Source organism: Methylobacterium sp. V23 (assembly GCF_002917135.1).
Lineage (GTDB): Bacteria > Pseudomonadota > Alphaproteobacteria > Rhizobiales > Beijerinckiaceae > Methylobacterium.
Genome location: NZ_PDHT01000002.1, coordinates 115,343 through 172,437, shown reverse-complemented (window position 1 = coordinate 172,437; position 57,095 = coordinate 115,343). Strand labels below are relative to the sequence as shown.

Here is a 57,095-nt window from a genome sequence, read left to right as displayed (position 1 = left end):
CGGGGCCAAGTTCCCCGGCGGGGCCATCGGGGATTTCATTTTCTTAATCTCTGCGTCCACAGAATGTGCGGGGCAAGACCGAAGGACAGGCCGCGCAGGGATTCCGCGTATGATCGAAACCCTCGTGCGCGACATCGAGCAGGTGGTCCGATCCGGCGGGCTGCTCCAGCGCGGACGGGTGCTGCAACGGCTGTCGACGCTCTTCACCGAGCGGGCCGCCGAACTGCTCGAGGAGCAGGTGGAGGTCTTCGACGCCGCGATGCTGCCCCTGGCCCGCGCGGTCGATGCAGCCGCCCGCGTGATCCTGGCGGACGACCTGGCGGACGTGCGCAACGCACCGCGCGCCGTGGTGCGGGACCTGGCCTTCGATCCGGACATCGCGGTGGCCCGTCCCGTGCTCCAGCGCTCGCCGCGTCTCGACGAGGCCGATCTCGTCACCGTCTCCGAATCGCGCGGCCAGGAGCACCTGCGGGCCGTCGCGCAGCGGCCGACGCTCGGCGAGCGCGTCACCGACGTGCTGGTCGCACGCGGGGACCGACAGACGGTGCACGTGGTCGCTGCCAATGCCGGGGCGCATTTCTCCGGCGCAGCCTACACCGCGCTCGGGGAACGGGCCCGCGGCGATGCGGTCCTGCGGGCCATGCTGGTGACCCGGGTCGCACCTCGGGGACAGCCCGCCGTCTCGGCGTCCGGCTTGGCGGGCGGCTCGGCGGCCGGCTTGGCGGCCGGCCTGCGGCGGGACCAGACCCTTCCGCGGGCGACGGATGCGGATGAGCAGCGCATCGACGACCTGTTCCGGGCCGGAGACCTCGACAAGGCGTTGGCCGAGGTCGCGCGACTCGCCGCGGTGCCGCCCACCTTCGCCCGGCGCGCCTACGATGCGACGGACCACGATCCCCTCCTGTTTCTCCTGCGCTCGATCCGCCTGGGCTTCGGGACCCTGAAGCTGTTCCTGCGGGCGAAACCCGGGCCGGTTCGACGGCCCGAGGAATGGAGCGGGATCCAGACGGCCTTCCAGGCCCTGTCGGTCACCACGGCGCAGCGGGTGGTCCGCCTCTCGGCGCAGTCGGGCGGCGAGCCGGAGGGGCGGGGTCCTTCGGGCTCGGCCCGCTGATCCGGGGGGCGGCGTGCTCGTCGAACTCCTCCACCTTGTCGTCACGCCGGTGTCCCTCGCCCATCGTCGGAGGGGCTACCTGCGTGAGAGCGTCCTGCTGATGTCCCGGGGGCGCCGCTGCCGCCACGCCTGGGCCCCCCATCTCGCCGCGGCGCGGGCCGCGATCCTGGAGGCCTGCGACGGGCTCCCACAGCGGCGCGTGGCCGTGGTGCTGGGCTCCGGCCTTCTCCAGGACGTCCCGCTCGCGGAGCTCGCCGCGCGCTTCGAGCGGGTCGACCTCGTCGATGCCGTGCATCTCTGGCCGGCCCGCTTCCGCGCGCGGGCCCATCCCAACGTCCGGCTGATCACGGCGGACCTCGTCCTCCAACCCGATCGGCCCGAACCCTTGGCCGCCCTGTGCGGCGGCGAGACGGTCGACTTCGTGGTCTCGGCCAACCTCCTGTCGCAGCTGCCGATCCTGCCCCTGGACCGGCCCGGCTTCGTGCCGCCGGATCTCGGAAGCCGGATTGTGCGGGCTCATCTCGACGGCCTTGCGGGGCTGCGGGCCCGCGTCTGCCTGGTCACGGACGTCGAGCAGATCGAGGAGGACCGGGCCGGGCAGGTGATCGCGCGGCTCGACCTGCTGCACGGGGTGCGCCTGGGCCGGGCCGATCAGCGCTGGACTTGGGACCTCGCTCCCTTCGGTGAGGCGACGCGCCATCGCCGGCTGATCCACCGGGTCGAGGCCTTCCGCGACTGGCGTGGCCCCTAGAAACGCGAAGAAGCCGCCCGAGGGGGGCGGCTTCCAGAGGTTTCGCGACGTGGAACCGAGCTTACTCGGTCACCGGTGTCGGATCGTCGCTGCCGATAGCACCGTCCGAACCTTCGAACCGGGCGCGGCGGCGGCGGCGGGGCTTGGGGGCCGGTGCGCCGTCATCCTGTGCCGCGGAGGTCGATTCGCCCTGAGCGTCCGACTGCCCGGCCGGCTCGGCGACGGGAACGGGACGCGGCGGCGTCATCAGGAAGGCCGGCAGGGCGGCGACGTCCTCGGCCGATCCGGCCGAATCCCGCTCGTCGCGGCGCCGGCTGCGCCGGGGCGGTGCCTCGTTGGCGCGGGCAGGCCGGGGCGCATCCTGGCGTCCGGAGTCCTGGCGTCCAGCGTCCTGGCCACCGAAGTCGGCACGCGGTGCCTCGTTCATCGAGTTGTCCGTGCGCCCGTTCTCGTAGCGGGGGGCGTCGGACCGGACCGGAGCAGGCCGGAAATCCTGGCGCGGCTGATCTTGCCGGGACTGATCTTGCCGGGGCTGATCCTGACGATTGTAGTCCTGGCGCGGAGTCTCCTGCCGAGGGCTTTCCTGCCGCGGATTGTCCTGGCGGTTCTGATCCGCCCGGAAATCCTGCCGGTTGCCGTCCTGCCGGTTCGAATCCTGCCGGTTCGCATCCTGCCGGTTCGAATCCTGGCGCGTGTAGTCCTGCCGGTTGCCGTCCTGCCGATTGCCGTCCTGCCGGTTACCGTCCTGGCGACCGATGTCGTCGCGACGGTTGTTGTTGTAGTCCGGACGGTTGCCGTCGCGCTGATTGTCGAAGCGCTGCGGACGATCACCGCGATTGGCGAAGCGGTCGCGACGATTCTGCCGGTTGTTGTCCGGACCGGTATCCTGCCGGTTGTAGTCCTGCCGGTAATTGTCCGCGCGGGCGTTGTCGGGGCGGGAGTCCTGGCGCGCCTCCTGCCGGGGCTCGTAGCCCGTCGGCTGGGGCTGCTGGCTCGGGTCGGCGTATTCCTCGTTGTAGCCGTTCGCGCCGTAGCTCGAGGCGGCATAGCCCTGCGGGGCGCCCTGGCCCTCGTCGTCACCCTCGTCGCCCTCGTCGTCGAAGCCACGGGCGTAACCACCCACCTGCTGGCGGGTCTGTTCCTGGGCACCGGAGATGATCCGGAAATAATGCTCGCCGTGCTGGAAGTAGTTCTCTGCCGCCACCGGGTCGCCGCTGGCCTGCGCGTCGCGCGCGAGCTGGGCATACTTGTCGGCGATGTGTTGGGCGGTACCGCGAATCTTGACGTCCGGTCCGTTGGATTCGTAGGAACGCGTAAGCGGATTGGGACCTTTGGGGCGGTTGCGACCGCGCATCCGTCTATTCTGGTTTGGTCTCATCGGTCTCGATTGACCCTCGTTCGTCTCGGAGCGTCTGATGATGCGGCGGGTTCCAGGCGGCCACGACGCGTCCTGTCATCAGGCTCGTCGCTGGCGCCGCGTGATCCGGGTCCGGTGTGTCCGTGATCGATTTCGCCGTGCTTGTCGTCTCTGTCCGTTGACCAAGGCGCGCTCTGAGCGTCCAGGCGTCCTTCGGTTTTCAGGCACGAAGTTGACCAAGCTCCTGCGCCTCTGCCCGCGCGCGCCAGCTTGATCGTGGGGAGACCGTCTAAGAGCGTCGCGGACCTGAGCCGCCACCCGTCTTACCACGATCCATCTTAATGGACCGTTCGCGATCTGCCTGCGACACTAGCGGTTCGCCGAGGGGCCAACAAGCGTTTTTTGCCGCGATGCATCCGAAGGGCGCAGTTTTTTTCGGGTTTCCCGCAGAATTTTCGTGTCGAGATCCGCTCACACGGGCCCGAAGCGAACGACGCGGGCGTGCCCGGCGAGATCGTGATGGCGGGTGGCGGGGCCGAGACCCGCCCGCGTCCCGAGCGTCGCGACGGCCTCGGCCTGATCGTAGCCCACTTCGAGGACGAGTGCGCCGCCGGGAGCGAGGCGGACCGGCCCGCCGGCCAAGGCGTCCACGATCGCCCGGTAGGCGTCGAGGCCGTCCACGCCGCCGTCGAGGGCCCCCAATGGGTCGTGCGCCCTGACCTCGATGTCGAGGCCCCGGATCGTATCGCGGGCGATATAGGGCGGGTTCGTGACGATGAGGTCGAAGCACCCGCTGAGACCCGCGGTCCAGTCCGCGCAGACGAAGGCCGCCCGGGTCCCAACCCCGTTCCGCCCTGCGTTGGCACGGGCCTGGACGAGGGCCGCGGCGGAGCGGTCCAGGCCGATCCCGGTGGCGTTCGGCAGCTCGCTGAGCAGCGCCACGAGGATGCAGCCGGAGCCGGTGCCGAGATCGAGGATCCGCAGCGGGCGCCTGCGGTCGGGATGGAGGGCCAGGGCGGCCTCCACCAGGGTCTCGGTGTCCGCTCGCGGGACCAGGGTCTCGGGGGCGAGTCCGAAGGGCAGGCCCCAGAATTCCCAGGCACCGACGATCCGGGCGACCGGTTCGCCGGCGATACGGCGCGCGACGGCCCCTTCGAGCGTCGCCGCCCCCTCCGGTCCCAGGGGCAGATCGCCCCGCAGGATCAGGTCGGTCGCGCTGAGCCCCAGGAGGTCGAGCAGGAGGAAGCGGGCGTCGCGTGCCGGGAGGTCGTGGGCCGCGAGCGCCTCGCTCATGCAGCGTAGGGCGTCCTTACGGCTGAGCGCCGGATCGAGGCGCATCGGCTCCGGCCCGTCCATCCGGCTCAGGCCATGCCCTCGGCGGCCAGCAACTCGGCCTGATGCTCGGTGACGAGGGCGTCGACGAGCTCGTCCAAAGCCACGCCCGCCAGAACCTCCTCGAGCTTGTACAGGGTCAGGTTGATGCGGTGATCGGTGACGCGGGCCTGCGGGAAGTTGTAGGTGCGGATGCGCTCGGAGCGATCGCCGGAGCCGACCTGCGACTTGCGGTCGGCGGCCCGGGCCGCGTCCTTGGCGGTCCGCTCGGCGTCGTAGAGCTTGGAACGCAGCAGCGACATCGCCCGGGCGCGGTTCTTGTGCTGTGAGCGCTCTTCCTGGACGAAGATCACGATGCCGCTTGGCATGTGGGTGATGCGGATGGCCGATTCCGTCTTGTTGACGTGCTGTCCGCCGGCGCCCTGCGAGCGCATGGTGTCGATCTTCAGGTCCGCATCGTTGATGACGATGTCGACCTCCTCGGCCTCGGGCAGCACCGCCACGGTGGCGGCCGAGGTGTGGATGCGCCCCTGGGTCTCGGTATCCGGCACGCGCTGCACCCGGTGGGCGCCGCTCTCGAACTTGAGGCGCGCGAACACGCCCTTGCCCTTCACCTCGGCGATCACCTCGCGATAGCCCCCGACGGTCCCCTCGCTCTCGGAGATCACCTCGACCTTCCAGCCCTTGGCGTCGGCGTACCGGCCGTACATCCGGAAGAGGTCGCCCGCGAACAGGGCGGCCTCGTCGCCGCCGGTCCCGGCGCGGATTTCGAGGATGGCGCTCTTCTCGTCGGCGGAATCCTTCGGCAGCAGGATGAGCTGGAGCGCCCGGTGCGCCGCCTCCAGCCCGGCCTCAGCCTCCGGCTTCTCGTCGGCGGCGAGGGCCCGCATCTCGGAATCGCTGCCCGGCTCGTCGATCAGCGCCTCGATGTCGGCGAGGTTCTGCGCCGCCGCCCGATAGGCGTGGATGGCGGCGACGACGCCCTCGAGCTCCGACAATTCGCGCGACAGCTGCACGAAGGTGTCGGAGTCCGCCGAGCCTGCGCTCAGCGTGGCGGTGACGATGTCGTGGCGCGTCAGGATCGCGTCGAGACGGTCTGCAGGAATGGGGGTCATCGCCCGTGGAAAACTCTCATCAGAACAAGGGCTCGTCGGGCCGGAGGCCTGGTCGACGACGGGGCCGCGGCACGACCCATGGAGATAGGCACGCCGAGGCTAGATGGGCACACCCTGCGCCTTCGCGAAGGCCGCGAGGGCCGGGCGGAGGGTGGCGCCGTCTCCGGCGCGGGCCATTTCGGTGTCGAGCAGCGCCGCCACCGCCTTGACGTCCAGGCCCAGCACCATGGCCTTCACGGGGCCGATGGCGGCCGGCGACATCGAGAGGTGGCGGAAGCCGAGGCCGATCAGCGCCATGGCCTCGAGGGGCCGTCCGCCGATCTCGCCGCAGACCGTGGCGGGGCAGCCGGCGGCGGCCGCGCGCTCGGCGATGACGCGGAAGGCGCGGAGGGCCGGAACGCTCAGGGTGTCGAAGCGGTCCGCGACCCGGCGGTTCTCGCGGTCGACGGCGAACAGGAACTGCATCAGGTCGTTGGAGCCCACCGACAAGAAGTCGGCGGCCCGGGCGATCTCGTCGATCTGGAACAGCAGGGAGGGCACCTCCACCATGACCCCGAGCTTGCAGTCGCTCGGCAGGGCGTGGCCGTGCCGCCGCAGGTGCGCCTTCTCGCGCTCGACGATGGCCTTGGCGCGGGTGAACTCGTCCACCGTCGCCACCATCGGGAACATGATCTTCAGGGGCCGCCCGCCGGACGCCTTGAGCAGCGCCCGCAACTGAACCCGCAGGAGGGCCGGGCGGTCGAGGCCGATCCGGATCGCCCGCCAGCCGAGGGCCGGGTTCTCCTCCTCGAGGGCCGGCATGTAGGGCAGGATCTTGTCGCCCCCGATGTCGAGGGTGCGGATCGTGACGGGCAGGTCGCCCGTGGCCGCGAACACGGCCTCGTAGAGCGCCTGCTGCTCGGCGGCCGAGGGCATGCGCTGGGCTACCATGAACTGCAGCTCGGTGCGGAACAGGCCGATGCCGTCCGCCCCGGTCTCGTGCAGGTGGGTCAGGTCGATGAGGAGGCCGGCATTCAGCTGCAGGCCGATCTGCGTGCCGTCGAGGGTGACGGCCGGCACGTCGCGCAGCGCCCGGTACTGCTCCTGCCGGCGGGCGCGCAGGCGCACCATCTCGGCATAGGCCGCCTCGATCTCCGGGCCGGGCCGGACCTGGATCTCACCGGTGGCGCCGTCGACGATGATCGCGTCGCCGGCGTCGCAGAGGGCGGTCGCGTTGGCGATCTCGCCCACCGCCGGGATGCCGAGCGCCCGGGCCACGATGGCGATGTGGCTCGTCGGTCCGCCTTCCTCGAGCACGACGCCGCGGAGCGCCGTGCGGTCGTAGTCGAGGAGGGCGGCCGGACCCATCGAGCGGGCGACCAGGATCGCGTTCTCGGGCAGGACGCGCTGCGCGCCGTGGCCCTCCGCCCCGATCAGCGTGCGCAGCAGCCGATTCGCCAGGTCGTCGAGGTCGTGCAGGCGGTCGCGCAGATACGGGTCGCTCTGGCGCATCATCCGGGCGCGGTTGTCCGACTGGACGCGCTCGACGGCGGCCTCTGCGGTGAGACCCGAATGGACGGCTTCGCGCATCCGGCGCAGCCAGCCCTTGTCGTGCGCGAACATGCGCACGGTCTCCAGCACCTCGCGGGACTCGCCGGTGCCGATGCTGTCGCCGCGCTCGACGAGGTCGTCGATGGCCGAGCGCACCTCGCCGATCGCCAGCTCCAGGCGCTCGACCTCGCGGTCGACGTTTTCGGCGATGAGCTGCTTGATGACGATGCGCGGCTCGTGCAGCACCACGTGCCCGAGACCGATGCCGTCGGCGAGCGCCACGCCGCGCTGGCTCACCGGACGGCGCGCGGCCGAGCCGGCCCCCGGCGCCAGCGCCTGCAGCTCGCCCGAGGCGATCATCTCCGAGAGCACCATCGCGGTGGTCTGGAGGGCCTCGATCTCCTCCTCGGAATAAACCCGGTAGGTCTTGTTCTGGACGACGAGCACCCCGAGGGTGTTGCCCGCGCGCAGGAGCGGCACGCCGAGGAAGGCGTGATAGGCCTCCTCGCCCGTCTCCGGACGGTAGGAGAAGGCCGGGTGGGACTGCGCGTCGGACAGCGACAGCGGCTCGGCGGTCTTGGCGATGAGGCCGACGAGGCCCTCGTCGGCCCGCAGCCGGGTCAGATGGACCGCCTCGCGGTTCAGACCCTCGGTTGCAAACAGTTCGAGGATGTTGTCATCGCTGAGCACATAGACCGAGCACACCTCCGCGATCACGTTGGCGGCGATCAGCGTGACGATGCGGTCGAGACGAGCCTGTGGGCTGACCGGCTCCGCCATCGCTTCGCGGAGGCGGCGCAGAAGCAGGCGCGGGCCTCCGGGCGCAGCGGGCATGGTCTCCTCGATCCGGCTTCGGCCTCGTGTCCGGTTGGCGCGCGGGCGTTCGCGCGCTCCGGTCCTTCAGGCCTGGTCGAGGCCGTATAGCGAGTGGAGCGTGCGAACGGCAAGCTCCGTGTAGGCGGCATCGATCAGCACGGAGAACTTGATCTCCGAGGTGGTGATGGCGCGGATGTTGATCCCCTTCTGCGCCAGGGCCCGGAACGCCTTGGCGGCGACGCCCGCATGACTGCGCATGCCGACGCCGATGGCCGAGACCTTCACCACGTCGGTGGCACCCTCGATCTGCGCGAATTCGATCGCGCCGCTCTGCGCGTCGAGGATCTTGCGCGCCCGGTCGTAATCGGCCGACGGGACCGTGAAGGTCATGTCGGTGGTCGACTGGTCGCCCGACACGGTCTGGATGATCATGTCGACGTTGATGTTGGCGTCGGCCAGCGGTCCGAAGATCGCGGCGGCGATGCCGGGGCTGTCCTTCACGCGACGAAGCGTGATCTGCGCCTCGTCCCGGGAGAAGGCGATCCCGGTGATGATCTGCTGTTCCACGATGTCGTCCTCGTCGCAGATGAGGGTGCCGGGCCGGGCGTTGTCCGGCGGATCGAAGCTGGAGCGCACCGTGGTCGGCACGCGATGGACCATGGCGAGCTCGACCGAGCGGACCTGCAGGACCTTGGCGCCCAGGGACGCCATCTCCAGCATTTCCTCGAAGGTCACGCGCTCCATGCGCCGGGCCTTCTGCACCACGCGCGGGTCGGTGGTGTAGACGCCGTCGACGTCGGTGTAGATATCGCAACGCTCGGCCCCGATGGCGGCGGCGATGGCCACCGCGCTGGTGTCGGAGCCGCCGCGGCCGAGGGTGGTCACCCGGCCGGTGGCCTCGTGCATGCCCTGGAAGCCGGCGATGACCGCGACCTCGCCGCGCTGGAAGCCGGCATCGAGGCGGGCGCCGTCGATGCCCTCGATCCGGGCGGAGCCGTGGGCATCCGAGGTCAGGATCGGGATCTGCCAGCCCTGCCAGGAGCGGGCCTTGATGCCGTCCTTCTGCAGCGCGATGGCCAGGAGGCCGGCGGTGATGAGCTCGCCCGAGGCGACCACCGCGTCGTACTCGGCCTCGTCGTAGAGCGGGTTCGCGTCCTTGACCCAGGCGACGAGTTCGTTGGTCTTGCCGGACATGGCCGAGACCACGACGGCCACGTCGTAGCCGGCCGCGACTTCGCGGGCCACGTGGGCCGCCACGTTGCGGATGCGCTCGACATTGGCGACGGACGTACCGCCGAACTTCATCACCAGACGGGGCATGTTCTCACCAGACGGAGCCTGTCGCGTCCGCGACACATCGCTTGAGCCAGGGATCGAGCGTGACCAGGGATCCGGCGGGCCGCGGGACGGAGTTCCCCGACACCGCACGGCCTGCCGCGTCGCTTGGCTGCTGTACCGGACAGGGCTTCGGCGGGTACAAGGGCCGCCCGGGCGTGTCAACAATGGGACGCGCCCACCTCGCACGAGACATGTCGAGACGATGACATATGCCGAGACGATGACACATGCCGAGACGATGACCGGCCCCACAGGCGCCTCCATCGACCGCGACGAGGTCGCCCGCTTCGAAGCCATCGCGGCGACCTGGTGGGACGAGGCCGGACCGATGCGGGTGCTCCACCGCTTCAATCCCGTCCGTCTCGCCTACATCCGCGACACGGCCTGCCGGCATTTCAGACGGGACCCGCGGGCGCCCTTCGCCCTGGAGGGCCTGACCCTCGTGGACATCGGCTGCGGCGGCGGCGTCCTGTCCGAGCCCCTGGCGCGCCTCGGCGCCCGGGTCACCGGCCTCGATCCGGCGCCGACCAACATCAAGGTGGCGCAGGCTCATGCCGACACCGCGGGCGTGCCGGTGGATTACCGCGCCCGCACCATCGAGGACGTGGTGGCCGGGGGCGAACGCTTCGACGTCGTGCTCGCCATGGAGGTGGTGGAGCACGTGGTGGACATGCCGGCCTTCGTGGCGCAGGCGGCCCGGGCGGTGAAGCCCGGCGGCCTCCTGTTCGCCGCCACCCTCAACCGGACCCTGCGTTCCTTCGCGCTGGCGATCGTCGGGGCCGAGTACGTCCTCGGCTGGCTGCCCAAGGGCACCCATGACTGGGAGAAGTTCGTGCGGCCCGACGAGCTCAGCCGCGCCGTGAGCGCCGGCGGCCTCACCGTCACCGACACGACCGGGGTGGTGCTCAACCCCCTGGACGGCTCGTGGCGGGCAAGCCGTGACACGGCGGTCAACTACATGATCACGGCGCAGCGCCCGGCCTGAACCTTCGGGCACGCCCGCGGTTGGTCGGCGTACCCCGTGGGAGACCGACCTTGCTCGAAAAGATACCGCACGCCGTGGGCGCCGCCTTGTCCGGCCTGAAGGCCGGGCTCGACAAGACCGCCTACCGGACCACCTTCGCCACCGTGCCCGAGAGCCTCGGCCTCACCAGCCTCGCCTTCACGGACGGGACGGCGATGCCGGCGCGCGTCACGGCCGACGGGGCCGGCGCCTCGCCGCCCCTGGCCTGGACCGGATTGCCGCCGGGCACGGCCCGGGTCGTCCTGCTCTGCGAGGATGCCGGCAGCCCGACGCCGAGTCCGCTGGTCCACCTGATCGCCTGGAACCTCGATCCCGGCGCGGCGCTGGCCGAGGGCGCGGCGAGCCAGGCCGAATCGGGGCTCGATCTCGGCAAGAACAGCTTCCTCAAGCCGGGCTGGCTGCCGCCCGATCCACCCACCGGCCACGGCCCGCACGCCTACCTGTTCCAGGTCTACGCCCTCGACCGGGCGCTGGAGCTGCCCGAGCATCCCGGCCGCGGCGCACTCCTGGAGGCGATGGCGGGACGCGTTCTCGCCAAGGGCTGCCTCGTCGGAACCTACGAACGCCCCTGACGCCTTCGGCGCTTGCGCGGACGGCCGCGTCGGTGCAAGCGCCGATGGGACGACCAGGGAGGTTTGGGCATGAAGGCGCTGCTGTGTACCCGTCTCGGGGGACCGGAGGATCTTGAGCTTTCGGATCTGCCGGACCCGGTGGCCGGCCCCGGCGAGGCCGTGGTCCGCATCACCCTGGCGGCGCTCAACTTCTTCGACACCCTGATCATCGCCGGGCGCTACCAGGTGAAGCCCGAGCTGCCGTTCTCGCCCGGCGGCGAGGCCTGCGGCGTCATCGAGGCCTTGGGCAACGGCGCCGAGGGTTTCGCGGTGGGCGATCGGGTCATCGTGCACCAGAAGTACGGCACCTGCTGCGAGCGGATCGCCGTCGCCACCCGGCACCTCACCCCTGTGCCGGCGGGGGTCTCGGACGCGCAGGCCGCCGGACTGACGATCACCTACGGCACCTCCCTCCACGCCCTGCGCGACCGGGCCCGCCTGCAGCCCGGCGAGACCCTCGCGGTGCTCGGGGCCTCCGGCGGCGTCGGGCTCGCGGCGGTGGAACTCGGCGTCATCATGGGGGCCCGGGTCATCGCCTGCGCCTCCTCACCCGACAAGCTGGCGACGGCGCGGGCCCATGGCGCCACGATGACGGTGGACTACGCCGCGGAGAACCTGCGCGAGGTCCTGCGCACGCTGACCGAGGGCACGGGCGTCGACGTCATCTACGACCCGATCGGCGGCGACTATGCCGAGCCGGCCCTGCGGTCCCTCGGCTGGAAGGGCCGCTACCTCGTCATCGGCTTCGCGGCCGGCGACATCCCGCGCATTCCGCTGAACCTGGCGCTCCTCAAGGGGATCGACATCCAGGGTGTCCACTGGGGCGTCTTCGTCGAGCGCGAGCCGGACGCGCACCGGGCCAACCAGGCGCAGCTTCTCGCCTGGGTGGCGGAGGGGCGCCTCACCGCGAAGGTGCACGGCGTCTACCCGCTCGCCGCGTACGAAGCCGCGCTCGGCATCCTTAAGCGGCGCGAAGCCGTCGGCAAGGTGCTGCTGGGGTTGTGAGCGCCGGTCCGGGCATGCGACGGAGCCCGGGCTTCTCCGGACTCCGCGCTCTGCACCGTCTTCGCGCCGTCGCCGGCCTCAGAGCAGGCCCTGCGCCTTGGCGAGGGTGACGAGGTCGTGCTGGGGCCGGGCGCCGATGTGCTGGATCACCTCGGCGGCGGCGAGCGCTCCGAGGCGGGCGCTGTCGCGGTGGTCCAGGCCGCGGGCATGGCCGGCCAGGAAGCCCGCCGCGAACAGGTCGCCCGCGCCCGTGGTGTCGACGAGTTCATGGACCGGCGAGGCGGGCACCGACTGCACGGCGCCCCCCTGGATCACCAGGGCACCGTCCGCCGAGCGGGTGACGAGGCCGAGAAGATCCCGGCCGCGGGCCGCGCTCTCCTCGCGCAGAGCGCGGACCGCGACCTCGGGATCGTCGGTCTCGTAGAGGCTCTGCAACTCGCCGATATTCGCGAACAGGATGTCGATGCTGCCGTCGCGGATCAGGCCCAGGAACTCCTCCCGGTAGCGCCCGACGCAGAAGGCGTCCGACAGGGTCAGGGCGGCGGCGTTGCCGGCGTTGTGGGCGATGGTCACGGCCTTGCGGAATGCATCCTTGGCGGCCGGCGGGTCCCAGAGGTAGCCCTCGAGATAGACCACGCGCGCAGCGGCCACGGTGGCCTCGTCGACATCGGCCGGCGACAGGCCCTGGCAGGCGCCCAGGTAGGTGTTCATGGTGCGCTCGCCATCCGGCGTCACCAGGATGAAGCAGCGGGCGGTGGCCGGCCCGTCGGTGGCGGCGGCGACGGGGAAGCGGACGCCGGTGGCCTTGAGATCGTGGGCGAAGAGGCCGCCGAGCTCATCGTCGCGGACCTTGCCGACGAAGCCGGTCTTGGCGCCCAGCATCGCCGCACCCACCGCCGTGTTGGCGCCTGAGCCGCCCGACACGATGGTGGCCGGACCCATGGCGGCGAAGAGCGACTCGGCCCGCGCCTCGTCGATCAGCTGCATTGCGCCCTTCGGCACGCCCTGCGCCGCGAGGAAGTCCTCCTCGGTTCGGGCGATGAGGTCGACGATGGCATTGCCGAGAACGAGGAGGTCGAGGGATTCGGGCATCGGGCCGTCCAGTCTGGCGGTGAGCGGAAACTGCGCCGGGCTGTGGCACCGCCCCTGGCAGGGGTCAAGCGACGGCCGCCGACCTCAGGGCTCTGTCAGGCAGGCGGAGACGTCCAGCCTGAAGCCCGGAGGCGTCAGGTCGATGGTTCCGCCTGCCGCGATGCGGGTCTCGATCAGTCCGTCGGCCCCGCGCTTGTGGTGGATCATCATGCGCTTGACCGGATCGACGATGAGGTAGTGCATCAGGCTCGACACGCGGAAATATCCGACGAGCTTCTGGCCCGTATCGATCCGCCCGGTGCTCGGCGACAGCACCTCGACCACGATGACGGGCGCAGGCGCCGCGATGGCATCGTCATCGAGGCGCGGACCGCTAGAGACCAGGGCGTCCGGCTCGAAGCTCGTCGCGTCGTCGATTCGAACCGTCACGCCGTCCGGCAGCATGTGGCAGGGCAGCCCGGCCTCCCGGATGCCGCCCCGCAAGGCCAGCTGCACGGCGAATTTCGCCTCCGCGTGACGCACGCGCTGTGGCGCCATCGCGAAGACCTCGCCGTCGAACAGCTCGAACCGATCCGGCTGGTGCTCGGCCCAGGCCAGGAACTCCTCGACGCTCATGCGGGCTTTGGGCTGAATGCTCATCGACGGGGACCCGGCCCGACCTCGCTGGCCGAGCGCGTCGCTGAGCGTAACACGCGTCTGGCGTTCGCCGAAGGCACCGCGCGTCCCTATTGCAGCGTCTTCACCTCGCACTGGGCGTAGTCGCTGCTCGCCTTCACGTAGGCGTTCAGCGCCTTGACGTAGGCCTCGGCCAGGGGACGGAACGCGGCGGCCTTCTCGTTATAGGCCTTGATCGCGTCGTTGTAGCTGTAGGCTTCCCAGCCGGGACAGCCGCCCTTGGCATCGAGGCAGGCGGGCTTCACCGGGGCGGGGGGCTTGGCCGGACGGGACGTCGTCGGGGGCGGCTCAGGCAGGGTGCAGGCGGCGCGCGCTCCGTTCACCGACACCAGGGTGCCGAGGCCGAGGGCCGCAGCCCGCAAGATCCGTATCCGCATGCGGGCTTTCCCCCCTCCGTGACGACACCCGCTTCATGCGCGTGCCGTTGATCCGGAGCAAGACCGCTGATCCGGAGCAAGCCCGCGCGCCGGAGGTCAGCGGGCGGCCACGGCCTCCCGCGCCGGCGCGGGGCGGGGCGCCGGTGCAGGCTTCGGCTTGCCGCGCCCGCTCTTGTCCATCCGCGCCCGAACCGCATTGAGGATCGGCACCGCGAGGCCGAGGGCCAGCACCCACCAGGCCGGGCGAATGGTGTCCGGGACGTCGAGATTGGCCGACAGGACGAGGCTCGCCGGAATGCCGCTCGCGACGCCGTACCAGGCCGCTTCCAGCAGTGCGGTCACGAGGGTGGCCACCACCGCGAGGCCGACCAGGGTCAGCGGGTTGCTCGGCCAGCCGAGGCGCTGCATGGCGCGGTGACCCATCAGGAGCAGGAAGGCCCCGGTCCAGAACACCGGGTCGGACACGTCGATCTTGGCCTGCAGGTAGTAGTGGATCAGGCCCAGGATCGCGATGACGTAGACGGTCTTGTGCAGGCGCGGCCAGGCCTTGCCCAACCGGCGGATCATCCCGTCCGTGGAGGTGACGCCGAGCACCACGAGGCCGAGCAGCGCCACGAAACCGATGGTCAGGTAGATCCGCGATACGATCTCGCTGACGACCTTGGTCAGCACGAAGTTCTGGTCGACGACGTAGAGCATCAGGTGGATCAGCCCGTAGGCGAGCACCGTCAGGCCGAGCATGCGCCGCACCAGGATGAGCTTCGGCGCGTGCGCGATGCGGCGCAGGGGCGTCACCGCCAGCGACAGCATCAGGAAGCGCACCGCCCACTCGCCGGTGCCGTGCAGCAGCGCCGTGATGGGCTTCGCCCCAAGGGCGTCGGCCGCGTAGGCCCCGGCGAGCCACAGGCCGGGGGCCAGGGCGAGCAGGAAGGTCGCGAGCTTCAGGCCGGAGACGCGTCCGGCGCGGTCGCGCCAGGGCGCGGAGAAGGCGGGCAGGGCTGGCATGGCGATCCGGGATCGTTGGACGGTTGCGTCGAAAGATAGGGGCCGGGGCGGATCCGTGAGGCGGCGCGGGGTCGCAGCCGGCTTCGCGGAGGCGCCGGAGCCTCGGGGTGTGGGGATGTATTCGCTTGGGCCGCGTGCGGGTTACACAGCTGTGCAGAGCTCCGGGCGGTCCGGAACCTTGGCCGGTGCCGCAACGGTTGTCGATTGCTATAAGCCGACGCCGCGCCCGCCCCCGATCACGAAGCCCCTCCATGCCCGCAGACAGCCCCGCCGACAGCCTCGAGACGATGACCGCCGAGACGGCGCGGACCGAGCACGCGGACCTCTCCGAACGGATCGCCGAGGCCGACCGGCTCTATCACCAGGAGGACGCGCCCGAGATCACGGATGCGGCGTACGACGCCCTGCGCCGGCGCCTGGAGCAGATCGAGGCGCGGTTTCCGGATCTGGCCGGAACGGGGGCTGCCAGCGTCTCGGTGGGTGCCAAGCCGTCCGAGAAGTTCGCCAAGGTGCGCCACGCGGTGCCGATGCTGTCCCTCGGCAACGCCTTCGCGGACGAGGAGGTGGCGGAGTTCGTGGCCCGGGTCCGGCGCTTTCTGAACTGGCCCGAGACCGAGCCCCTGGCCTTCACCGCCGAACCGAAGATCGACGGGCTTTCCCTTGCCCTGCGCTACGAGGACGGGCGCCTGGTCACGGCGGCGACCCGCGGCGACGGCGAGGTCGGTGAGGACGTCACGGCCAATGCCCGCACGGTCTCCGATATCCCGCAGCGGCTCGCCGGGACGGACGTGCCGCCGGTCTGCGAGGTCCGCGGCGAGGTCTACCTCAGCCACGCGGATTTCGCCGCGATCAACGCGCGTCAGGAGGCGGCCGGCAAGGCCCTGTTCGCCAATCCCCGCAACGCGGCGGCGGGCTCCCTGCGCCAGCTCGACCCCGAGATCACCCGCGCGCGGCCGCTCAAGTTCTTCGCCTATGCCTGGGGCGAGGTGGTGCCGGCCTTCGAGGGCACCCAGCACGGGGTGCTGGAGCGGTTCCGCGCCTGGGGTCTCCCGGTCAACGACCGCACCCGGCTCTGCGCCGACGCGGAGGCGATGATCGCGCATTACCGGAGCATCGAGGCGGAGCGCGCCGACCTCGGCTACGACATCGACGGCGTCGTCTACAAGGTCGACGACCTGACCCTGCAGCGCCGCCTCGGCTTCGTCTCGCGCTCGCCGCGCTGGGCCCTCGCCCACAAGTTCGCCGCCCAGAAAGCGCTGACGGTGGTCGAGGACATCGAGATCAACGTCGGACGCACCGGCTCCCTGAACCCGCTGGCCAAGCTTCGTCCGGTCACGGTGGGCGGCGTCGTGGTCTCGAACGCCACCCTGCACAACGAGGGCTACGTCCAGGGCGTCGGGGCCGACGGCGAGCCGATCCGCGACGGGCGCGACATCCGGATCGGCGACACGGTCGTGGTCCAGCGGGCCGGCGACGTGATCCCGAAGGTCATGGACGTGGTGCTGGAGAAGCGCCCGGCCGAGGCGAAGCCCTACGCCTTTCCGACCCACTGCCCCGCCTGCGGCAGTCGGGCGGTGCGCGAGATCAACCCGCGCACGGGCAAGCCCGACGCCGTGCGCCGCTGCACCGGCGGCCTGATCTGCCCGGCCCAGGGGGTGGAGCGCCTGAAGCACTTCGTCTCGCGCAACGGCTTCGACCTCGAGGGCTTCGGCCAGACCTATATCGAGGTCCTGTTCGAGGCCGGTCTGGTGCGCCAGCCCGCCGACCTGTTCCGTCTCGAATTCGTGCCCCTGAAGGCCGCCATCGTGGCGCGGCGCGAGGCGCTGTCCGCGGAGCGCCGGGCCGAGGGCACCCCCGCACCGAAGAAGCCGACCAAGAAGAAGGGCGAGGAGGAGGACAAGGCGATCAAGAATCTCCTCGCCTCGGTGGAGGATCGCCGCAGCCTGCCCCTGAACCGCTTCCTCTTCGCCCTCGGCATTCCGGAGATCGGCGAATCCACCGCCAAGGCCCTGGCCAAGCGCTTCCCCGACATGCCCGCCCTCATGACGGGCGTCGCCGCCGCGGCGGGCGACCAGGCCGGGGCGGACTGGATCGAACTCTCCGCCGTGTCCCGCATCGGCCCGACCACCCGCGACCGCCTGCTGGAGCTGGGCTATCCCCGCGCGTCCGGCGAGCCCGAGGCCGGCGAGGACGAGGAGGCGGAGATCCAGCCCCAGGGGCGGGTCCGCCTGTCGGCGCCCCAGCGCGCCAGCCTCCTCGGCCATTACGGCGACGACGACGCCATCGTGGCGGCCCTCGCGCGGGCGGCCGAGCAGCGCCCCGGCGATGCCTACCGCCACTTCGCCGATGACGGCGAGATCGGCCCTGTCGCGACCGACTCGCTGATCGCCTTCTTCGCCGAGCCCCACAACGACGCCGCGGTCCGGGCCCTGCTCGCCGAGGTGAAGACCGAGCCGATGGCGGCCCCGGCCTCCGCCACGGCCTTCGCCGGCAAGACGGTGGTGTTCACCGGCAGCCTCGAACAGATGACCCGGTCCGAGGCCAAGGCCACCGCCGAGCGCCTGGGCGCCAAGGTCTCGGGTTCGGTTTCGGCCAAGACCGACCTCGTGGTGGCGGGGCCGGGCGCGGGCTCCAAGCTGAAGGACGCTCAGAAGCACGGCGTCGAGGTCATCAGCGAGGCGGCATGGCTGGCGCTCGTCGCCAGCGCTTGAGCCGGGAATCGCGGGGGCCTAAACTCGTCCTTCTGCACCTGCAGGAGCTTGGCCGCGTCCGGCCGGGACAGGGCCCCGCCATTCTCGCATGACCGTCATCGCCCTCGACTTCGAGACCGCCAACGAGCGGCGCGACAGCGCCTGTGCCGTCGGCCTCGCCTGGATCGCCGGCGGCCGGGTGGTGCGGCGGGAAACCCGGCTGATCCGTCCGCCGGAGCTGCGCTTCTCGCCGGGCAATATCCGGGTCCACGGCATCCTCCCGGCGGACGTGCGCGGCGAGCCGGATTTCCCCACCGTGATGGCGGAGTTTCTGCCCGACCTCGCCTCCGGGCTGATCCTCGCGCACAATGCCGGCTTCGACCTCGGCGTGCTGCGGGCGTCCCTGGCCGCGCACGGGCACCGGCCCCCGGCCTTCTCGTACCTCTGCACCCTGCAGATCGCCCGGCGGGTGTTTCCGGCGGAGGAGGGCTGCGGCCTCGGCAAGGTGGCGGCGCGCCTCGGGATCCCCTTCGAGCACCACGATGCGGGCGAGGACGCCTATGCCTGCGCGGAGATCGCCCTCGCGGCGGTGCGGGAGACCGGTGCGCCGGACGTGCCCGCCCTGTCGCGGGCCCTCCACCTGCCGATCACCACGGTGCCGGCGGGGCCCGATCTCGCCATGCCTCCGCGCAGCCGTCCGGGCTTCCTCACGGAGCGGGCCCGCCTCGCCGCGGGCGCACGGCCGGCATCCGCAGCGGGCCTGCACTTCGCGGTGCGCGGCAGCAGCGGCAACCGCTACGCCGTGACCCTGGAGGATCGCACCAGCGGGCCGCACCTGCGCTGCACCTGCATGGCCGGCCGCTACGGCACCCGCTGCCGCCACGTGAAGGCGCTGCTGGCCGGCGACATCACCGACCTGCTGTCGAGCAACCACGACGACGTCGAGGCGCTGCGGATCCGGATGACGGCCGCGTCGGTGGGGTGAGGCGACCGCCTCACCCGCCGTGAGGTCCGCCCGGCGTCGCGCCGGGCGGGACCGTCGCCTCAGGCCGCCTGCTTGACCGCTGCGTCGCCGTAGAACGTGCCGCCGCGGGCCGCCATGTCCAGGAGGTTCTGCGGCACGGCGAAGCGCGGCCCGTGCTTGGCTTCCAGGCCCTGCGCCAGCGTCACGAACGCCTGGGCGCCCATGAAGTCGATGTAGGACAGGGCGCCACCGGTGAAGGGGGCGAAACCGAAGCCCAGGATCGAGCCGACATCGGCCTCGCGCGGGTCGGTGACGACGCCCTCGCCGACGGTACGGGCCGCTTCGAGGGCCTGTACCACGAGGAGGCGCTGCTTCAGCTCGTTGAAGTCCACCGCGTCGGGGTCGACCTTGGTCGCCTGAAGCCCGGAGAGGCCCGGCCACAGGCACTTGGGCGCACCCTCGGGGTAGTCGTAGAAGCCCTTCTTGTTCTTGCGGCCGAGCCGGCCCTCGCCCTCCACGAGGGTGCTGAGCAGGGCCTTCTGGGCCGGATCGATGCTGTCGGCCCCGAGCTGCGCCTCCGTCGCCTTGACGATCTTCAGGGCGAGGTCGACCGCCACCTCGTCGGTCAGCGAGAGCGGGCCGACCGGCATGCCCGCCTGGCGGCCGGCATTCTCGATCATCGCCGCGGGGATGCCCTCGTTGAGCATCTTGTGGCCCTCGAGCAGGTAGGCGCCGACGCAGCGGTTGGCGAAGAACCCGCGCGCGTCGTTGACGACGATCGGGGTCTTCTTGATCGTCCGGACGTAGTCCAGGGCGGTGGCGAGGGCGGCGTCGCCGGTCTGGTCGCCCTTGATGATCTCGACGAGCATCATCTTCTCCACCGGCGAGAAGAAGTGGATACCGACGAACTGCTCCGGCCGGGCCGAGGTCTTGGCGAGGCCGGTGATCGGCAGGGTGGAGGTGTTGGAGGCGAAGATCGTCTCCGGCCGGATCACGGCCTCGACCTTGGCGATGACCTCGGCCTTGACCTTCGGGTCCTCGAACACCGCCTCGATGACGAGGTCGCAGGTGGCGAGGTCGGCGTAGTCGGCGCTCGCGCTGATGCGGGCCAGGAGGGCGTCGCGATCGCTGGTCTTCGCCCGGCCCTTGTTGATCTGGTCGGTGACGAGCTTGTGGGCGTAGGCCTTGCCCTTCTCGGCCGCCTCGACCGACTGGTCGACGAGGACGACCTCCATGCCGGCATTGGCGGTGACGTAGGCGACGCCCGCCCCCATGAAGCCGGCGCCGACGACGCCGACCCGCTGGACCCGGGTGGCCGGCACGTCCTTCGGGCGGCGCGCGCCCTTGTTCAGCTCGCCCATGGAGAGGAACAGCGTCCGGATCATCGCCGCCGCCTCCTTGGTGCGCAGGATGTGGGCGAAGTACCGGCTCTCGACGCGCAGGGCCTGATCCATCGGCAGCTGCAGGCCCTCGTAGACGGAGGCCAGGATCGCCTTGGCGGCCGGGTAGTTGTCGTGCGTCTCGCGCCGGTAGATGGCGTTGGCCGGCGGCCAGATCATCATTCCGGCAGGCGAGTAGACCTTGCCGGAGGGTGCCTTGAACTTCGGCTGGTCCCAGGGCGCGACGGCCGATCCACCGGCGGCGATCCAGGCCTTGGCCTTGGCCACGATCTCGTCCTTGGCCGCGACCTCGTGGGCGAGGCCCATGTTCCGGGCCATCAGCGGCCGGATCTGCTCGCCCTTGAACAGCATCTGCAAGGCGTCGCCGGTCTGCATCAGGCGCGCGACGCGCTGGGTGCCGCCGCCGCCGGGAAACAGGCCGACCTTGATCTCGGGCAGGCCGACGCGGGTCTTCGGATCGTCCGAGAGCACCCGGTAGTGGCAGGACAGGGCGAGTTCGAAGGCGCCGCCGAGGCAGATGCCGTTCACCGCCGCCGCGAAGGGCTTGCCGCAGGTCTCGAGCTTGCGGAAGACGAGGCTGAGCTTGCGCGACTCCTCGAAGAAGTGGCGCATCGCCTCCTCCTCGCCGCGCTCGGCCTTCAGGGTCTCGAAGGCGCGACCGAGGCCCTGGAGCATCGTCAGGTCGGCGCCGCCCGAGAAGTTGTCCTTGCCCGAGACGATGACGCAGCCCTTGATCGAGGGGTCCGCGACCACGGCGTCCACCACCTGGCTCAGTTCGTCCATCACCGCGTCGGTGAAGACGTTCATGGAGCGGCCGGGCATGTCCCAGGTCGCCAATGCGATTCCGTCGGCGTCGATTTCGAATCGGAAGTTTGTAGGATTCATGACGGATCCTCGAATATGCGGCGGGTGGGCGGCTTCGGCGGGTCTGCTTAAGCCTATGTCAAAACTTGCGTAGGCATCTCGAATGGCCGGGGGGCACTTTTCCGCGACAGGACACGACCATGACCGCACGGACCGGCTGCCAGGGCTGCCGCGATGGAGCCGAGCTCGACTTCAATTTTACCATGGCGTTCCAGCCGATCCTCGACCTCCCGGCCAACCGGGTCTGGGGCTACGAGGCGCTCGTCCGCGGCCCGGCGGGCGAGTCCGCGGCTTCCATTCTCGGCCGCGTGACGCCCGAGACGGTCTACCGGTTCGACCAGGCGGCGCGGGTCAAGGCGATCGAGCTCGCGGGCCAGCTGTTTCCCACCGACGACGCGACCCGTCTGTCGATCAATTTCATGCCGAACGCCGTCTATGAACCGGCCGCCTGCATCCGCTCGTCCCTGGAGGCGGCCCGCAAGGCGGGGTTCGCCCACGACCGGATCATGTTCGAGTTCACCGAGAACGAGAAGTTCCGCGACACCGCCCACGTCTCGCGCATCGTCAGCGAGTATCGTCGCCAGGGCTTCCTCACCGCCCTGGACGATTTCGGCGCCGGCTTCGCCGGCCTGAGCCTGCTGGCGAACTTCCAGCCCGACCTCCTCAAGATCGACATGGACCTGCTGCGCGGCATCGACACCGACCAGCGCCGTCAGATCATCGTGGCGGGCATCATCGGCATCGCCCGCTCCCTGGACATCGCGGTGATCGCCGAGGGCGTCGAGACGGCATCCGAACTCGACACCCTGCGCAGCCTCGGCGCGAGCCTCTTCCAGGGCTACCACTTCGCCAAGCCCCACCTGGAGGCGCTGCCCCCGGTCCGCGGCTTCCCGGTGGCCGGCTCTCCGGCGGGCGAGGTCTCCCGCGCGCATGTGGCTTGAGCCGGCCATCGGGTTCTCCGCCGGTCCGCCTCAGCGTGCCGGCATCGGCATCGGCGCACCGGGAGCCCCGGGCGCCCCGTTGGCCACGGAATCCCCGGCCGAGGCGATCGCCAGCATGTTCAGGAGCTTGGTCACCGAGGCCTGCGAGATCGTGGAGACGGTCGAGGCCGGGTCGGCATTGACCGCCTGGAACTTCTGGTAGGTCTTGTCGCCGTAGATTTCGCTGAGGTGCTTCAGCTCGTCGAGGCTGAACTTCTCGGCATAGGCCTTCGACAGGCCGTCGAGCATCGTCTCGCGCTGCTTGTCGAACTCGGCGCGGATTTCCTTGCGCACGGCCTCGGCCTTGTCTTCCTTCATCGGCGCCACGGTCTTCTCGAGGGCACCCGTGAAGCCGACCTCCAGGTTCTTGATCGTGGTCTTCTGCACCAGGTCCTTGGCGACGGCGATGCGCTCGGCGGCATCGTCGGCGCGGGCGGCCATCGGCAGGCAGAGGGCCGTGGTCAGGCAGAGGGTGGCGAGCAGGCGCATCATCGTGGCGTGTCCTCAGAGGTTCTTGTTGTGCGCCCGGCGCCGGGCGGCGGCGGGCGCCGCCCTCTACCCCACTTGCGCGGGGTTTGGGAGGCGGCGCAGGCTCACACCCGCTCGATGATGGTGGCGGTGCCCATGCCGGCGCCGATGCACAGGGTCACCAGGGCGCGCTCCTTGCCGGTGCGCTCCAGCTCGTCGAGCACCGTGCCGAGGATCATCGCGCCCGTCGCGCCGAGGGGATGGCCCATGGCGATGGCGCCGCCGCAGACGTTGATCTTGGCCGGGTCCACGTCGAAGGCCTGCTGGAAGCGCAGCACCACCGCGGCGAAGGCTTCGTTGACCTCGAACAGGTCGATGTCCGACAGGCTCATGCCGGCCCGCGCCAGGACCTTCTTCGTCACGTCCACCGGGCCGGTGAGCATGAGGGCCGGGTCCGAGCCGATATTGGCGAAGGCGCGGATGCGGGCGCGGGGCTTGAGGCCCGCGGCGTTGCCGGCCTCGGCCGAGCCGATCAGCACCGCGGCCGCGCCGTCGACGATGCCCGACGAGTTGCCCGCGTGGTGGACGTGGTTGACGGTCTCGACGTCCGGGTGGGCGTCGATCGCCACGGCGTCGAAGCCGCCCATCTGGCCCATCTGGACGAAGGAGGCCTTGAGCTGGCCGAGGGACTGCATGTCCGTGGATGGCCGCATGTGCTCGTCGCTGGCCAGGAGCGTGATGCCGTTGATGTCGCGCACCGGCACGACCGCGTTGGCGAAGCGGCCCTCGGCCCAGGAGGCGGCCGAGCGCTTCTGCGACTCGACCGCGTAGGCGTCGCAATCGTCGCGGCTGAAGCCGTATTTCGAGGCGATGAGGTCGGCCGAGACGCCCTGGGGCATGAAGTACGACTTGATCGCGATGGCGGGATCCACCGGCCAGGCGCCGCCGGAGGCACCGAGGCCGACGCGGCTCATGGACTCGACGCCGCCGCCCACCGTCAGGTCGTGCTGTCCGGCCATCACCTGCGCGGCGGCGAAGTTCACCGCGTCGAGGCCCGAGGCGCAGAAGCGGTTGATCTGGACGCCCGGCACGTGCGTGCCGTAATCGGCCACCAGGGCCGCGGCACGGGCGATGTCGCCGCCGGCCTCGCCCACCGGATCGACGCAGCCGAGCACCACGTCGTCGACGCGGCGCGTGTCGAGGTCGTTGCGCTCCTTGAGGGCGCGGAGGGCCACCTCGGCGAGGCGCAGGGCGGTCACCTCGTGCAGCGCGCCATCGGGCTTGCCGCGGCCCCGCGGGGTGCGGACATGGTCGTAGATGAAGGCCTCGGGCATGCGTGTCCTCGTTCTCTTGACCCTGCCGGCGCGGGCATCACCCCGCCGCGGGAGGGGCGGGGCGCAACGGTCGCGATGGTCTAAAACGCCTCGGGGCCGAGCGCCATCGTCGTCTCGGCGCCGGCCTTGATCCGGACCAGCCGGGTCGCGGTCTCGGGCAGGAGGCGCTCCATGTAGAAGCGGCCCACCACCAGCTTGGCGGCCATCGCCTCCGACGCGGCTTCGGCCTGGCGGGCCAGGGCGGCCTTGGCGATGCGCGCCCACATGTAGCCCATGGCCACGAGGCCGAGCAGGTGCATGTAGTCGGTGGCACCGGCGCCCGCGTTGTCGGGCTTCGTGAAGGCGTTCTGCATGAACCACATGGTGGCGCCCTGCAGGTCGTTCAGGCCGACCTGGAGGGGGGCGACGAAGGGCTTCATCGCCTCGTCCTCGCCGTGGTCCTTGATGAAGGTCTGCACCTCGCCGAGGAAGCTCATCATCGCCCGGCCGCCATCCTTGGGCAGCTTGCGCCCGATGAGGTCCATGGCCTGGATGCCGTTGGCGCCCTCGTAGATCATCGCGATGCGGGCATCGCGCACGAACTGCGACATGCCCCATTCCTCGATGTAGCCGTGGCCGCCGAACATCTGCTGGGCCTCGACCGCGTTGGCGAAGCCCCGGTCGGTCAGCACGCCTTTCACCACCGGGGTCATCAGGCCCATGTGGTCCTCGGCACTCTGCCGTTCGCTCGCATCGTCGGAGCGGTGGCCGATATCGGCCTGGAGCGCGGTCCAGAGCACGAGGGCGCGGGCGGCCTCGTTGAAGGCGCGGATGCCCATCAGGGTTCTGCGCACGTCGGGATGGACGATGATCGGGTCCGCGGCCTTCTCGGGCGCCTGGGCGCCGGTGAGGGCGCGGCCCTGGAGCCGGTCCTTCGCGTAGGCGACGGCGTTCTGATAGGCGACCTCGGACTGTCCGAGACCCTGGACGCCGACCGCGAGCCGGGCCTCGTTCATCATCACGAACATCGCGTTGAGGCCGCGATTCTCCTGGCCGACGAGCCAGCCCTGGGCCCCGTCATAGTTCATGACGCAGGTCGAATTGCCGTGGATGCCCATCTTGTGCTCGAGGGAGCCGCAGGAGACGGGGTTGCGTGCGCCGAGCGAGCCGTCGCCATTCACGAGGAACTTCGGCACCACGAACAGCGAGATGCCCTTGGTGCCGGCCGGCGCACCCTCGATGCGGGCGATGACGAGGTGGATGATGTTCTCGGCGAGGTCGTGCTCGCCGGCCGAGATGAAGATCTTGGTGCCGGTCAGGCTGTAGGAGCCGTCGCCGTTGGGCACCGCCTTGGTCTTGAGGAGGCCGAGATCCGTGCCGCAATGGGGCTCGGTCAGGTTCATGGTGCCGGTCCAGGCGCCTTCCACCATCTTCGGCAGGTAGAGCGCCTTCTGCGCCTCGGAGCCGTGCACCAGGAGGGCCGCCATCGCGCCCTGGGTCAGGCCGGGATACATGCCGAGCGCGAGGTTGGCCCCGGAGGCGAATTCCTGGATCGCGGTGTTGAGGGTGTGCGGCAGGGCCTGCCCGCCATATTCCTCCGGCATCGACAGGCCCATCCAGCCGCCGCCCGCATAGGCGTCGTAGGCGGCCTTGAAGCCCTTCGGGGTCGTGACGCTGCCGTCGGGGTGGCGGGTGCAGCCCTCGCGGTCGCCGATGGAATTGAGCGGCGCGAGCACCGTTTCGGCGAGCTTGGCACCCTCGTTGAGCACCGCCTCCATCACGTCGGGGGCGGCGTCCGAGAAGCCGCGCAGGTTGTCGTAGCGGTGGAACCCGAGCACGTCGTTCAGCAGGAACAGGACGTCCTCGACCGGTGCCTTGTAGCTTGGCATCGCGCATCATCTCCCGGAAACGGCTGCGTTCCTGGACGGTCTTCCGGCCGCCGGCGCACCTGATGGTTCACATATAAACTATTTTGCGGCGGGCGAAAGGGGGTCCCGCGGGGTGCGGGGAGACTCGGTCATTTGCCACCAATCGGCCAAGCCTTAACCGACTGTTTACCAAGACTACCAAATGTCGGGGAGGACGGATCTGCCGTTAACCCCTCCCTCGCTTTCGCGTGGCCGGGGAGCGCTCGCGGATCGAACCATGGACTTCGCCGGGTCAGGTTTGACGATGACACGCAACGCGACGCTCGACCTCGAAGGCTTCGATCCCGACGTTCTCGAAGCGGCGCGGGATGTCGCCCGCCGCGCCGGGATTCCGGTCGAGACCTGGATCGCCTCCATCGTCGATCCTCAGACGCTCGCGGACAAGCCTGCCCCCGAATCACGCGGCGTGCAGCCGGCGCCGGTCGCAGCGACCGGGACGCCCGCGGGCGCCGCCGCACCGGCACCGCTCGAAGTTCGTCCTTCGGCGAGCGCCGGGCCCACCGGGCCGACCGGCAAGAACGCGGCCCTCACCGAGATGATGCGTCGCCTGGACGGCATCGACCAGCGCATCGGCGCGGAGGCGCCCGCCGCGCCCGCGCCTGCCGCGTCCGGGCCCGTGCCGTCGGCGCCCTTCGCCCCGCAGGCTGAGGCCGCCAGCCCGCCGCCCTCCGAGATGGCGCAGCGCCTCGCGGATATCGAGCGTCGGATGACGGAGATCGGCGAGCAACTGGCCGCGCCCCGTCCCCTGGGCCGCCGCGGCCGGCCAGTCGTCACCGAGATCCGCAACGCGGTCACGGAGATCCGCCAGCGCCAGCGCGAGCTGGCCGGCGCTTCCGCTGCACCCGTGCAGGCCCCCGCCCCGGCCCTCGACGCCGCCCCGGTCCTAAACGCCGCCCCGGCCCCGAACGCGGACTCGGTCCTGGCCGCCCCCGTCATCGCCGAGCTCCAGAGCGAGACGGTCCGGCTGCGCGAATCGATCGGCAGCCTCGCCAGCGGCCGCGACGTCGGCGCGCTGGAAAAGGCGATGCAGACCCTCGCGGACGGTGTCGAGAAGGCGAGGGCGCCCGGCGACCTCGCCGCGATCGCAGCCCCCATCGAGGCGATCCGCGCGCAGGTCGAGCGCCTGGCCGAGGACGTCGCCGACAACGTTCACGCGCGCGTCGCCGCCGATGTCGAGCGCCTCGCCGCCAAGATGAACGGGACGCTCCAGGGCGCGTCCTCCGGCATCGCCGATCAGGATGTGGTGGCCGGACTGTTCCGGGAACTCGACGAGATCCGCCGCCTGATCGGCGCTCTCGCCGGACCCGAGCGGATCCAGAGCCTCGCCAACGGCCTCCAGGCCATCAGCACCCAGATCTCGCAGCTCCAGGCCGGCATGCCCGGGGAGACTGCCAGCATGGCGGAGCTCCGCCCTCTGCTGGAGGAGATCCGGATCGGCCTGCGCTCCAGCGCGGATGCCGGTATCGGCGAGCAGATCCAGGAGATGGGCGCCAAGCTCGATGCCCTGCGCGGCGCCGGGCCGATGGCCGCCCACCAGGATTCGGACGTCATCCTGCACCGGATCGATGCCCTGTCGGAGAAGGTCGACCGGGTCAGCATCAATCCCGTCGGCGACCTGATCGGACGCCTCGAAGACATCGGCGCGACCCTGCGCCGGCCGGCCTTGCCCGACGAGAACCTCGCCTCGATCCACGGCATGCTGCACGAGCTGACCGTCAAGCTCGATCGCATCGGCACGGGCGAAGGCCCGCGCGACGAGGGTCTCGACGCCTTGGAGCAGCAGGTCCTGGCGCTGGCCGAGCGCATTGACACCCGCGACGCCGATCCGGCCCTGGCCGGACTCGAGCGCACCATGACCGACCTCCTCGACCAGGTCTCGGCCCTGCGGGCCGAGGCGCCGATGGAGGCGGCCGTCGAGCGCGCCGCCCGCAATGCGGTCGCGGAGACCATGGGGGCGGCCGCGGAAACCGGCGAAGTCGCCCTGCTGCGGGCCAGCCTCGCGGACCTGCGCGCGCACCAGGTCGCCTCCGAGCAGCGGATGCAATCGACGCTGACCGGGGTCTACGCCGCCCTGGAGCGCCTGGTCGGCCGGATCGGCACCCCGGACACCGACGCCGCCCTCCTGGGCAGCGCCCGCAGCCCGCGCGACATGTCCGCGAAGGATATCCTGGCCCGGGAGATGCTGGCGCGGGATCTGGCGTCGCGGGACATGACCAAGGAGTCCGTCCGTGAGCCGGGCGCCGAGCAGGCCGCCGGTGGTGCCCCGTCGCGCCGGCCGGACGCCGTCCGGATCGAACGCCCCTTGGTCTCGGGCCCCGATCTCCCGCTGGAGCCGGGCGCCGGACGCCCGAGCCGCGAGCGCCCGGCGAGCCGGATCGAGCCGAGCGAGGCCGCGGGTGCGGCCGACAGCGACATCAAGACCAGCTTCATCGCCGCCGCCCGCCGTGCCGCGCAGGCCGCGCAGGCGGAGGCTGCCGGGCAGGCCGAGGCACAGGATGGCGAGGGAGCCCGCAACGGGTCCGACGCCGCCCGCCGCGACGGTCGCCTCGCCCGCTTCCGCGAGGGCATCGACCGCCGCCGCAAGCCGCTCCTCCTCGGCCTCGCCGCGGTGGTGCTCCTGCTCGGCGCCCTCCAGGCCGTGACGGCCCGCCGGACCCCGGACATCGCCGCATCGGGGACCGAGCCGGTCGCCTCGCTCGCGGCGCCCGCCGGGGCCGCAACGCCGGAGGCCGGCCTCATGGCCGAGGCGTCCGCCAAGCCGCAGGATTCGAAGACCCAGGATTCGAAGGCTCAGGACGCGAAAGCGCAGGATGCGAAGGGCGGGACGCCCACGGTGTCCGATCCGCAGACCACACAGAGTCTCGCCGAGAGCGCGCCCGCCAAGGGCACGGCGCCCGCCGTGGCTGCCCGGTCCCCGGTGCCGCACGTGGCGACGATGGCCGGCCTCACCGCGGACCTCGCGGCCGTGCCGCCGAACCTAGTGAAGCTGCGCCAGGCAGCCCTCGCCGGCGACGGCGCCGCCGCCTACGACCTGGGCATGCGGGCGGCCGAAGGCCGCGGCATGACGCGCGACCCGGCCCTCGCCGTGAAGGTGTTCGAGCAGATCGCGGCCAGCGGCTTCGCGCCGGCGCAGTACAAGCTCGGAAGCCTGTACGAGAAGGGCGTCGGCGTGACCCGCGACCTGGCGCAGGCGAAACTCTGGTACGGCCGCGCTGCCGAACTCGGCAATGTCCGCGCGATGCACAACCTCGCGGTGATCTACGCCGAGAACCCGGCGGCCGGCGGCAAGCCCGACTTCGCCACCGCCTCCCTCTGGTTCAAGCGCGCGGCCGAGTTCGGCGTGCGTGACAGCCAGTACAACCTCGCGGTGCTCTACGCCCGGGGGATGGGCGTGCAGCAGGATCTGGGACAGTCCCTCCTGTGGTTCTCGGCCGCCGCCGCGCAGGGCGACGAGGACGCCGCCAAGAAGCGCGACGACGTGGCCTCGAAGCTCGACGCGAAAGCCCTGAGCGCCGCGCGGGCGCAGGTGACGGGCTTCAAGCCCAAGGTCCCGGAGCCGGCGGCCAACGAGATTCCGGCCCCGTTGCCCACCGAGAACACGATGAGCCTGCTCGGTGCGGCGCCGCCCTCCGGCAACGTTCCGCCGGCCCGGCGGATCTGAGCGGCAGCGCGGGGCGCGGGGGATGCGGGCTTCTGACGCCGTTCCGCTGTGCGCCGAACCTCGGTTCCCGGCGTTGTCGAAGCGGTGATCCCCGGACCATAGTGGCCGGGTGACCCATTCCGAAGCGCAGGTTGCCGCCGTCAGGCAACCCGGACAAGTGGAGAGCCGATGGCGCGCGTGACGACGGTTCCACCGGCTGCCCTGATCCTGGGGATCGCCGGGCTGATTCCGTTCCTGGGCTTCGCCCTGCTCGCCTATAGCGGCTCCGATGGCGGCCTAGGCACCATCGGCCTCAGTCCCCGCCTGATGCTCTCGACTTACGGTGCCGTGATCGCGTCGTTCCTGGGCGGCATCCGCTGGGGCGCGGCAGCCGCGCGCAACTCGGGCGGCGCGGATTACGCCATCGCGATCCTGCCGTCGTTGATCGCCTGGGCGGCCCTCGCCGCGCCGATGCCCTGGGACCTGCGCATCCTCGGCATTCTCGTGCTCGCCTGGGGCCTCGTCGATCAGGACCTGCCGCGCCGCGGCCTCGTCCCGCTCTGGCTCGGCCGTCTGCGCCTGGCCCTGTCGGGCGTCGCCGGGGCCTCGCTGCTCATCGCGGCCTGAGCCCCGGGTCCTGAGCCCCGCGCGCCTCAGTCCTTGCTCAGCATCGCCTTGCCGATGGCGAAGACCCGGCCGTCACCGAGAAGGTGCGCCGTGAAGCCGGCCGGAAACAGCGGCTCGAAGGCGGCGTTGCGGACGTTGAGCCCGCCCGCATAGGCACCGAAGGCCGGCATGATCAGGCGGCGCCCGTCGGTGACGAAGCAGCGTCGGCGCACGGCACGCCCGCGCATCGCGACCTTGCCGCAGGGATGCAGGTGGCCCGAGACCTCGCCCTCCGGGGCATCGACGGTCGGCTCGTGCCGCAGGGTCAGGGCGCCCACCGTCAGCGTCTCCGCGTAGCGGCCGCCGACGCCCTCGCTGACCGCATGGTCGTGGTTGCCGGCGATCCAGACCCAGTCGCGGCCCTCCTGAAGGGCCGCCACCATGGCGCGGTCGCCCGGCTCCATGCGCTCCGGCCCCCGGGAATCGTGGAAGGAATCGCCCAGCGCGACGACGCAGGCCGGGTCGAGGCGCACGATCACCTCGTGCAGGCAGGCCAGGGTCTCGCGGGTGTCGTAGGGCGGCAGGAACTGCCCGGACCGGGCGGCGAAGGCCGAGCCCTTCTCCAGGTGGAGGTCGGACACCACCAGGGTGCGGTGCTGCGCGAGCCAGAGGCCGCCGCAGAGGTCGAGGGCGAGGGCTTCGCCGGCGAGGGTCAGGCCGGGGGCCCGGATGGTCTTCTCAAGTCTCTGGCCGAGCGCCAAAACCGCATCCTCTGCGTTCGGGGCAGGGCGTTTCACCACGCGTTCAGGCCAGCGCTTCTTCGAGCAGCTGTGCCTCGGCTTCCGCCAGAATCTCGTCGGCGCCCTCGCCGTAGACCCGTTCACGCCCGATCTCGAGCATGACGGAGACGGAGAGCGGCGAGACGCGATCGAGCGCCTTGTGGATGATTCGCCCCTGGATGCGCCTCAACATCATACCGAGGCGCTTCACGTCGAGGAGTCCGGTTGCCGCATCCTGCCGCGCCGCCCTGAGCAGCAGGTGGTCCGGCTGGTGCTTGCGCAGCACGTCGTAGACCAGATCGGTGGAGATGGTGACCTGCCGGCCGGTCTTGGCTTGGCCCGGATAACGCCGCTCGATCAGCCCGGCGATCACGGCGCATTGCCGGAAGGTGCGCTTCATCATGGCGGATTCATCGAGCCAGGCCTCGAGGTCGTCCCCGAGCATGTCCTCGGCGAACAGGGCTTCGAGGAAGTCCGGCTCCCGACCGATCTGTTCGCCGACATCGCGGTTGAGCCAGATGGCGATGCCGTAATCGTTGGCGGCAAAGCCCAGGGGCCGCATCCGCGCCCGTTCCAGCCGGCGGGTGAGCAGCATGCCGAGGGTCTGGTGCGCCAGTCGCCCCTCGAAGGGGAAGGCGGTGAGGTAGTAGCGCCCGGCGCGGGGGAAGGTCTCCACCAGCAGTCCCGTGGGACCGGGCAGGACCGAGCGGGTCCGCTGCTGGAGGAGGTAATCCGAGACCTGGCGGGGCAGCCGGTCCCACTCGAACGGATCGGCGATCAGGGCGCGGACCCGGGCGGCCAGGAAGGTCGAGATCGGGAACTTCGCACCCGCGTAGGACGGGATCGCCGGGTCGGTGCCCGGCCCCGCACGGGTCGCCAGGGCCTCGTCCTCCGACAGGCCCTCGAAGCGCAGGACCTCGCCGGCGAACAGGAAGGTGTCGCCCGGGGTCAGGGTGTCGGCGAAATCCTCCTCGATCTCGCCCAGCACGCGGCCGCCCTTGGGCAGGATCGCGCCCGGCTTGCCGCGCACGCCGCGGGCGAGCCTGACCTTCACCTTGGCGGATTCGACGATGGTGCCGACGTTCATCCGGTATTGCTGGGCGATGCGGGCATCGCGCACCCGCCAGAGGCCGTCCGGCCCGCGCAGGATCTTGGCGAAGCGTTCGTAGGCCCGCAGGGCGTAGCCGCCGGTGGCGACGTAATCGACCACCGCCTCGAAATCCTCCCAGGACAGGGTGGCGTAGGGGGCGGCCGAGACGATCTCCTCGTAGAGCTGCACCGCGTCGAAGGCGTCGGCGCAGGCCATGCCAAGGACGTGCTGGGCCAGGACGTCGGGGGCGCCGAGGCGGGCGTCGGGCGTGTCCTGCGCGGCGGCCTCCACGGCGTCGAGGGCCGCTTGGCACTCGAGCATCTCGAACCGGTTGGCCGGGACGAGATAGGCCTTCGACGGCTCGTCCATGCGGTGGTTGGCGCGCCCGATGCGCTGCATGATCCGACTCGCCCCCTTGGGAGCGCCGATATTGACCACGAGGTCGACGTCGCCCCAGTCGATGCCGAGGTCGAGGGTGGCGGTGCAGACGATCGCCCGAAGCTGGCCCGCCGCCATGGCGGCCTCGACCCGTCGGCGCTGGGTGGCGTCGAGCGAGCCGTGATGCAGGGCGATGGGATAGTTGGCGTCGTTGATGCGCCAGAGTTCCTGAAAGGTGTACTCGGCCTGGAGCCGGGTGTTCACGAACACCAGCACGGTCCGGTGCTGCCCGATCAGATCGTAGATCGCCGGCATCGCCTGCCACGCGGTATGCCCGGCCAGCGGCAGGGTGAGGCCGGTCTCCAGCATGTGGAGGTCCGGCGCGGCGCCGCCCTTCACCACCACGAGCTCAGCCATGGCCGGGCCGCCCTCCGCCTCTTCGGGGGGCGAGGGGATGTGCTGCGGCACCAGGTATCGCCGCAACTCGTCCGGCTCGCGAACGGTGGCGGAGAGGCCGATCGCCGTGAGCCCGGGACTGAGGCGGTGCAGGCGCGCGAGCGCGAGGGACAGCAGGTCGCCGCGCTTCGAGGTGACGAGGGCGTGCAGCTCGTCGAGGACGACGCAGGACAGGCCGGCGAACAGGTCCGCCGCCTCGCGGTGGGCGATGAGTAGGGCGAGCTGCTCCGGCGTGGTCAGCAGGATGTCGGGCGGTCGCGCGATCTGCCGGGTGCGCTTGTGCGAGGGCGTGTCGCCGGTGCGGGTCTCGACGCGGACGGCCAGCCCCATCTCGGCGATGGGTGCCTCGAGGTTGCGGGCGATGTCGACGGCCAACGCTTTGAGCGGCGAGACGTAGAGCGTGTGCAGGCCCCGCGGCTTCGCCGAGGCCGGCCGCGCCGCCAGGGCCGTCAGGCTCGGCAGGAAGCCCGCCAGGGTCTTGCCCGCGCCCGTCGGCGCCACGAGGAGGGCCGAGCGGCCGCGCCCGACGATGTCGAGGAGGTCGAGCTGGTGGGGCCGGGGCGCCCAGCCCCGCGCGGCGAACCACGCGGCGAAGCGCTCCGGCAGCAGGGATGCGGCCGCGCGCTTGCTCAGGCCAGGGCCATCAGGAAGCGGTCGATCAGCTCCAGCGCCCGCTCGGTCATCGCCCCGGGATAGCGCACGAAGATGTGGCAGCCGCCCGGATAGATCGCCGTGTGCCCGCCATTGCCGGCGGCCGCCCAGCGGGCCGACATGTAGAGCGTGTCGTCGAGGAGCGGATCGTGGGTGCCCACGGTGAACAGCGCCGGCGGCAGGCCCTTCAGGTCGGCATAGACCGGGGAGACGTCGGGCCGGCGGCGGTCGATGCCCTCGCGGACGTAGACGTTGGCGAAGTTGGTCAGGTCCTGGGTGTTCACCACCAGGCGCTCGTCACCCCAGTTGCGCACGCTCGGGGTGAGGCCGAGGTCGAAGAAGCCGGCATTCAGGTTGGCCCCCCGGAAGGCGCGGGGCAGGCCGTGCCGGTCGCGCAGCCGCAGGAGCACCATCACGGCGAGCTGCGCCCCGGCGGATTCGCCCCCGATGGTGAGGGCGGAGATGCCGAACTCGGCGCGGCCGGGACCGGCGAGCCAGAGGGCGGCGGCCTCGCAATCCTCGAGGGCCGCCGGGTAGGGATGCTCGGGCGCGAGGCGATATTCCACCGACAGGCAGACGAAGCCGCAGATGTCGGCGATGCGCTCCAGCCAGGGGTCCTGCTCGTCGGCGGAGCCCCAGACCCAGCCACCGCGATGGATGTGCAGGTAGGCGCCGCGCAGCTTCGTCCATTTGCGGGCGTCGGGGCGGATGACGCGCAGCTGCAGGGGGCCGGCGGGCCCGTCGATGGTCAGGATCTCGGCCCGGGCGCTGCGCGGCATGGCCGGCGAGGCCTGCGTGCCCTGGCGCCGGCGGGCCCGGACCTCGGTCATGGGGATCGCCCACGGATCGGTCAGCGCGGCATGCGCGGCCACGATCTCGGCGTTCAGGCGCTGGGTCTCGGGATCGATCATCGCCGGATCGAACAGGGCGTGGTCGATCATGGAGCGGTTCGTTTCATGGACGGGTCAGTCTGCGGGGCGAGAGGCGGTCGGGGACGACGCAGATCGCATCCTAAGATGGGACCGTGCACGCGACGGTGCCATCCGTCCTCCCTGCGAAAACGCGTTACGCTCTCGCATGTGTCGTGTTTCGTGCAAACTGTGTCGCCCGCGTCACGGTTCCGCCGGGTTCCCCGGGTTGAGAGGCGGCACCGCACGGCCCCAGGGTACGGCCCCAAGGCACGGCACCGAGAATCCGCGGCAAGAATCCGCAGCAAGATTCGGCCGCAAGAATCTGCCGGACGCACGGCCAGGATGACGGCCAAGGGATAGGACCCGATGACGCTCGACCACGATCCGCGCCGCCCGCCGCCCTACGGAGGCCAGCCCTATGCCGGCACGCCGTTCCCGGAGCAGGGCCGGCGCTCGGCCCTGCGGCGCTTCCTCGGCGGCTCGCCCGCCGCCGTCTTCATGAAGCTGCTGTTCCTGTCGGTGCTGGTGGGCGCCGTGATGGCGACCCTGGGCGTCACCCCCGGCCTGCTGTTCTGGCACGCCTACGACGCGGTCCGGACCCTGATCGACCTCGGCCTCGCCACCTTCCACGATTTCGGCCGCTGGATCCTTGCCGGTGCGGTCGTGGTGGTGCCGCTCTGGCTCCTGTCGCGCTTCTTCGCGGTGTCGAAGTAGCGGGTCCGAAGGGCGGCTGAACCGAGCGGAGGCGGGAATGGGCTCTGAAGCGTCGATCCCGGCTTCGGATAGCGGGAAGCGTCAGGCGGCGATCGCCAACGAGCGCGCGAAACTTCTGGCGAACGCCCTGGACAGGGCATCGACCGCTTGCGTCACGGTCGGCGTCTTGGGCCCGACGGCCGCTGCCCTATATGGATTGGGACAGGTGGTCTTTGGTGGACATGGCTTTCTGTTCGCGCTCGGCGCATTCTCCTGGCTCACGGCCGCGGCGCTGCTCCACATGATGGCCCGTCAGGTTCTGGGGAGGATCAGGTGACCGGACTCTGGCTCTTCGCCAACATCGTCTTGCCCCTGACCGTCGTAGTCATGGGCTATGCCGCCATGCGGTGGGATCGTCATCAATCGTCGAAGTGAGGGCCGACGCGTCTGCGTCGGGCAAGAACGAAGAAGGGCCGGTGTCTCCACCGGCCCTTCTTCGTTCTTCACTTCGTGCCGAAAGGCTCAGCGCTGGACGATGACCTTCGCGCCGACCTTGGCGCGGGTGTAGAGATCGGCCACGTCGTCGTTGGTCATGCGGATGCAGCCCGAGGACACGGCGGTGCCGATCGTCTCCGGCTCGTTCGAGCCGTGGATGCGGTAGATCGAGTTGCCGAGGTACATGGCGCGGGCGCCGAGCGGGTTCTCGATCCCGCCCTTCATGAAGCGCGGCAGGTCGGGACGGCGGCGCAGCATCTCGGCCGGGGGACGCCAATCGGGCCACTCGCGCTTCATGGTGATGGTCTGCACGCCGCCCCAGGTGAAGCCCGGGCGGCCGACGCCGACGCCGTAACGCAGGGCCTTGCCGTCGCCCAGCACGTAGTAGAGGCGCCGTTCGCCGGTGGAGACCACGATGGTGCCCGGGGCGTAGCTGCCGGCGTAGGCGACTTCCTCGCGCTGGATCGCCGACATCTGCGGCACGGCCGAGGACGGGGCCATCGGGTCGACGGCCGGCAGGGAGGCGTTGGCGGTCGGGAGCGCGACGGGCTCGTTCTGCGGCCGCACCCGGATCACCAGGGCGTTATCCAGCGGCTGACGGGTGAGCGGGTCGATCTCGTAGGCGGCGGCGGGCGACGCCCACGCGCCCAGCGCGCAGACGAGCCCGGTCAGGGCGGGGGCGAAACGGCGCATCGGAGCCTCTCAAAGGCGAACGTATTCTGTGGAAACGGCTTGGAAAACTTGACGCACGTTACGGTGCGAAGTGTGCCCAAGACGTAAACGCTCACGCTTCAAAGCCAAGCCGAATTCGCACCGCAGCGACGCTTGCCGCGGCGTCGTGATTTCATGGCAACACCGTGGCACCTTGGCCGTGGGGCGCCCCTCAGACCGCGTCGAGGCCGAGGTCGATGATCGGCGCGCTGTGGGTGATCCAGCCGCACGAGATCAGGTCGACGCCGGAGGCCGCCACGGCGCCCACGGTGTCGCGGTTGATCCGGCCCGAGGCCTCCGCGATGGCCCGGCCGTCGATCATCGCCACGGCCTCGGCGAGCTGCTGCGGGGACATGTTGTCGAGGAGCACCGCGTCGGCATTCACCGAGAGCGCCTGCTCCAGCTGCGCCAGGGTGTCGACCTCCACCTCGATCTTCACGAGGTGGCCGGCATAGGCCCGGGCGCGCGTGATCGCCGGGACGATGCCGCCGGCCACGGCGACGTGGTTGTCCTTGATCAGCACGGCGTCGTCGAGGCCGTAGCGGTGGTTCGAGCCGCCCCCGGCGCGCACCGCGTGCTTCTCCAGGGCGCGCAGGCCCGGGGTGGTCTTGCGGGTGCAGACGATGCGGGCCTTGCCGTGAGGCCGCGCCGCCTCGACGAGGGAGGCGGTCGCGGTGGCGACGCCGGACATGCGGCACAGGAGATTGAGGGCGACGCGCTCGGCGGTGAGGATGGCCCGGGCCGGCCCGGCGAGGCGGATCACCACGTCGCCCGGCTTCACCCGGGTGCCGTCGCCGCGCTCCACCGTCACGGCGACGCTCGGGTCGATCAGCCCGAAGGCGATCACCGCCGTGTCGACGCCGGAGATCACCCCGTCCTGGCGGGCGGCGATGACGCCGTCCAGGCGGGCGCTGGCCGGCACGATGGCGTCGGTCGTGATGTCGCCGGCCCGGCCGAGATCTTCCAGCAGCGCCGCGCGGACGATGGGCTCCACCATCAGGCGGGGCAGGGGAGGCAGCTCTGAGGGGTCGGACATGGTCCAGCTTCCGGTACGGAGGACGCGGGGCCGGCCTCGGTGTTGAAGCCGGTCCGGATTCGCAGGGCTCAGGCGGCGACGACGGCCTGGCCGGGCTCGACCGCCTCGGCCATCGCCCAGAGGTCGGACAGCGCCAGCTCGGTATGCACCGGCGCCTCCTGAGCGGGATGATCGCTGCGCCAGTGCGCGCCGCGGCTCTCCCGCCGCGACAGGGCCGAGGCCGCGATCAAGAGGCTCGTCAGGGCGGCGTCGCAGCCGGCCCGTGCCGCCGGGGCGAGGTCACGGACGGCGTCCGCCAGGCCGTCGGCCTCGCGCACCACGCCCACCTGCCGCTCCATCACGGCGCGCAGGACCTCGTAATCCCCCTCGCTCCGGGGCGTCGCGGCCTCGGCGCGGGCCTGGCCCGGGGCCGGCACCGCGGCGGCGGCCTCGGCGATCGCCGGCGCGAAGGCCATCGCTTCGAGCAGCGAGTTGCTGGCGAGCCGGTTGGCGCCGTGCAGCCCGGTCGAGGCGACCTCGCCGCAGGCGAACAGGCCCGGCACCGTGCTCGCACCGGTCGCGTCCACCTTCACGCCGCCCATGTGGTAATGCGCGGCGGGCCGGACCGGGATCGCCGCGACGCGCGGATCGATGCCGGCCGCGGCGCAGAGGCCGGCGACGGTGGGAAACCGCGTGGCCATGCGGACACCGAGATCGCCCCGGCAATCGAGGAAGACCTGCGCGCCGCGCGCCTGCGCCTGGAAGATGCCCCGCGCCACCACGTCCCGCGGGGCGAGATCGCCGCCGGCGATGCCGGCCATGACGGGCGCGCCGGTCTCGTCGATCAGCCGCGCGCCCTCGCCGCGCAGGGCTTCGGTGGCCAGCGGCATCGGGTCCGCGCCGGTGGCGATGGCGGTGGGGTGAAACTGCACGAACTCCATGTCGCGCAGCACGGCGCCGGCCCGGGCCGCCAGGGCGAGGCCTCGCCCGGTGGCGCCCCGCGGGTTGGTGGTCGAGGCATAGAGCGCTCCGACCCCGCCGGTGGCCAGGACGACGGCCCGGCCGGGCAGGGGGAAGCGCAGGCCGTCGCGCTCGCAGACCACGCCGGCCACGGCACCGCGGGCATCCCGCATCAGGTCGCGGGCCGAGGCCACGAGGAGCGTGACGGAGGGCGTGCGCGCGACCACCCGGACCAGGGTTTCCAGCACCATCCGGCCGGTGGAATCCCCGCCGGCCCGGACGATGCGGCGGCGCGAATGGACCGCCTCGAGGCCGAGGGCGAGCGCACCGGCGGCGTCCCGGTCGAAGGGGGCCGCGAGGCCGACGAGCCAGTCGATCAGGCCGGGGCCGGCCGCGGCGACGCGCAGGGCGACGTCCGCCTCGGTCAGGCCGGCGCCCGCCGCCACGGTGTCGGCGGCGTGCAGGGCCGGGGCGTCGTCGCTGCCCATGGCGGCGGCGATGCCGCCCTGCGCCCAGCCGGTGGCGGTGCCGAACCCCAGGGGCGCGGCGGTGACCAGGGTGACGGGGCGCGGTGCCAGGCGCAGGGCCGTGGCGAGGCCGGCGATGCCGGCACCGATGACGATGATCCGGTCCGAACCCGGAAGCGCGAAGGAGAAGGGGGCGTGCGCGTTCATCGCGTCCGCACCGCGAGCATGCGCTCCACCGCCATCCGGGCGCGCTCGGCGAGTTCGGGTTCCACGGTGACCTCCTGGGTCATGGTCTCCAGGGCGTGGCGGATGTTCTTCAGGCTCATGCGCTTCATGTGCGGGCACAGGTTGCAGGGCTTGATGAACTCGATGTCCGGATTGGCCGCCGCGATGTTGTCGCCCATGGAGCACTCGGTCACGAGCACCACCTGCTTGGGCCGCTTTTCCAGGACGAAGTTCATCATCATCGCGGTCGAGCCCGAGAAATCGGCCTCGGCGACGACCTCCGGCGGGCATTCCGGGTGGGTGATGACGGTGACGCCCGGATAGCTCTCGCGCACCTCGCGGATATCGGCGGGCGTGAACTGCTCGTGCACCTCGCAGTGACCCGCCCAGGTCAGGATCTCCACCTCCGGCACCATTGCCTGGACGTTCTGGGCGAGGAACTCGTCCGGGATCATCAGCACGCGCGGCGCGTTCAGCGAGCGCACCACCTCGACGGCGTTGCCGGAGGTGCAGCACAGGTCGGATTCCGCCTTCACCGCCGCCGAGGTGTTGACGTAGGTGACGATCGGAACGCCGGGGTACTTCGCCCGCAGGCCGCGCACGTCCGCCGCCGTGATCGAATCGGCCAGGGAACAGCCGGCGCGGCTGTCGGGGATCAGCACCGTCTTGCCCGGGTTCAGGAGCTTGGCGGTCTCGGCCATGAAGTGGACGCCGGCGAGCACGATGACGTCCGCATCCACCGTCACGGCCTCGCGGGCCAGCGCCAGGCTGTCCCCGACGATGTCCGCCACCGTGTGGAAGATCTCCGGCGCCTGGTAGTTGTGCGCCAGGATGACGGCGTTGCGCGTCTTTTTCAGCGCGAGAATCGCGGCGACGTCCCCGGCCAGGGCCGGCCACTCGATCGCCGGCACGTGACGGCTGACGCGCGCGTAGATCTCGGGCAGGGGAAAGCCCGCGGGAAACTCCTGGCCCGCCTGAAGACCTTGGCTTGCAGGAAGACCCCGAGAAGCCGGGCCGATCGGGAGACTGGTCGCCGCCATTGACGCGTCCTCACTTATGCTCAAATTGAGCATTGTGCCGACTAACGTAGGCGGCCCCGATCGCCTTGTCCAGATATGCAGGGTTTGAGCATAACGTTTTTGCGATGCGAAAATGACGCTGCACCGCGAATGTCATCGGGGTCCGTAAGGGGTGTTCGCCGGATCAGGCGGGCCGGCGGGCCGGGCGCAGGCGGAAGCCCGGAGCCGGGCGCTCCAGCAGAACCTCTCGGCGGAAGCGTACGAGGCGGGCCGGCCGGCCGGTGGCGCCGCTGGTGACGTCGTCGGTTTCCTCCACCAGGCCTTGCTGCGCCACGAGGCGGCGGAAGTTCTGCTTGTGCAGGTTGGTGCCCGACAGGGCCTCCACCGTGCGCTGGAGCTGGAACAGCGTGAAGGTCGGGGGCATCAGCTCGAACACCACCGGGCGGTACTTGATCTTGCCCCGCAGGCGGCCGATGGCCGTGGCGAGCACGCGGCGATGATCGAGGGCCATGGGTTGGCCCGTGATCGCGACATCCGCCTCGCGGACCTCGCCGGACTGGCCCTGCGCCTCCGGGATCAGCCCGGCCTCGAACAGCAGCTCGTAGCGCTCCAGCACGCGCTCCTCGTTCCAGGCACCGCCGCAGAGCCCGAAGGTCAGGCCGAGGCGGTCCTCCCGCCGGCGGCGCAGCTTCGGGTCGAGGGCCTGCTCGGCCCAGGCCAGGAGCTGGGTCTCGATCTCGCCGAGCGATGCGGGCCGGCCCTCCCGCCAATCCTCCCAGGGCAGGTAGCGGTACCAGTTGCGCCAGGAGGCCTCCGCCAGTCCGCCGGGGCGCACCTCGCGCACCAGGGCGAGGTAAGCCACCGACAGGGAATGCAGGCCGCCGGCATCGTCGCCCTGCCGGTCGCGGTCGCCGAAGGTGTAGAGCTGCTCGACATAGCCCAGGCGCTGGTGGGTCTGGCGCTCGACCCAGGCGCGCAGGCCGCGCTCCAGAGTTGGGTGCTCCGGCACCAGGGGTCCGGCCGGGAGCCCGTCCGAGCGGCCCCTGGCCTGACCGCCGACCTGGACCGTGAGGGCGCGCGGCTCGCCGTCGGTGGCCGCGATGATGACGGCCACGAGCCCGACGGCGGAGGGATTGGAGAGCGCGCTCTCCGAATCCCGCTGGGTCTCCTCCGCCGTGGTCACGCGCCCCGATCCCCGCCGCTATCCGTCTCGTCCGCTCAGCCTGTCCCTGCTCATGGCACATCGCGGCGGCGTGATGAATGTGGAAAAACCGCCGCGGCGGATTCGTCCCAAGCGCGGATCGGAGGTCGTAAGCGGGGATCGGGCCACGCCGGCATCGCGCCGGGCCGGACTCGTCCGAGTTCGGATCCGGGCGGACGTCTCAGGCCGGGCTGCGGGGCAGGGCGCGGGCGGGGTTGCCCACCACCGTGGCGCCCTCGGGAACGTCGCGGGTGACGACGCTGCCGGCGCCAATGATGGCGTGGTCGCCCACGGTGATCCCGGGGAGCAGGATCGCGCCGCCGCCGATCCAGACGTTGCGGCCGATCCGGATCGGGCGGGCGAATTCGAGGCCGGCCTCCCGCGGACCCGGTTCGCGCGGATGGTCCGGCGTGAGGATCTGGACGCCGGGTCCGATCTGCGTGCGGTCGCCGATGCTGACCGGGGCGCAATCGAGGATGACGCAGCCGAAATTCAGGAAGACGTGGGCGCCGAGGCTGATGTGCAGCCCGTAATCGCAGTGGAACGGCGGGCGGATCACCGCGCCCTCGCCGACCGCGGCGAGGCGTTCGCGCAGGAGCTCGCGGCGGATCGCGGGCGTCTCCGCCAGGGCGGCGTTGTAGCGCTGCATCCAGACCTTGCAGGCATGGCTGTCGGCGTGAAGCTCCGGGTCGTCGGGATTGTAGATCTCGCCGGCGAGCATCTTCTGCTTCTGCGTGCGGTCCATGCGCGGGGCGTGTCCCTGTCTGGGGCGGGGTTGGCTCGGGGGTGGTACACGGAGCCGTGTCGGAACGCTCCGCCGGGGCCGGACCTTCCGATCGTGGCGGTGCAGCCCTACACTACGCGAAACCAACGACGAAACCGGGGAAACGCAGCGTGATCGGACGGGACGAAGCCATCGGTCGGGGCCGGCCGGTCGACCTGCGGCTCTACGGCCTCCTCGATACCGGCGTGTCCGGCACCGACGGCAACCGCCTCGCCGCGATGGCGGCGGAGGCCGTGCAGGGCGGGTGCACGCTGCTGCAGTACCGGGAGAAATCCATCCCGGATGCCCGGGCGGCCCTGGCCCGCATCCGGGCGATCCACGCGGCGCTGGCGGGTACGGGCGTGCCCCTCCTGGTCAACGACCGGGTCGACCTCGCGCTCGCGGCCGGCGTCGAGGGCGTGCATCTCGGGCAGAGCGACCTGCACCCGGCCGAGGCCCGCCGCCTGCTCGGGCGCGAGGCGCTCATCGGCCTGACCCTGAAGACCGGGACCCAGGCCGACGAGCTCTACCGCCTGCCGGTGGATTACGCCTGCATCGGCGGCGTGTTCGCCACCACCAGCAAGGACAACCCCGACCCGCCGGTGGGCCTCGACGGCCTCGCCCGCATCGTCTTCCGGGGGCGCCTCGCCCGGGGCGCCGCCTTCCCCCTCGGGGCGATCGCCGGCATCGACGCGAGCAACGCGGCGGCGGTGATCGAGGCTGGGGCCGACGGGATCGCGGTGATCACGTCGCTGTTCGGCGGCGAGTCCGTGGCCGGCCGCGCCCGCGACCTCCGCTTCCGGGTCGATTCGGCCCTCGCCGCGCGGGGCGTCGCGGCCTAAGCTTCAGGAACGCCAGAGTTTATTTAAGCCAGGACCCCGACACCATGACCTTCATCGCTGTCACCATCGCGGGATCCGACTCGAGCGGCGGGGCCGGCATCCAGGCCGACCTGAAGACCTTCGCGGCCCTGCGGGTCTACGGGGCCAGCGTGCTCACCGCCCTGACCGCGCAGAACACCCGCGGCGTCCAGGCCATCCACGACGTGCCGGCCGACTTCGTGGCGGCGCAGATCGACAGCGTGTTCTCGGACCTCGCCGTCGGGGCGGTGAAGATCGGGATGCTGTCGCAGGTGGCCACCATCGAGGCGGTGGCGGCCGGGCTCGCCCGCCACGCGGGCAGGATCCCGATCGTGCTCGACCCCGTGATGGTCGCGACCTCCGGGGACCGGCTGATCTCCGAGGCCGCCGTGGAGGCCCTGCGCCGCCACCTCCTGCCGCTCGCCGACCTCGTCACCCCCAACCTGCCGGAGACCGCGACCCTGATCGGCGAACCCACCGCCGAGACCGAGAACGCCGCCGTGGCCCAGGGCCGCCGCCTCCTCGCCATCGGGGCCAGGGCCGTCCTGGTGAAGGGCGGTCACGGCGACGGCGACGAGAGCGTCGATCACCTGATGAGCGGCGACGGCACGCTCCGGCGCTTCGCCGCCCCGCGGATCCGCACCCGCAACACCCACGGCACCGGCTGCACCCTGTCCTCGGCCGTGGCGGCCGGCCTCGCCCGCGGCCTGCCGATGGTCGAGGCGGTGGCGCAGGCCAAGCGCTACGTCTCCGCCGCCATCGCGGGGGCGGACGGCGTTGCCGTCGGGCACGGCCATGGCCCGGTGCACCATTTCCATGCCCTCTGGGCCTGACCGCGCCTTGCGTCGCTCCGCCGTTTGCGTTTGAAGTAACGCACAAGCGTCCGGTTAATGGAACGGACGCGCGGATGTCGGAACCGATGGACGACCAGTTGACGACGCCCGAACGCGGGCGGCAGCGGGACATACTCACCGGAGCGCAGGTGCTCTCCGGGCAGCTCGGCAAGACGATCCAGCGCCTGCGCAAGGCCTACAACCTGTCCCTGTCGGAGCTGGCCGAGCAGTCCGGGGTGGCCAAGTCGATCATCAGCCAGATCGAGCGCAACGAGACCAACCCGACCCTGGCCACGATCTGGCGCCTGAGCCAGGCCCTCGACGTCTCGATCGAGCGCGTGCTCGCGACGAGCGACGAGGAGCCCTTCATCGAGAAGACCTCCCGCGCCGACACGCCGATCCTGGTCTCGGACGACGGCAAGATCCGCCTCGCCATCATCGGCTGGATCAAGACCGTCGAGTGGCTGCAATGGTACGACCTCACCGCCGATCCGGGCGGCGTGCTCGATTCCGACCCGCACCAGCGCGGTTCGGTGGAATCCCTGACGGTGACGTCGGGCCTGCTCGAGGTCGAGGTCGCGGGCACGGTCCAGCGCGCCCGGGCCGGCGAGACCCTGCGCTACCGCTGCGACCGCCCGCACACCGTGCGCTGCATCGGGCCGGAGCCGGCCAAGGCCATCATGGTCGTCATCATGAAGGCGGCCGTGATGGAGTGAGGCCGGCGGGGGCGCCCGGCCCCCTCGCGCCTCAGCGGCCCGAATTCACCCAGGCGACCATCTCGCCCAGCACCCGCGCCAGCGCGGCGTCGAGGCCGACCGCGGCGGTGCCGGCATCGACCTTCGGCACCGGCACGCGGGCGGTGAAGATCCGCGCCGCGATCACCTTGCCGGTGCCCTCCGTGATGATCTTGGCCGAGATGTCGACCACGGCCTCGCCGGAGCCGGCCGCGATGTCGAAGGCCCGGATCTCGCTGATGAGCTGGTAGTCGGACACGATCTTATCGCCGGGGCGGCTCACCGATTTCAGGCGGCCGGAATTCTCCAGGCTCTGGATCAGCCGCGTCTGGATCAGGCGCGGCAGACGGTCGGCCCACTGGCCGCCGCCGAGGAAGGACAGGGCCCCGCCCGGCTCGCGCACGATGATGCGGTCCGCCTCGAAGGGCTGGATGCCCACGGGTTCGGCCACGGTGAACGACCGCGCCGCACCGACCGTCCGCCCGGTGGGGGGCAGCGCCGCGAGATCGAAGGTGAGCGGCACCGCGCCGCCGCCGCAGCCGCCGAGGCCGGCGGCAAGGAGCATCGCGACGAGCGCGGGGGCCGTCTGGTGAAGTGTCATACGCATTCCGGAAACCCGTCGCCGCACTGACGCACAGCGTGGCGGTAAACTAACGCAAGTCCGGAATGTTGCCGTGCGCCGCAGCACGCTTGGCCGGAGGGCGGTCGCTTCAGCGGCCACCGTTGTATTCCGGCAACGAAGGCTTGCCGCCGAAGATGACCTGGGAGGGATCCCGCTCCAGGCTCTTCACCGTCCGGTTCAGGGTGTTGAGCGTGCGCTGGCCGTCGGTCGAGAGCGCCTCCACCTCGCGCCGCCCGGTGCCGCTCAGCCGGTTGAAGCTGGTGGCGATGTTCGAGGTGCGCTTGTCGAGGTTCTCGGAGAGGGTCCGGAAGGCCTTCCCGGCATCGCGGACGGAGATCGCCGCCTCGCGGACCTCGGTGAAGGTGCTGGTGCCGGCCGAGCCGGAGGCAGAGCCGAGGAAGCCCTCGGCCCCCTTCAGCACGGCATCGACGCGGTCGGCGGAGGCGTTGAGCTTGGCGGCCAGGGAGCGCGCGTCCTTGAGGGCGCCCTCGATGTCCGGGCTTCCGGCGGCGAGGGCCCCGGAGAAGCGCTCGGCATTGTCGATGACGCGGTTGAGCTTCTGCCCGTCGATCGCCTTCACCAGGCCGCTCACGGCCGGTCCGGCCTCCGCGAGGGTCTTGGAGAAGGCTTCCACGTTGGCCAGGGTCCGGGTGATCGCGCCCTCGTTGCCGGCCACCACCTTGTCGAGGCGCTGGAGCACGTCGTCGGCGCGCTGGGCGATCTGCTTGGCCGCCGCCATCATGTCCTGGATGTCGGAGCTGTCGGCGAAGATCGTCGGCATCTGGTCGCCCGAGCCCGGGGTCAGGGCCGGGGCGTCGGCATTGCCGCCCGACAGGGAGATCGTCGAGACGCCGGTGAGCATCGCCGAATCGAGGCGGGCGCGGGTATCGGCGCGCAGGGGCGTGGTGCGCTCCACCTCGACGATGGCGACGACGCGGCGCGGATCCTGCGGCAGCAGGCGCACATCCATGACCTCGCCGACCTTGATGCCGTTGAAGGCCACCGTCGAGCCCTTGGCGAGCCCGCCGACGCTGCCGGAGAAGACGATGCGCACGGCTTGCCGGACCTGGCTCCGGGATCCGCCCTGGAGCCAGAAGACGAAGCCGAAGGCCGCCACCAGCACCGCGAGGGTGAAGGCGCCGATCAGCGCGTAATTCGCACGAGTCTCCATCGGATCAGCAATACCTTGACGGGGTGGGGCGCGGGCGGTGCGCGGCGGCACGCTGGAGGCGGCGGGCGTCAGGCCGGCGCATGGTGCGTGCCTGGCGGGACGACCGCGCGTCCGCGCTTGCCGTGGAAGTAGGAGCGCAGCCAGGGATGGTCGCTCTCGAGCATCTCCGCGATCGTGCCCTGCGCGATGATCTGGCCGTCGCCCAGGGCCGCGATGCGGTCGCAGGCGGTGTAGAGGCTGTCGAGGTCGTGGGTGACCATGAAGACGGTCAGGCCCAGGGTCTGCTTCAGGGTCGCGACGAGCTCGTCGAACTCCCCGGCGCCGATCGGGTCGAGGCCCGAGGTCGGCTCGTCGAGGAACAGGATCTCGGGATCGAGGGCGAGGGAGCGGGCGAGGGCCGCGCGCTTGATCATGCCGCCCGACAGTTCGGAGGGCAGCTTGTCGGCGGCATCCGGCTTCAGGCCGACCATCTCGATCTTCAGGCGGGCGAACTCGTCGAGGAGGCGCTCGGACAGGTTGAGATGCTCGCGCATCGGCATCTGGATGTTCTGCTTGACGGTGAGCGCCGAGAACAGCGCACCCTGCTGGAAGAGCACGCCCCAGCGCTGCTCGATCTGGCGGCGCCGGGTCACGGTCAGGCCGTCCACGTTCTCGCCGAACACCTCGATGGTGCCGGCCCGCTTCGGCACGAGGCCGAGGATCGTCCGGGTCAGGACCGACTTGCCCTGGCCGGAGGGGCCGACGAAGCCCAGGATCTCGCCGCGCCGGATGTCGAGGTTCAGCCCCTTCATCACGATCTTGCTGCCGAAGCCGACCACCAGATCGCGCACGCGGATGATCGGCTCCGGCGCGGTCGCGGGCTCGGTCGTCTGCAGATGCGGGCTCGTCTGGAGATGCGGGGCGGACACGTTCGGGACCAGCCTCAGAAGTCGATCGCAGCGAAGAAGACGGCGAACAATCCGTCGAGGACGATCACCATGAAGATAGACTTGACGACTGAGGCCGTGACGTGGCGGCCGAGGGACTCGGCGGAGCCCTCCACGGCGAAACCTTCGATCGTCGCGATGATGCCGATGATCAGCGCCATGAACGGCGCCTTGATCAGCCCCACCGCCACGTGGTGCAGCGAGACCGCGGCCTGCAGGCGCGCCAGGAAGGCGTCGACGGTCATGCCGCCGTAGAGCGAGGCGGTGAGGCCGCCGCCGGCCAGGGCCGCCAGGGAGGCCAGGAAGGTCAGGATCGGCAGGCCGATCACCAGGGCGAGGATGCGCGGGACGATCAGGATCTCGATGGGATCGAGGCCCATCACCCGCAGGGCGTCGACCTCCTCGCGCATCCGCATCGAGCCGATCTCGGCGGTGAAGGCCGAGCCCGAGCGGCCCGCCACCATGATCGAGGTGAGCAGCACGCCGAGCTCGCGCAGGATGAGGAGCCCGATCAGGTTCACGACGAAGCTCTGGGCGCCGAAGCGCTGGAGCTGGAAGATGCCCTGCTGGGCGACGATGCCGCCCACGAGGAACGAGATCAGCACGATGATCGGCACGCCCCGGAAGGCGACCTGCTCGATCTGGTTGACCAGGGCGGTGCCCCGGAAGGTGCCGGGCCGGGCTGCGACCCGGATGCAGGCGGTGACCACCTCGCCGAAGAAGGCGAGTCCCGTGACGAGATCCGACTTCGCGCCGACGACCCGCCGCCCGAGATCGTCGAGGAAGCCGAAGACGCGTCCGCGGCGCGGCGGCGGCGGCTCGGCCTCGCGCAGCTTCACTTCGCTGAGAAGGATGCGGTGCTCGGGGGTCGCGCCCGCATAGGCCAGGCGCCCGCCGGCAGCCTCGATCTCCCCGCGGGTCCGCTCCAGCACCCAGGCGCCGAGGGTGTCCAGGCGGACGATCCGGCTGAGGTCGACCAGGAGGGCCGTGCCGGCGGCGCTGCCGGCGATGCGCGCGGCGGCGACCTCCACGGCCGCGCCCTGGTCGGCGGTCCAGCGTCCGGACAAGCCGATGCGACCGCCCTCGAGGATCGCGGCGTCGGCAGCCTCCGGAAGGGTCCTGATCTCGGCTCTAGCCAATGCCGCCGCACTCCATGCCGCGATCACGTAACACCGATCACGGTTACCGGACGGTCAAGGTTAATCGGGTTGTCCCGCCCCGTGACCCACAATCGTGGTGCTGTGAAGGCTGAAAGCGCGGGCGGCCTGCGCGGCGCGTGCCACGAGGCACAAGCCGAGGCCGGCCAGCGGCGCCATCAACACGAAGGCGAGCGGTCCCCCCCCGGCCTGGTAGGCGACCCCGGTCATCAGGGTCGCGCTGGCCGAGGCGAGGGCGCCTGCCGAGCTGACGGTGCCCTGGGCCCGCCCGCGGGCGCCGTCCGGGGCAAAGCGCGAGACCGCCGCCATGGCGCCGAGCTGCGTTGCCCCGAAGGTCAGGCCGTGCAGGACCTGGAGGGCGATCACCGGCCCGAGGCGATCCCCGAAGGCGGCCATGCCGACGGCGCGCAGGAGGGCAGCCCCACCGCCCAGGGCGAGCAGCGCGAAGGGGTTGCGCCAGCGCGGCGGCAGGCGGCCGATCAGGGCAAAGAGCAGGATCTCGGAGGCGACGCCGATGGCCCAGAGCGTGCCGATCCACGCGGCGGGAATGCCGTGCGTGCTCCAGTGGATGCTGCCGAACGCGTAGATCGCCGCGTGGCTCGACTGGATCAGGGCCGCCGCCCCGATCGAGAACCACAGGACGCCGGGCAGGGCGGGCCGGCCGGCCTCGGGATGGCGGGGTGGGACCGGGGGCGCCGCGATGCGGGACGTCGCCACGACCCCGGCGGCGATCAGCGCCAGCACGGTGAGGAGGAGGGGGACGGCGAGGCGCTCGCCCATCGCCCCGAGGGCGGCGCCGCCGGCGAAATTGGCGAGGAGGAAGCCGATGGAGCCGGCCATCCGGATCCGCGCGTAGTCGAGGCGGCGGCTTCGGCGCACGGCGCCCAGGGTCAGGTAGTCGATGCTGGGCACCAGGGGCGCGGCCGCGACGGCGTTCAGCGCGATGAGGAGCGCGAGCACGGGCCAGCCGAGGGCGGCGCCCGTGGGCATCAGCACGTAGGTTCCGGCCAGGACGAGGCTGCCGGCGAGCAGGATCCGCGGCGCGGCGATCCCCCGGTCGATCAGCCCGACCAGGGGGGCGGTGGCGACGATGCGGATCGCGATCGGCAGGGCGAGCAGGGCCCCGATCACGGTCGCGTCGAGGCCGAGGGCGTTCAGCCAGACCGGCATGAACGGCATGGCGATGCCGATCTCGACGAAGACGACGGCGTAGAGCAGCGACAGCCGAAAGGCGTTCGGCTCCGGGAGCGCAGGAGAGGGGTCAGACACGGCGACCGGATCGGGACGAGGGGGGCCTGGGAGAACGTCGCGTCAGGCGGAAGCTGCGTAAAGCCGGCGTTAAAGCGATCCTGTCAACCTGCGGCGGCTTGGACCCGGCGATGGCGTGCCGGTCCCCGCGGCCAAGGACACGTGCTTGATGTCGAGTTCCCATTCGCTGACGTCCCTCGACATCTCGGAATACGATCGCATCGAAGCGGCGATGACCGAGAGCGAGCGCGGTCGCTGGTTCCTCGACGCCTATCTCCGCCGCAATCGCACCACCGATACCGGGATCGTCCTCGACGCGATCGCCAGGCTGGAAAGCGTGGTCACCCGCGATCGCGAGAGCAGCCAGATGGGGCGCGTGCGCGGCGACCTGATGGACATGGCCCACGCCATCGCCCGGACCAAGGCCGAGATCGCGGCCATCCACGCGCCCGACCAGGACCAGAGCCGGCTCGGCGGTGCCTCCGCGGCCCTCGACGCCATCGTGCGCTCCACCGAGAACGCGACCTACGACATCCTCAGCGCGGCCGAGCACGTGCAGGAGGCCGCCTGGACCCTGCGCGAATCCGGCTCCGACGCCGCAATCTGCGACGAGCTCGACCGGCGCGCCACCGCCATCTACACCGCCTGCTCGTTCCAGGACCTCACCGCCCAGCGCACGGCGCGCATCATCCACACGCTGCGCTACCTCGAGGAGCGCCTCGCCGCCATGATGGCGATCTGGGGCGATGCCCTCGATCCGGACCCGGCGGGCCCGGGAGGCGCGGGTGCGCCGGAGGTCCAGCCCGACCTCTGCCAGAGCGACGTCGACCGCTACATCGACATGGACGGATCGTCCGCGGAGCCGGCGCCGTCGGCCGCCTTCGCCCGGGCGCCGCTGTCGGACGACCCCTCCGCCGCGGACGACATCGTCTTCCTCGAGGCGACCGACGCCGTGGCGGACACCGCCTCCGCCATGATGCTCGCTGAGGAGCCCGCGGAGGCCGCCGCTGAGGTCCCCGCGGAGGCGGCCGAGGACGCTTCGCCGTCCCTCGAAACTTCCTTCGATGCGCCCGAAGAGGCCGAACCCGTGCGCGCGGAGGACGGGTGCGCGGAGGAAGCCGTGGATGTGACCGCGGATGACGACGTGGCGACGTTCGCCCTGGAAGAGCCTGAGGCCGAGCCCGAGGCCGAGATCGAGGCAGCCCTGCCGGACGCCGAGGCGATCGATCCGGCCGCGGATGAGCCGGAGATGGTGCCGGCGGCGATTCAGGTCTCGGAGCAGGCCCGGACCGACATCGCGACGGCCTTCGCCGAGATCGATGCGCTCTCCGAGGACGAGAAGCGGGCGCTGTTCTCCTGAGCACCGGACGCTGAGCGGCGCGGGGTCGCGCCGCCCACGGAGGAGGCGCGCAGTTTCGGCGCGGCTGCTACAACGCCGCCATGCCTCCCGCCATACCCCCCGCGATGTCGCCCGCCATGCCTCGCGCAACACCCGGCGCCCACGCCCTGCATCTGCTGAAGCTCTGCGTCGGTCCCGCCAGCATCGGTGATCTCGAGGAGCGCATCGCCCGCAACCGCGAGGCGGCCCTGCGCGAGGGGCGCGATCCCGCCCCGGTGCACACCACCCGCATGGTGCCGACCCGCGCCGGCGACATCGTCGGACGCGGCTCGATCTACTGGGTGATCAAGGGCACGCTGCTGTGCCGCCAGTCCATCACCGCCATCACGCCGTTCACCGATACGGACGGGATCAGCCGCTGCCGGCTGATCCTGCAGCCGGAGGTGACCGCCGTCTCGCCGCGTCCGTGCCGGCCGTTCCAGGGTTGGCGCTACCTCAAGGCGGAGGATGCGCCGGCCGACCTCGACGCCCGCACGGCGGGCGGTCTCGCCGAGATGCCGGAATCCCTGCGCCGCGAACTCGCCGGCCTCGGGCTGATCTGACCCGCCCGATCCGACGCAACGCGGCGTCCAACGGGAAACCCCCGCCCTCCGGGGGGAGGGCGGGGGTCCGTTCGTCCGGCGCGCTGCGTCCGGGGCCTAGGCCCCGTCGAAGCGGCCGCTGGCATGGGCCAGCATGGTGTAGACCTTGCCGGTCTCCGAGGTGAGGTAGGCATCCGCCCGCGAGGAGTCGCGGTCGTTCTTCGAGACGTCGCCGAGCAGGCGCTCGAACTCGCCGACGTAGCGGTCGACCGTGCGCCGGAAATCGGCATCCGCGGCGTAGCGGCGGCGGACCTCCTCGAAGGTCTGCCGGCCCTGCGCCGTGTAGATCCGGCGGTCGAACAGGTTCGGCTCGCCCCGGCGGTAGCGCTCCCACAGCTCCACCGCGGTCTGGTGGTCGATCATCTTGCCGATGTCGCTGGAGATCGTCTCGAGGGCGGTGCGCCCGCGCTCGGCCGCGGTCTTCTGGGCCTCGGCCTGCTGCTTCGTGGCCGGCGCCGGAGCGCTCGGCGCCGGATCCGCATCCTCGTCCAGGGAGGCCCGCGTCAGCAGGTCCGAGAGCCAGCCGCGGCCCTCGCCGGCCCGGGCATCGGGACGGGCCGCCTGTGCGGTCCGGCCCGTCGCCGGGGCGGAGACGAGGTTCATCGACGTGCCGGGCCGGCCGGCCGCAGCCGCGGGCTTCGCCGGTGCGGCGGCCGGTGCGGCGGCGGAGGGCTTGGCCGGGGCGGCCTTCGCCGGAGCCGCCGGAGCGGCCGCGGCGGGAGCCGGCGTCGGCGTCGGTGCCGCGGCGGCGGGGCGCTTCGGCTCAGACACCTGCGGGACCGCCGCATCCACCGCCCGTCCCGAGCTCTGGACCAGGCTGGAGAGCTCGGTCAGGGCCTTGAGCTGCTCGGAGACCACCCGGCGCATCTCGCCGGTGGCATCCTGCGTCTCCCGCGGGATCTCCAGCACGCCGCGCTGGAGGTCGGCCCGGGTGGCATCGAGCTCACGCCGGATCTCGGCCGCCATCTCGCGCAGCCCGGAGACGGATTCACCGAAGCGGCCGGAGGCGGCTTCGAGGACGCCCATCATCTGCTGCGACGCCGCCTCGATCGCGGCGCGCACGGCCTCGGCGGTGCGCCCGCTCTCGCTGTCGGCGCTGGCGCGGAGGCCCTCGAACGCCTTGGCGACGGTGGTCCCGGCGCCCGCGGCGGTGTCGGACAGGCTGGAGCCCAGGGCCCGCGCCCGCTCCTCGGCGGCGCGCAGGGTCTCGCCGATCATCGCGTCGAAGCGTGCGGTCTGCGCGTCGAGGGTGCCGGAGCGCTCCTCGATCCGCGACAGCACGTTGGCGATGGCGGCCTCGCGCTCGCCCAGCCGGTCCGCGAGGCGGCTCTCGGCGCCCTGGATCTGGCCGGCCGCGCCCTGCAGCTGCCCGGCGGCGCCTTCGAGGTGGCCGACGGCCTGCCGCAGGGTCCCCGCATGGGTGCGGCCGATCTCGTCGAGGGCACGGCCGCGCTCGTCGAGGGAGACCGCCAGTTCGGCGGCGTCCCGCAGGGCGCCCTCGGCCACGTTCCGGAGAAGGTGGACCTGCTCGGACACCCCGGCGCTGGCGCGCTCGGTCTCGCTCGCCACGGCCGCCAGGCCGTCGCGGATGTCGGCGATCCGGTGCGAGAGGCTCGCTTCGATATGGCCGAGGTTCTGCCCGGTCCCGGCCAGGAGTTCGCGCAGGGCCTCGTTGGCCCCGTCGATGCGCTGGAGGACGGTCGTGAGTTCGCCGCGCATCTGGTCGTTGGCGTCGTTCAGGGACGCGATGGCGCGGGTCGCACCGCCGTCGATGGCCGAGAGCAGCGCCTCGGCGGAGGCGCGGGACTGGGCGGCCAGGGCCTCGGTGCGCTCGCGGATGGCGGCGACCAGCGGCGCTCCGCTCTCCTGCAGGGCCCGCTCGATGGCATCGCCGCGCAGCGCCAGGGCTTCGACGAGCTGGGCCGCCGGTCCGTCCACGATCGCGCGCAGGCGCTCCGACTGATCGGTGAGCTGGGCGACCACCGCGTTCCCGCGTCCATCGAGCGTCTCCACCAGGGCACCACCCCCGGTCTCGATGGCCCGGGTGATGGTTTCGGCACTCTCCGCGAGCCGGCGGGCGAGCGCCTGGCCGCGGGCCTCGACGAGCCCGGCCAGAGCCGTGGACCGACGGTCGAACGCCTCGGTCATGGCGCCGGTGCCGGCGTCGAGCAGGGCCGCCACGGCCTCGTTGCGCTGGTCGAGGGCTGCGGCCAGGGCCTGGCTGTGCGCCTCGGCGAGGGCCGCGTGGCGATCGACGCGCTCGTCGAAGGCCGCGAGCATCGCCGCGGTGCGCGCGTCGACCAGGGACGCGTAGGCGTCCTGACGGTCGTCGAAGGCCGTGGCCAGGGCATCGCCGCGCGAGGCCACGAGGGTGGCGAACACCTTCATCCGATTGTCGATGCGGTTCGTGAAGGCCTCCGACCGGCTGTCCACCGCCTCCGTCAGGGCCTGGCCCTGAGTGTCGATGGTGCGGGCGAACTCCGCCGCGCTGGCCTCCACGAGGCCGCCGAGGGCCGTGAGGCGCTCGTCGAACATCGCCGCCAGGGCGCTGCCGCGGTCCTCGGCCTGCTGTGCCAGGACGTTGGCGCGGTGATCCACGGTCTCGTCGAGGGTCCGGAGCTGGGCGTCGAACACCGATGCGAGGGTGCGGGTCCGCTCCTCGACGCGGTCGGCCAGGGTGCCGGCGCGGCCGTCCACGAGGCCTTCCAGGGCCCCTAGGCGCTCATCGAAGATCGCCACGAGGGCGCGGGTCCGGTCGTCGGCCTGCGTGGCGAGGCCCGATGCGCGCTCCTCGAACAGGGACACCAGGGTCTGCGCCATGGCCTCGGCCTGCTGGCGCAGGGCGCCCGCCCGGGCGTCCACCACCTGGTCGAGGGCGCCGACCCGCGTGTCGATGAGCGAGACCAGCGCCTGGGCGCGGGCATCGACTTCGTCGGACAGGGTGCCGGTGCGGTGATCGACGAGGCGGTCGAGGGCGCCGAGCCGCTCGTCGAACAGGGTGGTGAGGCCCCGCGTCTGGGTGTCGACCCGGTCGGTCAGGGCCTCGGCGCGGCCGTCGACCAGGCCGTCGAGGGCGGTCAGGACCTCGTCGAACAGGCTGCGCAGGCCCTGGGCCCGGGCGTCGAGCGACTGGGTCAGGTGGTTGCCGCGGCCGTCGACGATCGCGTCGAGGGCGCCGATGCGCTGGTCGAGGAGGGTGGTCAGGGCCTCGGTCCGGCTCTCGAGCGTCTCGGTCAGGTGCGCGCCGCGATGGTCGACGAGCTGGCCGAGAATGTTGATGCGATGGTCGAACAGGTTGGCTAGGGCGCGGGTGCGCTCGTCCACGGCCTGGGCCATCTCGCCGCTCCGGCGCTCCACCACCGCGTCGAGGCTGCCGAGGCGCTGGTCGAACTGCTCGACCAGGGTCTGGGCCTGGGCACCCAGGTTCTCGGCGAGGCGCTTGCCCCGGGTGTCCACGAGCTCGTCGAGGACACCGATGCGCTGGTCGAAGGTCTCCGCGAGGGCGCGGGTCCGGGCCTCGACCGAGTCCGCGAGGCTGCCGCCCCGACGGTCGACCACCTCGTCGAGCTGCTCGATGCGCTCGTCGAACAAGCTGGCCAGGGCCCGCGTCCGGGCCTCGACCGCCTCGGCGGCGCTGCCGAGGCTGGCCGCGATGGTGTCCACGAACGCACGGCCGCGCTGGTCGAGCGTGTCGTGCAGCGGCGCGATGCGGTCGCTGAAATTCGAGCCCAGGGAGCTGGCGTGGTTGTCGAGCAGCGCCCGGATCTCGCCCGTGCGGTCGTCCAGCAGCTGGTGGACCGTGCGCACGCCCTCGTCGAGGAGCGAGCTGATGTCGGACGTCCGGCGGTCGAGGGTGGTGCCGAGGCGGCCCTCGCCCTCGCTGAGCTGGCGATCGGCCTCGGCGACCATCTCGCGCAGGCGGGCCAGGATCGTCTCGCCGCGCTGCTCCAGCACCGCGCCGAGGGAGTTGCTGCCGAGGTCGAACAGGCGGGCGAGCTCGGTGATGCGGCCGCCGAGGGCGCCGAACACGGCGCGCCCCTTCTCGTCGAGCTCGGTGCCCATCGCGGCGGTCCGGGCATCGATGAGGCGGACGAGTTCGTCCGCGCGCTGCGAGAAGGCCTCGCGGATCGCCACGGCCTGGGTGTCCAGGGCCTCGTTGGCGCCCCCGGTGCGCTCGACGATCATGTCCACGAGCTCGCGGGTGCGGGTGGCCAGATCCTCGTCCACCGCACGGGTGCGGCTCTCGATGAGGCGGATCGCCTCGAAGGCCTGGGTCCCGAAGGATTCCTCGATGAGGCGGCTGCGCTCCTCGAGGGCGGTGCCGATCGCCTCCAGGCGACCGAGCACGCCGGCGTCGAAGCGCCCGGCGCCCTCGTCGAGGCGGCGGGACAGTTCCAGGGTCTGCTCGTCGAGGCGGCGGGCGATCTCCGCCGAGCGCTCGCCGAGGACGTCGCCGAGGCTGGCGCCGCGCTGGGCGATGTCGAGAGCCATGGTGTCGGCCCGCGAGTCGAGGGCCTGGACGAGGTCGCGACCCCCTTCGACCATGACGCGCGCCATCTCGGCGGTGCGCACGATCAGGGCTTCGTTCAGCGCGGTGGCACGGCCGCCGAGATGGCCGTCGATCTGCGCCACCAGGTTGGCGAAGGTCTCGCCGATCTCGGTCGAGCGACGGGCGGAGCGCTCCTCCAGGGCGCCGAGCTGGCTCTCCACGGCCTCCTGGGCCTCACGGGTGCGCTCGGCGATGCTGTCGGCCACCACCTTGCCCTGCACGGTGATGACGCGGTCCATCTCTTCGAGGCGGCCGGACACGGATTCGGTGAGGGCGGCGGTGTCGCGGGAGATGCGGTCGGCGAGGATGTCGCCGCGGGCGATGGTCTCCTGGAGGGTCGCGAGCCGGTCGTTGAGGACGCGGTCGATGGCCTGGACCCGGGTCTCGGTGGTGTCGGCGAAGCTGGCGCCGGTCTGGCTGAGGGCGTCGTTCACCCGCGCGCCCTGCGCGGTGACGGCCAGCACGATGTCGCGCCCGGTATTGGCGAGCTGGGTCTGGGCGTCCTGCGCCTGGGCGGCGATGAGGTCGCCGAGGGTCCGACCGTGGTTGTCGAAGACCGTCTCGACGTCGCGGATGCGGGCGATGAGATCGCCGCCGAGACCGTCGGCCGCGCGGGCGATCGTGCCGGCGGCGTCCTCGGCGCGCCGGGCCAGCTCGTCGTTGACGGCGTCCAGGGTGCTGCGCAGGGCTTCGATGGAGGCGCTGGCCTTGCTGCCGACCGTGTCGCCGAGACCGTCGGCGGCGTTGCGCAGGAGCTCGGCCGCCTCGGCGGTCCGGGCCGCGAGATCCGCCGACGTGGCGGCCAGCCGGTTCTCGAAGATCTGCACCGCCTCGACGGTGCGGGCCTCCAGCTCGCCGGTGGCACTGGCCGAGGCGCGGCGCAGGGACTGCGCGGCCTCGGTGGTGCTGGCGCCGAGGGCCACGGTGGTCTCCTCCGCGCTGCGGCGGAAGGTGTCGGCGGCCTCGGCCGTCCGGCTGCCGATCTCGGATTCGAGCGTCGCGGCCGTGACGCGCAGGCTGTCCACCGCCTCCAGGGCCCGGGTCTCGAAGGTGTGGCCGAGGGCCGACAGGGCGCCCTCGAGCGTCTGCGTGGCTTCCTGGGTCCGGGACCGCACGAGTTCGCCGACGCGATCGCCGGTCGTCCCGAGGGTGGATTCCAGGTTCGCGCCCTCGACCGTGACGGTCCGGTGCAGCTGATGCGCCACC

At 71.6% G+C, this 57,095-nt stretch carries 45 protein-coding genes (1 of these 45 cut by a window edge); 17 read left to right on the top strand and 28 right to left on the bottom strand.

The window, feature by feature from the left end:
• Positions 1-109: 109 nt before the first annotated feature.
• Together CRT23_RS03840 and CRT23_RS03835 are read left to right on the top strand one after the other, a co-directional pair.
• Entirely contained in the window at positions 110-1,114 is a 1,005-nt protein-coding gene (locus CRT23_RS03840) for a DUF2336 domain-containing protein (protein ID WP_103708672.1), read from the top strand.
• Positions 1,115-1,127: 13 nt separating this feature from the next.
• The gene (locus CRT23_RS03835; RefSeq protein WP_103708671.1) at positions 1,128-1,865 is read left to right on the top strand and encodes a hypothetical protein; all 738 of its coding nucleotides are present in this window, start codon (positions 1,128-1,130) and stop codon (positions 1,863-1,865) included.
• Positions 1,866-1,926: 61 nt separating this feature from the next.
• Here the strand turns inward: CRT23_RS03835 and CRT23_RS03830 are convergent, their stop codons facing one another.
• The 5 genes from CRT23_RS03830 to CRT23_RS03810 form a co-directional block, all read right to left on the bottom strand.
• Positions 1,927-3,219: a DUF4167 domain-containing protein gene (locus CRT23_RS03830; protein ID WP_103708670.1), complete on the bottom strand. Its 1,293-nt coding sequence runs from the start codon at positions 3,217-3,219 to the stop codon at positions 1,927-1,929.
• Positions 3,220-3,693: 474 nt separating this feature from the next.
• Entirely contained in the window at positions 3,694-4,578 is an 885-nt protein-coding gene (gene prmC / locus CRT23_RS03825) for a peptide chain release factor N(5)-glutamine methyltransferase (protein ID WP_245435950.1), read from the bottom strand.
• Positions 4,579-4,583: 5 nt separating this feature from the next.
• A complete protein-coding gene (prfA, locus tag CRT23_RS03820; RefSeq protein WP_055955081.1) occupies positions 4,584-5,669 on the bottom strand; it encodes a peptide chain release factor 1 in 1,086 nt (361 codons plus the stop codon).
• A 99-nt stretch (positions 5,670-5,768) separates the two neighbouring features.
• Positions 5,769-8,033 (bottom strand): phosphoenolpyruvate--protein phosphotransferase, encoded by a 2,265-nt coding sequence (ptsP, locus tag CRT23_RS03815; RefSeq protein ID WP_055955078.1) that lies wholly within the window; start codon positions 8,031-8,033, stop codon positions 5,769-5,771.
• Positions 8,034-8,099: 66 nt separating this feature from the next.
• Positions 8,100-9,335 (bottom strand): aspartate kinase, encoded by a 1,236-nt coding sequence (locus tag CRT23_RS03810; RefSeq protein ID WP_055955075.1) that lies wholly within the window; start codon positions 9,333-9,335, stop codon positions 8,100-8,102.
• Positions 9,336-9,591: 256 nt separating this feature from the next.
• Here CRT23_RS03810 and ubiG point away from each other — a divergent pair, with 256 nt between their 5' ends.
• The 3 genes from ubiG to CRT23_RS03795 all read left to right on the top strand — a co-directional run bounded on the left by ubiG (position 9,592) and on the right by CRT23_RS03795 (position 11,993).
• Positions 9,592-10,338 (top strand): bifunctional 2-polyprenyl-6-hydroxyphenol methylase/3-demethylubiquinol 3-O-methyltransferase UbiG, encoded by a 747-nt coding sequence (gene ubiG, locus CRT23_RS03805; RefSeq protein WP_103708772.1) that lies wholly within the window; start codon positions 9,592-9,594, stop codon positions 10,336-10,338.
• Between the two features lie 50 nt (positions 10,339-10,388).
• On the top strand, positions 10,389-10,949 hold the full coding sequence (locus CRT23_RS03800) for a YbhB/YbcL family Raf kinase inhibitor-like protein (RefSeq protein WP_103708669.1): 561 nt from the start codon (positions 10,389-10,391) through the stop codon (positions 10,947-10,949).
• Positions 10,950-11,018: 69 nt separating this feature from the next.
• On the top strand, positions 11,019-11,993 hold the full coding sequence (locus CRT23_RS03795; RefSeq protein WP_103708668.1) for an NADPH:quinone oxidoreductase family protein: 975 nt from the start codon (positions 11,019-11,021) through the stop codon (positions 11,991-11,993).
• A gap of 78 nt (positions 11,994-12,071) precedes the next feature.
• On the opposite strand, the gene CRT23_RS03790 is transcribed toward CRT23_RS03795, so the two are convergent.
• From CRT23_RS03790 to CRT23_RS03775, 4 genes are all read right to left on the bottom strand, one after another.
• Positions 12,072-13,085: an adenosine kinase gene (locus CRT23_RS03790; RefSeq protein WP_103708667.1), complete on the bottom strand. Its 1,014-nt coding sequence runs from the start codon at positions 13,083-13,085 to the stop codon at positions 12,072-12,074.
• Positions 13,086-13,169: 84 nt separating this feature from the next.
• Positions 13,170-13,724: a Uma2 family endonuclease gene (locus tag CRT23_RS03785; RefSeq protein WP_103708666.1), complete on the bottom strand. Its 555-nt coding sequence runs from the start codon at positions 13,722-13,724 to the stop codon at positions 13,170-13,172.
• An 86-nt stretch (positions 13,725-13,810) separates the two neighbouring features.
• Positions 13,811-14,137, bottom strand: a complete 327-nt coding sequence (locus CRT23_RS03780; protein WP_103708665.1) for a hypothetical protein — start codon at positions 14,135-14,137, stop codon at positions 13,811-13,813.
• 96 nt (positions 14,138-14,233) lie between these two features.
• Positions 14,234-15,142 (bottom strand): protein-methionine-sulfoxide reductase heme-binding subunit MsrQ, encoded by a 909-nt coding sequence (locus tag CRT23_RS03775; RefSeq protein WP_103708664.1) that lies wholly within the window; start codon positions 15,140-15,142, stop codon positions 14,234-14,236.
• Between the two features lie 251 nt (positions 15,143-15,393).
• On the opposite strand from CRT23_RS03775, the gene ligA reads away from it, so the two are divergent.
• Together ligA and CRT23_RS03765 are read left to right on the top strand one after the other, a co-directional pair.
• Complete coding sequence (gene ligA / locus CRT23_RS03770; RefSeq protein WP_103708663.1) at positions 15,394-17,853, top strand: NAD-dependent DNA ligase LigA; 2,460 nt, start codon at positions 15,394-15,396, stop codon at positions 17,851-17,853.
• 88 nt (positions 17,854-17,941) lie between these two features.
• Entirely contained in the window at positions 17,942-18,817 is an 876-nt protein-coding gene (locus tag CRT23_RS03765; RefSeq protein WP_103708662.1) for a 3'-5' exonuclease, read from the top strand.
• Positions 18,818-18,876: 59 nt separating this feature from the next.
• Here the strand turns inward: CRT23_RS03765 and CRT23_RS03760 are convergent, their stop codons facing one another.
• Positions 18,877-21,081: a 3-hydroxyacyl-CoA dehydrogenase NAD-binding domain-containing protein gene (locus tag CRT23_RS03760; RefSeq protein WP_103708661.1), complete on the bottom strand. Its 2,205-nt coding sequence runs from the start codon at positions 21,079-21,081 to the stop codon at positions 18,877-18,879.
• 119 nt (positions 21,082-21,200) lie between these two features.
• Here CRT23_RS03760 and CRT23_RS03755 point away from each other — a divergent pair, with 119 nt between their 5' ends.
• Entirely contained in the window at positions 21,201-22,001 is an 801-nt protein-coding gene (locus tag CRT23_RS03755) for an EAL domain-containing protein (protein ID WP_055955045.1), read from the top strand.
• Between the two features lie 30 nt (positions 22,002-22,031).
• Here the strand turns inward: CRT23_RS03755 and CRT23_RS03750 are convergent, their stop codons facing one another.
• The 3 genes from CRT23_RS03750 to CRT23_RS03740 form a co-directional block, all read right to left on the bottom strand.
• Entirely contained in the window at positions 22,032-22,532 is a 501-nt protein-coding gene (locus CRT23_RS03750) for a hypothetical protein (RefSeq protein ID WP_103708660.1), read from the bottom strand.
• 101 nt (positions 22,533-22,633) lie between these two features.
• Positions 22,634-23,842: an acetyl-CoA C-acetyltransferase gene (locus CRT23_RS03745; RefSeq protein ID WP_103708659.1), complete on the bottom strand. Its 1,209-nt coding sequence runs from the start codon at positions 23,840-23,842 to the stop codon at positions 22,634-22,636.
• Positions 23,843-23,922: 80 nt separating this feature from the next.
• Complete coding sequence (locus tag CRT23_RS03740) at positions 23,923-25,710, bottom strand: acyl-CoA dehydrogenase C-terminal domain-containing protein (RefSeq protein ID WP_103708658.1); 1,788 nt, start codon at positions 25,708-25,710, stop codon at positions 23,923-23,925.
• A gap of 283 nt (positions 25,711-25,993) precedes the next feature.
• Between CRT23_RS03740 and CRT23_RS03735 the strand changes: the two genes are divergently transcribed.
• Positions 25,994-29,410 (top strand): tetratricopeptide repeat protein, encoded by a 3,417-nt coding sequence (locus CRT23_RS03735; protein ID WP_103708657.1) that lies wholly within the window; start codon positions 25,994-25,996, stop codon positions 29,408-29,410.
• 168 nt (positions 29,411-29,578) lie between these two features.
• On the top strand, positions 29,579-30,016 hold the full coding sequence (locus tag CRT23_RS03730) for a DUF3429 domain-containing protein (protein WP_055955031.1): 438 nt from the start codon (positions 29,579-29,581) through the stop codon (positions 30,014-30,016).
• Positions 30,017-30,042: 26 nt separating this feature from the next.
• Here the strand turns inward: CRT23_RS03730 and pdeM are convergent, their stop codons facing one another.
• Genes pdeM through CRT23_RS03715 form a run of 3 tightly spaced genes read right to left on the bottom strand, consistent with a single transcriptional unit; the run spans position 30,043 to position 34,290 of the window.
• Positions 30,043-30,756 (bottom strand): ligase-associated DNA damage response endonuclease PdeM, encoded by a 714-nt coding sequence (gene pdeM / locus CRT23_RS03725; protein ID WP_055955027.1) that lies wholly within the window; start codon positions 30,754-30,756, stop codon positions 30,043-30,045.
• A gap of 43 nt (positions 30,757-30,799) precedes the next feature.
• Positions 30,800-33,331 carry a ligase-associated DNA damage response DEXH box helicase gene (locus CRT23_RS03720; RefSeq protein ID WP_103708656.1) on the bottom strand — a complete coding sequence of 844 codons (2,532 nt, stop codon included), beginning with the start codon at positions 33,329-33,331 and terminating at the stop codon, positions 30,800-30,802.
• Complete coding sequence (locus CRT23_RS03715; RefSeq protein ID WP_103708655.1) at positions 33,328-34,290, bottom strand: alpha/beta hydrolase; 963 nt, start codon at positions 34,288-34,290, stop codon at positions 33,328-33,330. Before CRT23_RS03715 ends, CRT23_RS03720 begins: the two co-directional genes overlap by 4 nt.
• A 336-nt stretch (positions 34,291-34,626) precedes the next feature.
• Between CRT23_RS03715 and CRT23_RS03710 the strand changes: the two genes are divergently transcribed.
• Positions 34,627-34,974: a DUF6460 domain-containing protein gene (locus tag CRT23_RS03710; protein WP_055955020.1), complete on the top strand. Its 348-nt coding sequence runs from the start codon at positions 34,627-34,629 to the stop codon at positions 34,972-34,974.
• Positions 34,975-35,011: 37 nt separating this feature from the next.
• A complete protein-coding gene (locus tag CRT23_RS03705) occupies positions 35,012-35,290 on the top strand; it encodes a hypothetical protein (protein ID WP_082513139.1) in 279 nt (92 codons plus the stop codon).
• Positions 35,291-35,475: 185 nt separating this feature from the next.
• On the opposite strand, the gene CRT23_RS03700 is transcribed toward CRT23_RS03705, so the two are convergent.
• The 6 genes from CRT23_RS03700 to CRT23_RS03675 all read right to left on the bottom strand — a co-directional run bounded on the left by CRT23_RS03700 (position 35,476) and on the right by CRT23_RS03675 (position 41,791).
• The gene (locus tag CRT23_RS03700; protein ID WP_055955017.1) at positions 35,476-36,141 is read right to left on the bottom strand and encodes a L,D-transpeptidase; all 666 of its coding nucleotides are present in this window, start codon (positions 36,139-36,141) and stop codon (positions 35,476-35,478) included.
• Between the two features lie 190 nt (positions 36,142-36,331).
• On the bottom strand, positions 36,332-37,195 hold the full coding sequence (nadC, locus tag CRT23_RS03695; RefSeq protein WP_103708654.1) for a carboxylating nicotinate-nucleotide diphosphorylase: 864 nt from the start codon (positions 37,193-37,195) through the stop codon (positions 36,332-36,334).
• Positions 37,196-37,263: 68 nt separating this feature from the next.
• The gene (locus CRT23_RS03690) at positions 37,264-38,808 is read right to left on the bottom strand and encodes an L-aspartate oxidase (protein ID WP_103708653.1); all 1,545 of its coding nucleotides are present in this window, start codon (positions 38,806-38,808) and stop codon (positions 37,264-37,266) included.
• Positions 38,805-39,866: a quinolinate synthase NadA gene (gene nadA / locus CRT23_RS03685; RefSeq protein ID WP_245435948.1), complete on the bottom strand. Its 1,062-nt coding sequence runs from the start codon at positions 39,864-39,866 to the stop codon at positions 38,805-38,807. The genes CRT23_RS03690 and nadA overlap by 4 nt, the downstream gene beginning before the upstream one ends.
• Positions 39,867-40,029: 163 nt before the next feature.
• Positions 40,030-41,028 (bottom strand): hypothetical protein, encoded by a 999-nt coding sequence (locus CRT23_RS03680; RefSeq protein ID WP_055955009.1) that lies wholly within the window; start codon positions 41,026-41,028, stop codon positions 40,030-40,032.
• A 199-nt stretch (positions 41,029-41,227) separates the two neighbouring features.
• Positions 41,228-41,791, bottom strand: a complete 564-nt coding sequence (locus tag CRT23_RS03675; protein WP_103708652.1) for a sugar O-acetyltransferase — start codon at positions 41,789-41,791, stop codon at positions 41,228-41,230.
• 149 nt (positions 41,792-41,940) lie between these two features.
• Here CRT23_RS03675 and thiE point away from each other — a divergent pair, with 149 nt between their 5' ends.
• From thiE to CRT23_RS03660, 3 genes are all read left to right on the top strand, one after another.
• A complete protein-coding gene (gene thiE, locus CRT23_RS03670) occupies positions 41,941-42,651 on the top strand; it encodes a thiamine phosphate synthase (protein ID WP_103708651.1) in 711 nt (236 codons plus the stop codon).
• Between the two features lie 44 nt (positions 42,652-42,695).
• Complete coding sequence (gene thiD / locus CRT23_RS03665; RefSeq protein ID WP_103708650.1) at positions 42,696-43,502, top strand: bifunctional hydroxymethylpyrimidine kinase/phosphomethylpyrimidine kinase; 807 nt, start codon at positions 42,696-42,698, stop codon at positions 43,500-43,502.
• 86 nt (positions 43,503-43,588) lie between these two features.
• Positions 43,589-44,218: an XRE family transcriptional regulator gene (locus CRT23_RS03660; protein ID WP_055955455.1), complete on the top strand. Its 630-nt coding sequence runs from the start codon at positions 43,589-43,591 to the stop codon at positions 44,216-44,218.
• 31 nt (positions 44,219-44,249) lie between these two features.
• Here CRT23_RS03660 and CRT23_RS03655 read toward each other — a convergent pair whose 3' ends face one another.
• The 5 genes from CRT23_RS03655 to CRT23_RS03635 form a co-directional block, all read right to left on the bottom strand.
• Entirely contained in the window at positions 44,250-44,837 is a 588-nt protein-coding gene (locus CRT23_RS03655; protein ID WP_055954998.1) for an ABC-type transport auxiliary lipoprotein family protein, read from the bottom strand.
• A 109-nt stretch (positions 44,838-44,946) separates the two neighbouring features.
• A complete protein-coding gene (locus CRT23_RS03650) occupies positions 44,947-46,029 on the bottom strand; it encodes an MlaD family protein (protein ID WP_055954995.1) in 1,083 nt (360 codons plus the stop codon).
• A 68-nt stretch (positions 46,030-46,097) separates the two neighbouring features.
• Positions 46,098-46,820: an ABC transporter ATP-binding protein gene (locus CRT23_RS03645; protein WP_348628834.1), complete on the bottom strand. Its 723-nt coding sequence runs from the start codon at positions 46,818-46,820 to the stop codon at positions 46,098-46,100.
• A gap of 131 nt (positions 46,821-46,951) precedes the next feature.
• Positions 46,952-48,094: an MlaE family lipid ABC transporter permease subunit gene (locus CRT23_RS03640; protein WP_103708648.1), complete on the bottom strand. Its 1,143-nt coding sequence runs from the start codon at positions 48,092-48,094 to the stop codon at positions 46,952-46,954.
• 60 nt (positions 48,095-48,154) lie between these two features.
• Entirely contained in the window at positions 48,155-49,381 is a 1,227-nt protein-coding gene (locus CRT23_RS03635) for an MFS transporter (RefSeq protein ID WP_103708647.1), read from the bottom strand.
• Positions 49,382-49,529: 148 nt separating this feature from the next.
• On the opposite strand from CRT23_RS03635, the gene CRT23_RS03630 reads away from it, so the two are divergent.
• Both CRT23_RS03630 and CRT23_RS03625 read left to right on the top strand, forming a co-directional pair.
• Positions 49,530-50,720: a hypothetical protein gene (locus tag CRT23_RS03630; RefSeq protein WP_103708646.1), complete on the top strand. Its 1,191-nt coding sequence runs from the start codon at positions 49,530-49,532 to the stop codon at positions 50,718-50,720.
• A gap of 116 nt (positions 50,721-50,836) precedes the next feature.
• Complete coding sequence (locus tag CRT23_RS03625) at positions 50,837-51,301, top strand: DUF1489 domain-containing protein (protein ID WP_103708645.1); 465 nt, start codon at positions 50,837-50,839, stop codon at positions 51,299-51,301.
• 96 nt (positions 51,302-51,397) lie between these two features.
• Here the strand turns inward: CRT23_RS03625 and CRT23_RS03620 are convergent, their stop codons facing one another.
• A protein-coding gene (locus CRT23_RS03620; RefSeq protein ID WP_103708644.1) for a hypothetical protein crosses the window boundary here: on the bottom strand, positions 51,398-57,095 show its 3' portion. 2,204 nt of this gene lie beyond the right edge of the window; 5,698 of the gene's 7,902 nt are visible here — the last part of the coding sequence; its start codon lies off the right edge, out of view — the gene reads right to left on this strand; the stop codon is at positions 51,398-51,400.

Excerpts from the sequence above, each read along its gene's own strand:
- CRT23_RS03840 (WP_103708672.1), top strand. The coding sequence starts at position 110 with ATGATCGAAACCCTCGTGCGCGACATCGAGCAGGTGGTCCGATCCGGC.
- CRT23_RS03830 (WP_103708670.1), bottom strand. The coding sequence starts at position 3,219 with ATGCGCGGTCGCAACCGCCCCAAAGGTCCCAATCCGCTTACGCGTTCC.
- prmC (WP_245435950.1), bottom strand. The coding sequence starts at position 4,578 with ATGGACGGGCCGGAGCCGATGCGCCTCGATCCGGCGCTCAGCCGTAAG.
- prfA (WP_055955081.1), bottom strand. The coding sequence starts at position 5,669 with ATGACCCCCATTCCTGCAGACCGTCTCGACGCGATCCTGACGCGCCAC.
- ptsP (WP_055955078.1), bottom strand. The coding sequence starts at position 8,033 with ATGCCCGCTGCGCCCGGAGGCCCGCGCCTGCTTCTGCGCCGCCTCCGC.
- CRT23_RS03810 (WP_055955075.1), bottom strand. The coding sequence starts at position 9,335 with ATGCCCCGTCTGGTGATGAAGTTCGGCGGTACGTCCGTCGCCAATGTC.
- ubiG (WP_103708772.1), top strand. The coding sequence starts at position 9,592 with ATGACCGGCCCCACAGGCGCCTCCATCGACCGCGACGAGGTCGCCCGC.
- CRT23_RS03795 (WP_103708668.1), top strand. The coding sequence starts at position 11,019 with ATGAAGGCGCTGCTGTGTACCCGTCTCGGGGGACCGGAGGATCTTGAG.
- CRT23_RS03790 (WP_103708667.1), bottom strand. The coding sequence starts at position 13,085 with ATGCCCGAATCCCTCGACCTCCTCGTTCTCGGCAATGCCATCGTCGAC.
- CRT23_RS03785 (WP_103708666.1), bottom strand. The coding sequence starts at position 13,724 with ATGAGCATTCAGCCCAAAGCCCGCATGAGCGTCGAGGAGTTCCTGGCC.
- CRT23_RS03780 (WP_103708665.1), bottom strand. The coding sequence starts at position 14,137 with ATGCGGATACGGATCTTGCGGGCTGCGGCCCTCGGCCTCGGCACCCTG.
- CRT23_RS03775 (WP_103708664.1), bottom strand. The coding sequence starts at position 15,142 with ATGCCAGCCCTGCCCGCCTTCTCCGCGCCCTGGCGCGACCGCGCCGGA.
- ligA (WP_103708663.1), top strand. The coding sequence starts at position 15,394 with ATGCCCGCAGACAGCCCCGCCGACAGCCTCGAGACGATGACCGCCGAG.
- CRT23_RS03765 (WP_103708662.1), top strand. The coding sequence starts at position 17,942 with ATGACCGTCATCGCCCTCGACTTCGAGACCGCCAACGAGCGGCGCGAC.
- CRT23_RS03760 (WP_103708661.1), bottom strand. The coding sequence starts at position 21,081 with ATGAATCCTACAAACTTCCGATTCGAAATCGACGCCGACGGAATCGCA.
- CRT23_RS03755 (WP_055955045.1), top strand. The coding sequence starts at position 21,201 with ATGACCGCACGGACCGGCTGCCAGGGCTGCCGCGATGGAGCCGAGCTC.
- CRT23_RS03750 (WP_103708660.1), bottom strand. The coding sequence starts at position 22,532 with ATGATGCGCCTGCTCGCCACCCTCTGCCTGACCACGGCCCTCTGCCTG.
- CRT23_RS03745 (WP_103708659.1), bottom strand. The coding sequence starts at position 23,842 with ATGCCCGAGGCCTTCATCTACGACCATGTCCGCACCCCGCGGGGCCGC.
- CRT23_RS03740 (WP_103708658.1), bottom strand. The coding sequence starts at position 25,710 with ATGCCAAGCTACAAGGCACCGGTCGAGGACGTCCTGTTCCTGCTGAAC.
- CRT23_RS03735 (WP_103708657.1), top strand. The coding sequence starts at position 25,994 with ATGACACGCAACGCGACGCTCGACCTCGAAGGCTTCGATCCCGACGTT.
- CRT23_RS03730 (WP_055955031.1), top strand. The coding sequence starts at position 29,579 with ATGGCGCGCGTGACGACGGTTCCACCGGCTGCCCTGATCCTGGGGATC.
- CRT23_RS03715 (WP_103708655.1), bottom strand. The coding sequence starts at position 34,290 with ATGATCGACCACGCCCTGTTCGATCCGGCGATGATCGATCCCGAGACC.
- CRT23_RS03710 (WP_055955020.1), top strand. The coding sequence starts at position 34,627 with ATGACGCTCGACCACGATCCGCGCCGCCCGCCGCCCTACGGAGGCCAG.
- CRT23_RS03705 (WP_082513139.1), top strand. The coding sequence starts at position 35,012 with ATGGGCTCTGAAGCGTCGATCCCGGCTTCGGATAGCGGGAAGCGTCAG.
- CRT23_RS03700 (WP_055955017.1), bottom strand. The coding sequence starts at position 36,141 with ATGCGCCGTTTCGCCCCCGCCCTGACCGGGCTCGTCTGCGCGCTGGGC.
- nadC (WP_103708654.1), bottom strand. The coding sequence starts at position 37,195 with ATGTCCGACCCCTCAGAGCTGCCTCCCCTGCCCCGCCTGATGGTGGAG.
- CRT23_RS03690 (WP_103708653.1), bottom strand. The coding sequence starts at position 38,808 with ATGAACGCGCACGCCCCCTTCTCCTTCGCGCTTCCGGGTTCGGACCGG.
- nadA (WP_245435948.1), bottom strand. The coding sequence starts at position 39,866 with ATGGCGGCGACCAGTCTCCCGATCGGCCCGGCTTCTCGGGGTCTTCCT.
- CRT23_RS03675 (WP_103708652.1), bottom strand. The coding sequence starts at position 41,791 with ATGGACCGCACGCAGAAGCAGAAGATGCTCGCCGGCGAGATCTACAAT.
- thiD (WP_103708650.1), top strand. The coding sequence starts at position 42,696 with ATGACCTTCATCGCTGTCACCATCGCGGGATCCGACTCGAGCGGCGGG.
- CRT23_RS03660 (WP_055955455.1), top strand. The coding sequence starts at position 43,589 with ATGGACGACCAGTTGACGACGCCCGAACGCGGGCGGCAGCGGGACATA.
- CRT23_RS03655 (WP_055954998.1), bottom strand. The coding sequence starts at position 44,837 with ATGACACTTCACCAGACGGCCCCCGCGCTCGTCGCGATGCTCCTTGCC.
- CRT23_RS03650 (WP_055954995.1), bottom strand. The coding sequence starts at position 46,029 with ATGGAGACTCGTGCGAATTACGCGCTGATCGGCGCCTTCACCCTCGCG.
- CRT23_RS03645 (WP_348628834.1), bottom strand. The coding sequence starts at position 46,820 with ATGAAGGGGCTGAACCTCGACATCCGGCGCGGCGAGATCCTGGGCTTC.
- CRT23_RS03630 (WP_103708646.1), top strand. The coding sequence starts at position 49,530 with ATGTCGAGTTCCCATTCGCTGACGTCCCTCGACATCTCGGAATACGAT.
- CRT23_RS03625 (WP_103708645.1), top strand. The coding sequence starts at position 50,837 with ATGCCTCGCGCAACACCCGGCGCCCACGCCCTGCATCTGCTGAAGCTC.